Genomic DNA, 55,228 nt, shown 5'->3' with positions numbered 1-55,228 from the left:
ATATGCAACGCTTCGGTGCCATAAACCATCGCGCCAAACTCGGCTCCGGCGGCGTGCAATGCCTCCCAGAACGCGAGGCCGACACTGGCCGGAACCGCAACTTCGTAGGACAATTCGCCCGAGAAGCTAATCCTGTACACCCGTGCAGGAAATCCGCCCAAAGTGCCATCCGCCCATTGCATGAACGGCAGCGCTTCCTTGGAAACGTCCATCCCGCCCAGTTTCTCCAGCACTTTGCGCGCGTTAGGCCCAACCACGGCCACCTGAGCCAGTTGTTCGGTGACGTTGGCCGTATAGACCTGCCAATCCCACCATTCGCATTGCAGCCAGTCTTCCATCCAGGCGTGGATACGATCCGCGCCGCCGGACGTGGTATGGCAAAGCCAGGTATCCTCGTCGATCCGCGCCACAACGCCGTCATCCGACAGGAAGCCTTGCTCGGAACACATCAGGCCATAGCGGCATTTACCGACAGGAAGCGTCGACATGACGCCGGTGTACAGCATATCCAGAAACTTGCCCGCATCCGGCCCTTTGACGATGATCTTGCCAAGGGTCGAGGCATCCAGAAGTCCCAGATTGGTGCGGGTGTTGATCACCTCACGATGCACGGCTTGCTCGTGGTTCTCGCCCGCACGCGGGAAGGTATAGGGGCGGCGCCACAGACCGACCGGTTCAAAGTACGCGTGGTTTGCTTCGTGCCAAGCGTGCATCGGCGTCTTGCGCAGGGGTTGGAAGATATCGCCACGCGACTCGCCAGCCAAAGCACCCAGTGTCACCGGGGCATAAGGCGGGCGGAACGTGGTGGTGCCGACCTGCGGGATTTCTTCATGCAAAGCATCAGCAAGCACGGCCAGACCGTTGATATTGCTTAGCTTACCCTGATCCGTTGCCATGCCCAAAGTCGTGTAGCGCTTGGTATGCTCGACCGAAGTATAGCCTTCGCGCGCAGCCAGTTGCACGTCCGATACTTTCACATCGTTCTGATAATCCAGCCACATCTTGGCCTTCAGCGCGGGTCCTGCACCCTGCGGCATGATCCAGACCGCTTCCATATCCGCCTCGGGGGCCGCATCAGCCACAGCGGCCACGGCTTCGGCCTTGAAGCCCGCAGCCTCTGCTGCCGCAGCGCCGCCCTTGGCACCGCAAACCAGCGCGTCAGCCGCCGTCATCATGCCATTGGCATTGCCGACAGGCACCACCATCGCCAAGCCATCCGCGCCAGTCGGCGGGCGGGTCGCATCGGGGCGGAAATGGGCATGGGTTTTGTCCCACACCAGCTTGCCGCCGCAATGGCTCCACAGATGCACCACCGGCGACCAACCGCCCGACATCGCCACTGCGTCGCAGGAAATCTCTTCCAGAACAGCGCCTTGCCCGGCTTGCGCACAGAGAGAAACCCCGGTGACACGCTTGCCACCTTTGACCTTGGCAATCGCGCGGCCTGCCTCGACCCGGATGCCCATGGCGCGCGCCTTGGCGGGCAGATCGCCCGTCACTGATGCGCGTGCATCGACGATGCAAGGCACCGACAACCCCGCCTGCACCAGCGCAATCGCGGTGCGGTAGGCGTCGTCATTGTTGGTGACAACCACGGTGCGATCCCCAGCCGAGACGGCGTAGTTCACCACGAATTCGCGCAGCGATCCCGCCAGCATCACGCCGGGAATATCATTGCCCGCAAACGACAAAGGCCGCTCGATCGCTCCGGTCGCCGTCACAATTTGCTTGGCCCGAATCCGCCACAACCGCTTTTTCGGACGACCATCGCCCGGCGTGGTATCGGCGACCTTTTCTTCGGCCAGCACATAGCCGTGGTCATAGACGCCCGCGCCCATCGTGCGCAGCTTCATCGTCACATTCTCAAGTCCAGCAAGGGTTTGCACGGCATTGTTGATCCACACATCTGCTGGACCGCCCTCGATCACATCGCCATCCACCGGCGCGCGCCCACCCCAATGCGCGGCTTGCTCCAGCAACATGACCCGCGCGCCAGATGCGCCCGCAACCAATGCCGCCTGCAAACCTGCAATGCCGCCGCCAAGGATCAGCACATCGCAAAAGCTGTAGGTGTATTCATAGCGATCCGCATCGCGCGCGGTCGGCGCTTTGCCCAAACCAGCCGAGCGGCGAATGATCGGCTCGAACAGATGTTTCCACGCAGCGCGCGGCCACATGAAGGTTTTGTAGTAAAACCCACCCGGCAGAAAGCGCGCCAGAGTGTTGTTGATCACGCCCACGTCGAACTCTAGGCTCGGCCAGTGGTTCTGGCTGGCCGCTTCCAACCCGTCGAACAACTCGGTCGTGGTCACGCGCTGGTTCGGCTCGAACCGGCCATCGCGGCCAAGGCCCACAATCGCATTGGGCTCTTCTGGCCCTGCCGCCACCAAGCCACGCGGGCGGTGATATTTGAAGCTGCGGCCCAGCAACATCTGGTCATTGGCCAGCAGCGCCGAGGCCAAGCTGTCGCCTTGCAAGCCGCGCATGGCCTTGCCGTTGAACGAAAACTCTTGTGGAGCCGAGCGGTCGATCAGACGGCCGCCTTTTGAAAGCCGGGTGCTCATTTGTAGCCCTTCCAGTCCGGCCGTTTGGCCTTGATCTTGTCTTGCAGGTCTGCAGGCGGCGCTGAAGATTGCGCGGGATAGGTGCCGAACACTTCCAAAGTGTTGGTATCGCGCGCCGCCAAAAACCACTTGCCGCAGCCGTACACATGCCGCCAACGCTCAAAATGCACCCCTTTGGGGTTCTTGCGCGCGAACATGTAATCTTCAAACTCGGTATCTGAAGACCCGGGGCCAAAGCGCTTGAGATGCGCCTCATAGCCCGGCGTCAGTTCGGTTTCTTCGGCTTTGACGCCGCAATACGGACATTCCAGAATCAGCATAGCGTCATCCCTGTTGGCAATGTGCAAGCAAGGGCCGAAGCACCCTGCGGATACGAGAAAAGGGCGGACACCGCACGGTGTCCGCCCAAATTGGTCAGATCAAAACCAGCCCGCAGGCCAGCGGTGTTACGGGTTGGCAGGTGCTGCCGGAGGCGTGGCAGGTGCCGGGTCAGCGGGCGCAGGCACAACCGGATCGGCTGGCGCAGGTGCGACAGGATCGGCAGGGGCCGGGGTGACAGGGTCAGCCGGGGCTGGCGCAACCGGGTCAGCGGGTGCTGGCGCGACTGGCGTTTCAACGGTGACATTGTTGGTGTCGCCGGTGTTGTTGGCGCCCATGTTGCTGTCACCGAACACGAACCACAGCAGCAGAGCCACCGCGACGACCAAGCCGCCGACGATGAAGCCAAGGTTGCTGGCAGGTTTGGGTTCTGTGATGCGGATATCGCGCTCGGGCGGTGTACGATAGTCTTCAGCCATGACGAAGTCTCCTTGCAGAATGTATCTGACAAGGTAACGCGGCGAGGCGCGTTTTGGTTCCAGAGGCGGGCGAAACCCAACATCAATGCGCAACCCCAGCGGCCACGGATTCGTCGATGAACTGACCTTCCTTGAAGCGCCACATGTTGAACGCCTCGGCCAAAGCCCCCGGCTCGCCCTTGGCCATCAGCTCGGCCATCGCCCAGCCCGACCCCGGAATGGCCTTGAAGCCACCCGTGCCCCAGCCGCAGTTGATGAAGCAATTCCCCAAAGGCGTTTTCGAGATGATCGGCGAGCGATCCCCGGTCATATCGACAATCCCGCCCCATTGCCGCAGCATCTTCAGGCGGCTGATCATCGGGAAGGTTTCAATCAGCGCGCGCAGGGTTTCTTCGATATGGTGGAAAGAGCCGCGCTGGGTGAAGTTGTTAAAGCCGTCGGTGCCACCACCGATCACCATTTCACCCTTGTCGGATTGCGACATGTAACCATGCACGGTGTTGGCCATCACCACCACATCCATGCAGGGCTTGATCGGCTCGGACACCATGGCTTGCAAAGCCACTGCCTCAACCGGCAGACGGAAGCCTGCCATTTCAGCGACTTGGCCCGAATGGCCCGCGACGACAACGCCCAACTTCTTGCAGCCGATAAAGCCCTTGGTGGATTCCACCCCGGTCACAACCCCTGCTTCAGAAGTCACACCTTTGACCTCGCATTGCTGGATGATATCCATGCCCATATCCGAGCACGCCCGCGCATAGCCCCAAGCCACGGCGTCATGCCGCGCGGTGCCGCCACGCGCCTGATAGAGCGCCCCAAGGATCGGATAGCGCGGCCCGTCGATATTGATGATCGGCACCAATTCCTTGACGCGCTTCGGCGAAATCCACTCGGTCGCGACACCCTGCATGTTGTTGGCATGCACCGTGCGCAGATAGCCGCGCACCTCGTGATGGGTCTGGCCCAGCATCAAAAGCCCACGCGGGCTGAACATGACGTTATAGTTCAGATCCTGCGACATCGTCTCATACAAGGACCGCGCCTTTTCATAGATCGCAGCCGACGGATCTTGCAGGTAGTTAGACCGAATAATTGTGGTGTTCCGACCAGTGTTGCCACCGCCCAGCCACCCTTTTTCGATGATCGCCACATTGGTGATGCCGAAATTCTTGCCCAAGTAGTAGGCGGTCGCAAGACCATGGCCACCTGCCCCCACGATGATCACATCATAGGCTTTCTTTGGTGCCGGAGCAGCCCAAGCCCTCTCCCAGCCAAGGTGATAATTCAGCGCCTGTTTGGCGATGGCGAAAACCGAATAGCGCTTCATGGGCTGGCTCCCTTAACTTTACGCTGCTTATCGCGTGATCCCTGCTTTTATCCCGCCCCACCAGCGGCACAATCGGGAAAATTACGACACGCGCGGCGGATTTGAACCAAGCGTGATGGCTGCGGCGCAATCACCTCTTTTGCCGCAATGCCAAAGCGCCTACACCCGGCTCAGCAAGGACGCCAACAGCAAGGGGCCAGGATGCAGGATTGGGTGTTTTGGGCAGCGGTGCTGGGGCTTTCAGGCGGCGTGGTCGCGACCTTGCTGCAAGCCCTGCGCAACGGGGCCGTGCAGGCCGATCCCGGGGCTGCACTGAAAGTTTACCGCGATCAGCTGGCAGAAGTCGACCGCGACCTTGCCCGCGCCGTGATCACTGCGCCCGAGGCCGAGCGCCTGCGCACCGAAGTCTCGCGCCGCCTGCTGGATGCGGACCGCGCCCAACAAAATATCGTGGCTGGTGGCAGTGGCAAAGTTTGGCCCGCAGCCGCTTTGGTCGTGCTGGCGGCTGCGGCGGCGCTTTATACCTATGACCGCCTCGGTGCCCCTGACTATGCCGATCAGCCGCTGAGCGATCGGTTGGCGATGGCCGATCAGCTCTACAACAACCGCCCAAGCCAAACCGAAGCCGAGGCCGCAGCCCCTGCCCCCGCAGCCGAACCGCAGCCAGATGCCGAATTCGCCGCGCTGATGGAAAAGCTGCGCGCCGCCGTGGCTGCACGCCCGGATGATCAGCAGGGCTTGGCACTTTTGGCCAGAAACGAAGCGCAACTGGGCAACTACATCGCCGCGCGCAAGGCGCAGGAACATCTGCTGGACCTGATGGGTGATACGGCCAGTGCTGCCGATCACGCGGGCCTTGCACAGACCATGATTTTTGCCGCCGGCGGTGCGGTCACGCCGCAGGCCGAACGCCACCTTATCCGCGCGCTGGAGCTTGACGCCACCAACCCGCTTGCGCGCTATTTCTCGGGCCTGATGTTCGCCGAAATCGACCGCCCCGACCGCGCCTTTGCCTTGTGGGAGCCGCTTTTGCGCGAAGGCCCCAGCGATGCGCCGTGGATCGCCCCGATCCGTGGCATGTTGCAGCAAACCGCCGATGCGGCCGGGATCAAGTATCAGTTGCCCGACCTGAAAGGCCCCAGCGCCGAGGATGTCGCCAGTGCCGATGGCATGTCGAGCGCGGATCGCCAAGACATGATCAAAGGCATGGTTGATCAGCTGCAAACCCGGCTGACCAGCCAAGGCGGCCCGGTCGAAGAATGGGTCAAACTGATCAAATCCAGCGCGGTTTTGGGCGATAACGCCCGCGCCAAAGCCGCTTATAAACAGGCCCTTGCCGCTTTCAAAACCGATGACGCCGCCTTGGGGCAGATCGAAGCCGCCGCCTCGGATGCCGGAGTAACCCCATGATATGCCTTGAGATCAGCGAGTTTCTGGCAGCACTGCCCGCAAACCGTGCCATCTGCGGCCTTGATCTGGGCGATAAAACCATCGGCATTGCGGTGTCCGATCTGCGCCGCAGTGTCTCGACTCCGATTCACACCGTGCGCCGCACCAAGTTTACCGCCGATGCCGCCGAATTGCTGGCCGTGCTGGCCGAGCGCAACATCGCAGGTATCGTGCTTGGTCTGCCCTTGAACATGGATGGCTCTGAAGGCCCGCGCGTGCAATCCACCCGCGCCTTTGCGCGCAACCTGATCCGGCTGAGCGATCTGCCGATCACCTTCTGGGATGAACGGCTGTCCACCGTTGCCGCCGAACGTGCGCTGCTGGAAGGTGACACCTCGCGCAAACGCCGCCGCGAGGTCATTGACCAAGTCGCCGCAGGTTATATCTTGCAAGGTGCGCTGGATCGCTTGGGCTATATGGCCAGAACCCCGCCAGCGTCAGATAAGCCCGCGATCATACAGGACGACAGCTGAATGGACGAAGTCTGGAAACGCGCCGAGATCGAAAGCCCCTGCGTCAAACTCTGCGTCGTCCACCCCGAGGCCCGGATTTGCGTCGGCTGTTTCCGCAGCATTGACGAGATCGCAGGCTGGTCGCGCCTGACCCAAGCCGAACGCGCCAAGATCATGGCAGAACTGCCCTCCCGCGCCACCACCCTCACCAAACGCCGCGGCGGTCGCATGGCACGCCTTGCCAACCCCGAAACCTAACCCAGCAAAACTGACGCCTTGGGTCATATTCTGGGTGAAACCGTCCCGCGCATAGCGTTCCGCAGCGGCAACCAAGCACCCCACACCCCAATCGCGCAGCCACCAAACCGCGCGCAAATAGCAGCGCAAAAGTTAACAAATCGTAAAGTCGCCGCCTAACCCCTTGATTTCACGCACAGCGCGCGCGGTCCCAACTCGGGACCATCCAAACTAGAACCCCGCCACCTTGCGCAGCATATTCAGCGCCACCAAAGTGATGAACACCGCAAACGCCCGTTTCAGCGGCTTGGGGTCCATCGCATGCGCCAGCTTTACCCCCCAAGGCGTCGTCAGCATGGTCGATCCGATCACCACCAGAAACGCGGGAAGATTGACCGCACCCAAAGTATAGGGCGGGGCATTTTCAATCGGCACGAACAGAAATCCCAGCACCGACGGCACCGCGATCAGCACCCCCAACCCCGCCGCCGTGGCCACAGCCCGGTGGATCGGCACGCCATAAAGGCTCATCAACGGCACCCCGAAAGTGCCGCCGCCAATCCCCATCATCGCCGAGCAAAACGCCAGCACTGTCGCCATCACCCCGCGCGCAGGCTGTCCCGGCAAGCTCTCTCCCAGACGCCAGCCAGGCTTGCCAAACGCCATATAAAGCCCCGCCAACCCCGCCAGCACGCCGAACACCACCTGCAGCACCACCGATTTCACCGATGCCGCCACCAGCGTCCCCGCCAGCGCCCCGATCACGATATACGGTGCCCAATCGCGCAGCATCTGCCAATCCACGGCCCCCTTCTTGTGATGCGATGCGACCGAGCGCGGCGATGTCACCACAATCGTCGCAAGCGAAGTCGCCACGCAGATCTGCATCAACTGCGGCCCATCATAGCCCAGATGGGTGAAGGCATAGAAAAACGCGGGCACCAACACGATGCCACCACCGACCCCCAGCAAGCCCGCCACCACTCCGGCCACGCCACCAATCACAAAAAGCAGCGCCACCATCGGCAAAAGCGCAGAAAGTTCAGGCATATCGGCTCCCATCATCGCAGGCAGAGTGTTTTGCTGACATAACCCGGATTCGCCGCGCCATACCAGACGTTCAAGCCTTTCCCTTGGCAAGTTTCCCAGCTAAGCATCGTCCCTTGCATAAATTTGAGGGCACCATGCCGAAATCCGTATCCTTGATGCGTTATTCTCTGATCCTTGGTCTTGTCGCAGCTGTGGGCCCGTTTGCGATTGATATGTATCTGCCCGCGATGCCGAAAATCCAAAGCGATCTCGCCACCTCGATGCAGGCGGTGCAATGGACGATTGTGGCGTATTTTCTGGCCTTTGGCGTCGCACAACTGATCTATGGCCCTTGGGCCGATCAAGCGGGCCGCAAACCGCCGATGTATGCGGGGCTTGCGCTGTTCATGCTGGGCACAGTGATCTGCGCCGTGGCCCCGACGGTCGAGATGTTGATTTTCGGTCGCTTCATTCAAGGCATCGGCGGCGCCGCCAATATGGTGGTTTTGCGCGCCATGATCCGCGATCTGGCAACCGGTGCCGACGCCACCCGGATGATGTCCACCATCATGATCGTCATTGCGATCTCGCCCTTGCTGGCACCACTTTCCGGTTCGGCCCTGATGGCGTTCGGCTCGTGGCGGCTGGTGTTCTGGGCGCTGTTGCTGGCGGCCACGCTCAGCTTTTTCCTGATCCACTTCATGGTGGCCGAGACTTTGCCCCCAGAAAGCCGTCAGCGCTTTGATCTTGCCACCATGCGCAAAGGCCTTGGTGTGCTGTTCACCGACCGCGGTTTTCTGTCGATGACCTTCCTTGCAGGCTTTGCCTTCGCCAGCTTTTTCGTCTTCATCGCCTCGGCCTCGTTTGTCTACACCGGGCAATTTGGGCTGAGCCCGACGCAATTCTCATTGGCCTTCGCAGTCAACGCCTTTGGCTTCTTTGCGGCGTCACAATTTGCAGCCCCGATCAGCAATCGGCTGGGAGCCAAACGCATGATCGTGCTGGCGACCACTGGCTTTGCCATCGCCACTATCGCGCTGTTTGCGCTGGCTTTGCTGGGCTTTGCCTCACTTTACGTCACCATAGCCGGGCTGTTCCTCGCCAATATGTTTCTGGGCGTGGTTCTGCCCACCGCACAGGTGCTGGCGCTGGAAGAACAGGGCGAGCATGCCGGACTTGCGGCCTCGCTTGGCGGCACGATGCAGATGGTGGCAGCGGGCGTTCTGGTTGCTGCAACCGGGCCCTTGATGGATGGCACCGTGGTGCCGATGTTGGGCGCGATTGCCCTGTGTGGTGCGATTTCGCTGGTGCTGTCGTGGCTGATCCCGCGTCAGGCGGCGGTGGCCGCGGTCTGAAGCTCGGCCAGGGCCGCATCCAGCACTTCAAGACCCGCGCCGGGTTTGTTGGCACGTTCCGACAACACCCGGCGCCAGCCGCGCGCGCCGGGCCGCCCGGTGAACAGGCCCAGCATATGCCGGGTGATCTGATGTAGCTTTCCGCCCTGTGCGATATGATCCAGCATATAGGGCCGCATCGCCTCGACAGCGCCAAAGGCGTCAAGACCGCCCGCCTCGCCCCACAAAGCATCTGCCCCAACCAGAACCGAGGCCGGATCATGATAGGCCGCCCGCCCGACCATCACGCCATCCAGCCCCTGCTCAAGCAAGCGTTGCGCCTGATCCAAGCCGGTGATGCCCCCATTGATGCAAATGGTCAGCTGCGGAAACGCCGCCTTCATCCGCAGCACAAGGTCATAGTTCAGCGGCGGAATCTCGCGGTTTTCTTTCGGTGACAGCCCCTTGAGCCAAGCCTTGCGGGCATGGATGATGAAATGATTGACACCCGCCGCCGAGACTTTCTCCAGAAAATCCGGCAGCACAATTTCGGGGTCCTGATCATCAACGCCAATGCGGCATTTCACCGTCACCGGCACATCGCTTTCGGCCCCCATCGCCGCCACGCAATCGGCGACCAGTCCCGGTCGCTCCATCAACACGGCACCAAAACAACCCGATTGCACCCGGTCTGACGGGCAGCCGACGTTCAGATTGATCTCGGCATAGCCCCAATCGCGTGCAATCCTTGTGGCCATAGCCAATTCACGCGGGTCGGATCCGCCGATTTGCAGCGCAAGCGGATGCTCTGCCGCGCTATAGTCCAGCAGGCGATGCTTCGGCCCATGCAGGATCGCGGCGGCCGTCACCATCTCGGTATACAGCATGGCGCGGCGGCTCATCAGCCGGTGAAAAAACCGACAGTGCCGATCCGACCATTCCATCATCGGCGCCACCGACAAACGATGCGCAGGCAAGGCGGCGGGGGTATGCGAAATGTCAGCCAACGTCAGACCCTTGTTGCACGGGCCAATGCCGCGATAGGGCGGTAAAATAGCGCTTAAGCGGCGGGAAGCCAAGCCGCATTGCGGCACCAAACATCCCCCCGGCAAAACCGCAATCTCGCTAAGCGCGTGACAGAAGGCAGCGATCCACCGTCGTGGCACGCGGCCGACATTGCGCCCAACCGCTAAAATTTACCTAAAATTTGCTTTCGCATTGGCCGAAATATTCCACGGGGTCCGGGGGTGTGAACCCCCGGCGCTCCCCCGGAAAACCGCCCTCACTCGTCGGGCAACTGCCGCACAGCCCCGGTCGCAGCCGAAGTCGCAAACAACCCATAGGCCCGCAAAGCCTGACTGATCTTGCGCGGCCGCTTCTTGGCTGGCTTCCAGCCCTTGGCGTCCTGCGCTGCCCGCCGCTTGGCAATATCCGCTTCGGACACGGCCAGATGGATGGTCCGCGCCGGGATATTGATCTCGATGCGATCCCCCTCCTCGACCAGACCGATCAGCCCGCCCGACGCCGCCTCGGGCGACACATGCCCGATCGACAGACCCGAAGTCCCCCCCGAGAACCGCCCATCGGTCAACAAGGCACAGGCCTTCCCGAGGCCCTTGGATTTCAGATACGAAGTCGGATACAGCATTTCCTGCATCCCCGGCCCGCCTTTCGGCCCCTCATACCGGATCACCAGCACATCGCCCTCTTTGATCCAGTTCGACAAGATCGCCTCAACCGCGGCGTTCTGCGATTCAAATACGCGCGCAGGGCCTGCAAACACCAGAATAGAATCGTCCACCCCGGCGGTTTTCACGATACAGCCCTCGGGCGCGATGTTCCCCGACAGCACCGCCAAACCGCCATCCTTGGAGAAAGGGGTCTTGGCCGAGCGGATCACGCCCTTGGTGCGGTCAGTATCCAGCTCTGCCCATTTGCGGCTTTGGCTGAACGCCACTTGCGTCGGCACCCCACCGGGCGCGGCAAGGAACAATTCGCGCACTTCAGGGTGATTGCTGCGCGAGATATCCCAATGGTCAATCGCCGCCCCCAAGGTCGGCGCATGCACCGTCGGGCAATCGCGGTTCAACAGGCCCGCCGCATCCAACTGGCCCAAGATTGCCATGATGCCGCCCGCGCGGTGCACGTCCTCCATATGAACGTCCTGCTTGGCAGGGGCGACCTTGCACAGCACCGGCACCTTGCGCGACAAAGCGTCAATGTCGGTCATGGTGAAATCGACGCCACCCTCATGCGCCGCAGCCAAGATATGCAGCACAGTGTTGGTCGAGCCACCCATCGCAATATCCAGCGCCATCGCATTTTCAAACGCGCCCTTGCTGGCAATATCGCGCGGAAGCAGGCCTTTTTCGTTGCCCTCATAATGCCGCTTGGTGATGTCAACGATCAGCCGCCCCGCCTCAAGGAACAACCCCTGCCGCGCCGAATGAGTCGCCAGAGTCGAGCCATTGCCCGGCAGCGACAGCCCCAAAGCCTCGGTCAGGCAGTTCATCGAATTGGCGGTGAACATCCCCGAACACGACCCGCAGGTCGGGCAAGCCGCAGCCTCGATCTTCGCCAGATCTTCGTCCGACACCGACTCGTCCGCCGCCGAAACCATCGCATCGACCAGATCAAGCGCCAGCTCTTTCCCGTCGATCACCACCTTGCCAGCCTCCATCGGCCCGCCCGAGACGAACACCACCGGGATGTTCAGCCGCATCGCCGCCATCAGCATGCCGGGGGTGATCTTGTCGCAGTTGGAAATGCAGACCATCGCGTCGGCGCAATGCGCGTTCACCATGTATTCGACAGAATCCGCGATCAACTCGCGCGAGGGCAGCGAATACAGCATCCCGTCATGCCCCATCGCAATGCCGTCATCCACCGCGATGGTGTTGAATTCCTTGGCAACCCCGCCCACGCGTTCCACCTCGCGCGCCACCATCTGCCCCAGATCTTTCAGATGGACATGGCCGGGGACGAACTGGGTAAACGAGTTCACAATCGCAATGATCGGCTTGCCGAAATCGCCATCCTTCATCCCCGTCGCCCGCCAAAGCCCGCGCGCCCCCGCCATGTTGCGGCCGTGAGTGGTGGTTCTGGAACGATAAACAGGCATGGCTGATCCTCATAGCTATGGGTTCCACGAGCGCGCCCGGAACCGTGCGCCCCTTCATGCCCCCTGCGCCGCCCAGCTTCAAGGGTGCAATCGCAAGCGCGGGGCCCCGCTGCCACAATTTTGCGCTGGCCATAAACGAGACAGACCAGAGGTTCCGCCCGACCACGCCCCCCTCACCAAGCCGCCCCGGGCTTGATCCGGGGCCTCACCCCCTCAAGCACACTCCGGCCTCAACCCGCACAACACTGGGCCGCACCCGACCTCGGGAGGACGCGCCAACAAAAGTTCGCCGCGCTTTATGCCTCAAGCAATCCCCCCGAATTTCTGCTGGCACCCTGAGCAATCGCGCCCTCCCGGCGGCAGGTCCCCTTTCGGGCAATGGGGAGCGGCCCGGCGGGCTTCGACCTAGATTCCGGGCAAGAGAGCAAGCGTGAACATGTTGCTCCCAGCTTTGTTAGTATTGATAGGCGGCTTCTCTATTTGGTCTAGTGCACACAGATGTTAAGGACGATAGCATCGCAGCGTAGAAACATTTGGGGATATCAAGTTGGATCATAAGGCTATCGAACATATAGGGGAATATAAGATGAGAAAGGAGGATTATTCTCACCTACACACAGACTTGCAAGCTGGTCTGGTAATCACAGCTTACGCGATCACCGAAATTAACACTTTTATGCGCCTTTTCCTAAACGCGTCTCATCCCTACACAGGAGATGAATTTCTAGATTCAGCTAGCTTCAGTCAGAGAAACTTACTTCTTCGCACAATGGCCGCAAAGGTATTTGAGTACCGCACCATGCTTGAGGGTAAGGATTCGAAAAACTCTGACAAATCGTGGTCAGATGAGGCCGCGAAGATTAGCAGTGAAATTTCGGAATCCGAAACAATGATCGGCTATAGATTAGCTGAAGATTTACGAAATGAAGCGGCAAATCATTATTCTTTCAAAGCTGCTAGAAAAAATCTTCTATTCACGTCTTCAAATGCTAATTTTAGCCTTTATGTCCATCAGAAAACAGGGAATGGATTTTATCCAGCTGGCGAAGAAGTCATGTTCATCGGTAGGCTTTCACGCCATATTGACGGCATGAAAGACATCACTCTTCAACGTGCATTTGACGAATGGATGATTTGGGTTAGGGAGGTGATCACAATCATGTCGAATAATTACGTTCGCATGATCACAACCCACATCTTTCAAAAAAAGCCAAAAAAGTATGCCCGAAAAGTTGCTCACTTTGTTCCCTTTAGTATGGTTCAGGAGCCGCGCAAGCCCTCTGCTCCCCTTTTCATGAGGGATGATGGGTCATCGCCCAAAACATCGAATCTACAAGAATAGCAATTCCCTTTTAGTTGCCCCCCCACTTCCACCCCTCCCCCTGTCGCCCCCAGACCTTTCCTCTCCACGCCAATCCCGTATAACCACCGGCAGAGGAGACACCCATGACAACCCGCGCGCCCCTGTCCACCCGCAACCCGCAAGCCTATGGCTTTGCCGTCACCGTTCTCGGCGTGCTGTTCTTCTTCCCCGATGTGCTGGTGGTGCGCCTGATTGAAACCGACACCATGACCGTCGCCGTCTGGCGCGGTGTGGCGGCCTTTGTCACCACCGCCATCGCCCTCGGTCTGTTTGGCCGCAAAGACCTGCCGAACTGGCGCGATCTGTTCCGCTGGCCCTCGCTGGCGATGATCTTTCTGCAAGGCATAGGCTCGGTGTTCTTCCTCGCCTCGCTGGGCCAGACCTCTGCGGCGAACGCGCTGCTGATCCTGGCCACCGCCCCGTTCATTGCCGCGATGATGTCATGGGCGCTCCTGCGTGAGCGTATCGACACCCCAACATGGGGCGCGATTGTCGGTGTGTTCGCTGGCGTTGGCATCATTGCTGCGGGCAGTCTGGGCGGCGGGCATCTGTCGGGCGATCTGTTTGCGCTGGCCAATGCCGTGGCCATCGCCTCTTATTATGTGGTGATCCGCACCGCCCCAAATGGCAATCTGATGCCGTCGATTGCGCTTGGATATCTGCTGACATCTGCCATCGCCTATCCCTTCGCCCCAATGGAGCCGCTTGACCTGCAACAAATTGCCCTGATCGCCCTCTCCGGTGGCGTGATCCTTGCGGGCGGCTGCTTCCTTTTGCAAATCGGCCCGCGCTATCTGCCCGCCGCCGAAGTGTCGATGATCACCATGCTGGAAATCATCGCAGGCCCGCTGCTGGTGTGGGTGTTTCTGGGCGAAAATCCGGGCACGAAAACCCTGATCGGCGGCTGCGTGATCCTGATCGCCATCACCGCCCACACCCTGATCAAACTGGCGCAAAGCCAACGCGGCCAACCCGCCTGATGCGCCTGCTGTTCCTCCACGCCCATCCTGACGCGGGCAGCTTCACCGCCGCCTGCCGCGATACCGCCATAGCCGCCGCCCGCGCCGCAGGCCACGAAACCCGGCTGATCGACCTCTACGCCGAAGATTTCCAACCCACACTCAGCCTCGACGAATGGCGCAGCTACCCTGACCCCGACGCCATAGACGAAACCCTCACCGCCCACATCGAGGCCCTGCATTGGGCCGAAGGCCTGATCTTCACCCACCCGACATGGTGGAGCGGGCCGCCCGCAATCCTGAAAGGCTGGCTCGACCGCACCTTCCGCCCCGGCGTGGCGTTCCACCCCATGCCAAATGGCCTGAAACCCGGCCTGCCCAACATCCGGCTGCTGGGCGTCATCACCAGCCTTGGCGCGACGCGCCTGCAATACAACCTGCTGCTCGGCGCCCCCGGCAAACGCCAATTGCTGCGCGGTCTGCGCGCCTGCACCAACCGCCGTTGCAAAACCCTATGGCTCGCGCATTACGCGATAGACGCCAGCACCGATACCAGCCGCGCCGCCCAGCTTGAAAAAATAGCGGCGCGCATGGCACAGATTGCGGTTTAAGCACGGCGAAACACCAGCAGTGCTTGCCGCCCCGCTGTCAAACGTCTATCAAGGCTGACGTAATAACAGGGCAGCATGATGCGAATTCTGATCACCAATGACGACGGCATCAACGCCCCCGGACTTGTCACCCTGACCCGTATCGCGCAGGAAATCGCTGGCCCCAAGGGCGAGGTCTGGACGGTCGCGCCCGCGTTTGAGCAATCCGGCGTCGGCCATTGCATCAGCTACACCCACCCGATGATCAACGCCAAACTGGCCGAGCGCCGCTATGCCGTCGAAGGCTCGCCTGCCGATTGCGTGCTGGCAGGGGTCTATGATGTGCTGGATGGTGCCAAGCCCGATCTGGTGCTGTCGGGGGTGAACCGCGGCAACAACTCGGCCGAAAACGTGCTTTACTCTGGCACCATCGGTGCCGCGATGGAGGCCGCCCTGCACGGCATCCCCGCGATTGCGCTGTCGCAATACATGGGCCGCGATACCGAGGATCTGGACGACCCGTTTGAGGCCGCAGCCACCCACGGCACCAAGATCATCCGCGCCTTGCTCGACAAAGGCATCTGGACCACCGACGATTACCGCGTGTTCTACAACATCAACTTTCCACCCTGCGCCGCCAAAGCGGTCAAGGGTCACAAGGTCGCCCCGCAAGGCTTCCGCCGCGACACCAGCTTTGGCATCCAGCCCTATACCGCGCCCTCGGGCAAGCGATTCCTCTGGATCAAGGGCGGCCCGCAGCACACGCCCACCCTGCCCGGCAGCGATGCCGCGGTGAACCTTGATGGCTATATCTCGGTCACCCCTTTGCGCTGCGATCTGACCGCCCATGACACGCTCGCCGATCTTGCGGCGCGGCTCGCATGACAGAGAACGGCGCGCCTGATCCAGAGACGGCGGCCGAGCGCAAGATGCGGTTCCTGTTTGCCCTTCGTTCCAAAGGTGTCACCGACACCCGCGTGCTCGCGGTGATGGAGCGCGTCGATCGCGGTCAGTTCGTGCGCGGCCTGTTCGCCGAACGCGCCTATGAAGACATGCCGCTGCCGATTGCTTGCGGCCAAACCATCAGCCAGCCTTCGGTGGTCGGCCTGATGACCCAAGCCCTGAACATCAGCCCGCGCGACACCGTGCTAGAGGTCGGCACCGGATCGGGCTATCAGGCCGCCATCCTCGCACATCTGGCGCGCAGAGTTTACACCGTTGACCGCCACCGCCGCCTTGTGCGCGAAGCTCAGGAATTGTTCCGCGAACTGGGGTTGGTGAATATCGTCGCTATGACCAGCGACGGCAGCTTTGGGTTGCCCGATCAAGCGCCATTTGATCGCATTATCGTGACGGCAGCCGCCGAAGACCCGCCCGGCCCGCTCTTGGCGCAGCTCAAGATCGGCGGTATCATGGTGGTTCCGGTGGGCCAATCTGATACAGTGCAACATCTGATCAAAGTCACCCGGCTTGAGTCAGGCTACGATTACGAAGAACTTCGCCCAGTGCGCTTTGTGCCTCTGGTCGAGGGGATCAGCGCAGATTAACAGCAACGAAGAGGGCCCGGAGCAACCGGGCCCGGTAAAGAGGCCAGCATGACCCTTTCGCGCCAACCGATCTCTCGGCTTCCCGTTCTGGGGATGCCTGTTCTTGGCATGGCAGCCCTGCTGCTGCTGTCGGCTTGCAGCACCTCGCGGCCCTTTGATTGGGATTTGCGCGCCGGCAACGGATCGCTCGATACTTCGGATGCGGCCTTGCGGGCCACCGATCCGCGCCCGGCAGCCGATGCGCGCGGCGTGTTGTCTTATCCGACCTATCAGGCCGCCGTGGCGCAAAAGGGCGATACTGTCGCCTCGGTCGCAGGGCGCATTGGCCTGCCCGCCGATCAGCTGGCGAAATACAACGGCCTGACCCCAACCACCAGCCTGCGCGAAGGCGAGGTGCTCGCCCTGCCCGCCCGCGTCGCGGCAGCCCCCACGGCAACGTCAGGCGGCGTGATCGGCAGCATGGCGACGCCGGGCACCGTGGATGTAAGCTCGATTGCCACAACGGCGCTGGACCGTGTCGGCACCACCAGCCCGACTGCAACGCCCGCCAAACCTGCAAAACCCGCAGGCACCGAACCCGTGCGCCATCAGGTCAAACGCGGCGAAACCGCATTTTCCATCGCGCGGATCTACAATATCTCGGCGCGCTCGATTGCCGATTGGAACGGCCTCGGCCCCGATCTCGAAGTGCGCGAAGGCCAGTTCCTGATCATCCCGACCGCTAATTCCGCGCCGCCCGTAAAAGACCCGGTCGCCGTCACCACGCCGCCCGGTTCCGGCTCGCCCACACCCGAGCCGCCCTCGGCCAAGAAACCGCTGCCTGCCGAGAAACCCGCGAAGGCCAGCGAGAAACCTGCCCCGGCGGCTGATCTTGGCAAAGACCGCACCGCCGCTTCGGCGACCAAATTCACCATGCCCGTCAACGGCAAAGTGATCCGCGCCTATGCCAAGAAGAAAAACGACGGCATCGACATCTCGGCGCCCGCAGGCACCGCGGTGAAATCCGCAGCCGACGGCACCGTCGCCGCCGTGACCAAAGATACCACCGGCACGCCGATTGTGGTGATCCGCCATGCCGATGGCATCCTGACGGTTTATGCCGGGGTCGATGGGCTCAAGGTTGCCAAAGGCGATAAGGTCAGCAAGGGCCAAAGCATCGCCGTGGTGCGTCCCGGCGATCCGGCCTTTGTGCATTTCGAAGTCCGCAAAGGCGTCGATTCCGTCGATCCGATGGCTTATCTGCAATAGACCGATGGTTTTCGGACTTCAGGCTTTCAGACTGGCTTAAATATCCCCGCCGGAGGCATCAGATACAGGCCGCGAAGCCTCCGGCGGGATATTCAAGCACAAAGAATGACCTAGAACCGGGCCTCAGAAGACCCGGCCTCAGACCTCGCTGACCAGCACCTTGTCGATGCGCAAGCCGTCAAGGTCGATCACCTCGAACTGATAGCCTTCAGCGGTGAACACATCCCCCAGCACCGGCATCCGGCGCAGCTGATGCAACACCAATCCGGCGATGGTGTCATATTCACCGGCAAGGCTGCGCGACAGGCCAAGACGGTCGCAGAACTCATCTGCAGGCATCCAGCCCGACACCAACAAGCTGCCATCGGCACGCACCAAAAGCGCAGGCTCGTCAGCATCTGCCGAGCTTTCCGCGCCAGTGATCGCTTCCAGCACATCATCCGTGGTGATGATGCCCTCGAAATGGCCGTATTCGTCATAGACCAAAGCGATGTGATGCGCCGATTTGTGCAACACCACCAAAGCGTCGAGCGCATCGGCCTGATCCGACACCACTGGCACATCAACCACCAGCGCGCGCAGATCCAAAGCCTCGCGCCGCGACACCACGTTGAACACATCGGCAAGGGTGACAATCCCCACCACCTCGCCGGTTTCGCGGCTTTGCACCAGCATGCGCGGGCGGGCAATCTTGCGGATCAGCGATACGGCCTCGGCCGAGGTGCTTTCCAACTCCAGCATCTGCACTTCATGGCGCGGCGTCATCAGGGCCCGCGCGGTGCGATCGCCCAGACGCATCACGCCTGCCATCATCTCACGCTCGCCATCCTCCAGCACACCACCTTCATGGGCCTCGGACAAAAGGCTATGCACCTCTTCTTCCGTCACCCTGTTGCCGGAATCGCCGCGCTGGCCCAGCAGCCACAACACGGATTTGCCAGAGCGATCCAGCAACCACACGATCGGCGTGGTGATGGTGCTTAGCACCGCCATCGCCGGGGCCACGCGAATGGCCACCAATTCAGCATTGCGCAGCGCCAGCTGCTTTGGCACCAATTCGCCAATGATCAGAGACACATAGGTGATCGAGACCACCACGCCGCCGACGCCAAGGCTGGATGCCCAATCGGCATCAACCCCAAGCGAGATCAGCCAGTTGGTCAGCCGCAGACCCAAGGTTGCGCCCGACAGCGCGCCCGACAGCACGCCGACCGCCGTGATGCCGATTTGCACGGTGGACAAGAAGCGCCCCGGATTTTCGGCCAACCGCAAGGCCGCAGCAGCGCCTTTGCTTTTGCCTTCCAGCGATTTCAGACGCGCAGGACGCGCCGAGACAATCGCCATTTCAGACATCGCCAACACGCCGTTCAAAACGATCAGCGCAACGAGAACAAGAATTTCTATGATCATGATGCCGCTAAGATCGGGCCAAGCCGCAGAAAGTGCAAGAGCTTACAGTGCCACCGCGTGACGCGCCGCCAGATCGCAGAAAAATTGCCACGCCACCCGGCCAGATCTGCTGCCCCGCGTTGCCTGCCATTCAATCGCCTCGGCGCGCAGCACATCCGGCGCAACCACCACCCCATAGGCATCCGCATAGCCCTGGATCATCGCCAGATATTCGTCCTGACTGCAGGGATGAAATCCCAGCCACAGCCCAAAGCGATCTGACAGCGACACCTTTTCTTCAACCGCTTCGCCCGGCGTGATCGCGGTAGAGCGTTCATTCTCGATCATGTCGCGCGGCATCAGATGGCGGCGGTTCGAGGTGGCATAAAGCAGCACATTCTCGGGCCGCCCCTCGATGCCGCCATCCAGCACCGCTTTCAACGATTTGTAATGCTGGTCATCGTGGCTGAAGCTCAGGTCATCGCAGAACAGGATGAACTGAAAGGGCGCGCGGCGCAGATGCGCCAGCAAACGCTGCACAGACGGCAGATCCTCGCGCGACAATTCCACGATCTTCAGATCATGGCCCTCGGCACGCACCGCCGCATGGATCGCCTTGACCAAAGACGATTTCCCCATCCCGCGCGCGCCCCACAACAGCGCATTGTTCGCAGGCAGGCCCCGCGCAAAGAACCGCGTGTTGGCCAGCAAGGTATCGCGCGAACGGTCCACACCGATCAGCAGGCCAATATCCACCCGAGACACCCGCGCCACAGGCTCCAGCCGATCTGGGCCGGTGTGCCAAGCAAACGCCTCGGCGCTGAAATCGGGGCTTGCTGCCGGCGCTGGGGCCATCCGCTCCAGCGCCTCGGCAATGCGCAGCAACGGATCACTCATCTTCCGGCTCTACCCAAGTGCCATCGGCGCGCTCTTGCACTTCGCGCTTTTTCTCAAACCCGGCGATCAGCCAGATCGACAGCTCGTACAGCGGATAGATGGCGAAAAACATGATCAGCTGGCTCATCACATCGGGGGGCGTTGCCACCGCCGCCACCGACAAAATCGCCACCACCGCATATTTCCGCGTCGCCCGCAGCCCGCTCGAGGAAATCATCCCCGCCTTGCCCATCAGCGTCAGCAGCACCGGCAGCTGAAAGCACAAACCGAATGCCATGATGAACTGCATGGTCAGCGACAAAAAGCTTTCGACCGAGCCTTGATACAGCACACCCGCCGCCGCACTGGTGATCGACGGCGCGACAGGCTCTGCACCCGGATTCATCGCCTCCGAAAAATCGCCCTGATACGACAGGAAGAAGTGAAACGCCCCCGGCAGGATCATGTAATAGGCAAAGGCTGCGCCTGCGATAAACATCGCGGGTGACGCGATCAGAAACGGCAAAAACGCGCCCTTTTCATTGCGATACAGCCCCGGCGCCACAAAACGCCACAGCTGGAACGCAATCACCGGGAACGACATCGCAAACCCGGCCCAGACCGCGATCTTCACCGCGACAAAGAAGCCTTCCTGCAACTTGATCAGCACGAACTGGCACTTTTGCCCGTAATCCGCCATCGCATTGCACATCGGAATCGACAGCACATGAAAGATCGGCACCCAAAGCAGATAGCCGACCAGACAAGCCACCCCCAGCACCGCGACCGAGATCAGGATGCGGTTGCGCAACTCTTTCAGATGCTCGATCAGCGGGGCGGCGCTGCTATCCACCTCGTCGGTATGGCTCATGCTTCATCCGCCTTCTTGGTCTTGCGTGGTGTTGTGGTGCGCGGGGCGCGGGGTTTTGGCACGACGACGGCCTCGGCCACAGCAACCTCTGCCGCGGCCACCGGCTTGCGCACGCGCGGCTTTACCGCAGGCTTCACGTCTGCCTTCGACGCAGCCTTGGCCACCGTACCCGTATCGACGCCAGTATCGACGGCCTTCAGCTTTTCAACGGTTTCCGCCAAAATCGCCTGCTTGGCGGCCTTTTTATCCATCAAAGCCTGCGTCTCTGGCCCCAAAATCTTTGGCTCGACCACGGCAACCGGATCAGCTGCCGCAACTGGCTCCACCCCGGCAGGCATCGGCGGCGGCACCAAGGGTTTGTTGCCAACGCTGCTTGCCACTGTGGGCCTCGCCGCGTTCTTGATCGGGTCCCATTTCTCGAACCGGTCCGCAGCCTCTTTAACCTTGTTCAAGCCCATCGACTTGGCCGAGGTCGCAGCCTTCAGATCATCCGCCACATCCTTGACGCCCGTGTCCTTCGCTGCCTGCTCCATCGCGCGGGAAAACTCGCGCGACATCTGCCGCAACTTGGCCGTAAACCGCCCGACCTGCCGGAACATATCCGGCAAATCCTCTGGCCCAATCACGATCAGCGCGACGATGCCGATCAATATCAATTCGGCCCAGCCGATATCCCCAAACATCTAGCCTTGTCCCTTCACGGCGTGCGGCCCGCAGGCCCTCTGCTCAGATGCCACCCCTCAGATGGCAAGCTGCGGCACTTATATCTTGTCTTTTTCCGAAGGGGTGACGACTTCCGAAGGGGTCACATCTCGCGCAGCCTTGGCCGCTGCGTCTTTTTCCAGCTCGGTATTGCCTTCAGAGACGCCCTTTTTGAACGCGGTGATGCCGCGACCAAATTCGCCCATCAGGTTCGACACTTTACCCCGGCCAAACAGCACGAGGACAACAATAGCCACCACCAGCAGGTGCAACGGGCTCAGATGCATGATCATTTCTCCAGTAAAGCCGCAGATGCAGCAGGTCCGGCTGCAACTAACGCAGGGAACCGCACGAAATGAAACCGAAAAACCCGGCCAATCCCCCACTTTACCCGCATATAGCTGACAGCTATATGTCAGTTGCCTTAGCCACCCAAACCCGGAAAACCGATGCGCCGTACCGACCGCCTGTTCGACCTGATCCAGATTCTGCGCGATGGCCGCTTGCACCGCGCCTCGGATATATCCGAACGCCTCAATGTCTCGATCCGCACGATCTGGCGCGATATGAACACGCTGATGGCCTCTGGCTTGCCGGTCGAGGGCGAGCGGGGCGTTGGCTACATCCTGCGCGCGCCGATCACCTTGCCGCCGATGATCCTGAACGCGGTAGAGCTTGACGCCTTGCGGCTGGGTCTGCGTCTGGCCACCGAAAGCCCGGATGCCGCCTTGGCCAAAGCCGCCCGCGCGCTGGCCAAACGCATCGCCGCTGTCACCCCCGCGCCCGCAAAGGACGACGGCGATCTGTTCGCCTTTCCGGGTGCCACCTCGAACCACGCGCCAAAGCACCTGCCCGCCCTGCGCCGCGCCATCAAAGCGCGCGAACGGGTGGCGATCACCTATATCGACCCGCAGGGGCTGGAAAGTCACCGTGACATCCGGCCTTTGGGATTGGAAAAACACGCCAAAATCTCAACCCTCGCCGCTTATTGCGAGGCGCGCGGCGATTTCCGCAGCTTTCGCGTTGATCGCATCGTCGCCGTGACTCCAACCGGCGAGCGTTACCCGGACGAGCCCGGTCGCACCCTGCCCGACTACCGCGCGCGCTTGGACGCCGAGACGATTCGCACTCATGGTTAACGCAAACTAGCCCCGCCGCTCATATGGCCGCTATATGGCCCCTATATGGCCGCTTTCCATACGCCGGTTTCCGGCCAAAATCCAATGATTACCCCAGCGTTCCCAAGCCCTTAGGCAGCAGGAAACACATAGCAGCGATCCCGCCTGATCATCAGCCACAAAACCGTGTCAGGTTTCGGCAAAAACACCCCCGGCACCGAAGCGGTCAGGATGGATCCGTCGAATTCCATCCGAAACTCTACCAAACTGGCATGGCCCAAATACCGCGCCCGCTGCACGATTCCGCGCGCCGGACTGCCCTCTGAGACCGTCGGATTAGGGCCCCTTCCGGCCCGGTCGAAGTCGATTTTCAGGTGCTGCGGCCGGATGACAATATCCACTTCACCGCCATCCAGATGCCCCGGCGTCAGAAATGCGCCGAACGGAGTCTCTGTCAAAGCCCCGGTCGAGCGCCCCCGGATCACATTGATATCACTGAAAAAAGCCGCAGCTGCGCGATCCACCGGCGCGTTGTAGATGTTGTAGGGCGCGCCGCGCTGCACGATCTGGCCCCCACGCATCAGCGCGATTTCATCCGCCATCCGCATCGCCTCTTCCGGCTCGTGGGTCACCAACAGCACCGCCGCCCCCTCGGCCTTCAGCACCTCCAGCGTCGCATCGCGGATGCCATCACGCAAACGGTTGTCCAAGCCCGAAAACGGCTCGTCCATCAGCATCACCCGCGGCTTCGGTGCCAGCGCGCGGATCAGCGCGACCCTTTGCTGCTCACCGCCCGAAAGCTCGTGCGGATGCTTGCTGCCAAACCCCGAAAGCCCCACCTTTTCAAGCAGTTCCTCGACCCGCCGCAGCTTGGTTGCCTTGTCACCGACAAGCCCAAACGCCACATTCCCCGCCACCGTCAGATGCGGAAACAGCGCGAAGTCCTGAAACATCAGCCCCACTCCCCGCGCCTCTGGCGGCAGGTTTACGCCGGCGTCAAACACCGGCTGGCCATCAATCAAAATCCGCCCTTGATCCGGGGTTTCCACGCCTGCAATCATCCGCAAAGTCGTCGATTTGCCGCAGCCCGACGGCCCCAGCAGGCACATCACTTGCCCCGCCGCCACTTGCAACGACACATCCGAAACCACAGCCCGGCCCGAAAAACTCCGGCTAAGCCCCTGTATTTCAATACGTTCTGAACTAGAGGTCATGCTGATCTCATTGGCGTTTCGACTTCCCTAACAGCCGCCCCCCAACCTCGCAAGGTCACAGTCTTGCAAGGTCACAGGCGCGATAGGTCACATCGTGCTGTTCATCGCGCCGCCATCCAGCAAGATATTCTGCCCCACCATATAGCCCGCATATTGGCTGCACATGAACGCACATGTCGCGCCAAACTCGGTCGCGGTGCCATAGCGCCGCGCCGGAATCCCCGCCGCGCGTTCCGCCTGCGCCTGCTCCATGGTAATCCCGCGCGCTTTAACCACGCCCGCATCCAAGGACACCGCCCTGTCCGTCGCATGAATACCCGGCAGCAAGTTATTGATAATGACACCAAACTCCGCAACCTGCCGCGCTGTGCCGCCGACATAACCCGTCAGCCCCGCCCGCGCCGCGTTAGACAAGCCCAGTTGTGCGATCGGCGATTTCACCGATTGCGAGGTGATATTGACCACGCGGCCCCAGCCCTTGCCAATCATCCCCGGCAACAGCGCCTTCATCAGCGCAATCGGCGTCAGCATATTGGCATCCAGCGCCTTGATGAAATCCGCGCGCTCCCAATCCGACCAGATCCCCGGTGGCGGACCGCCTGCATTGGTCACCAGAATATCGACATCGCCCGCCACCGCCAACACCTGCGCACGTCCCGCTTCGCTGGTGATATCTGCAGCAACAGCAATGACTTGCACGCCAAAGCTGCGCAGCTCTGCCGCTGTCGACTCCAATGCCTCGGCACCGCGGGCATTGATCACCAGATCAACCCCGGCCTCGGCCAAAGCCATCGCACAGCCGCGCCCCAAGCCCTTTGACGCCGCACACACCAGCGCCCGCTTGCCCTTAATGCCCAAATCCATCGCCAGACTCCTTTGTTTGCGCCAACCTAACAGCCGATCCGCCGCACTGTAAGCCACCGTCGTGCTGTGCAATTCACCAGAAAGTCAAAATTTAACCCCATTGTTCGCGTCTACTGACTTGAGCCGCACCAGTTCGCGGTTCATATGCAATATTAACGATCGCTCGGTAAGTTTCGCCCCATGAACGCCCAAAACACCTCTTCTGCGCCCGGTCACGCCTGTCAGGTTCTGCCAGCCGATGCCATTTACGTCATCAATGGCGTGAATATTGGCGACGGCCTGACTGGCCCCGAAGACGTCTGCGCGGGTGACATCTATGCGTTGGACGCAAGCCAAGCCCCGCTGCGGCTTGTTGTTACCTTGGCCGATGGGCTGCAACGCGTCGGCCAAGGCTCGGCTGTGGGCGGCTTGGGCGACGCGCTGCTGTTTGAAGCGCGCTACACGATGATGAGCACTGACGGCGATCAGGTCGATCTGGTGCTGATCTCGCTGCCCGATGGCGCGCGTTTCGTGCTGCCGCTGTCTCCAATGTCAGGTCTGAACGATTACAGCCTGCTGAAGATTGACGATGCGCCGCAAGACACCGGCCTTGCCGATCTGCTTTGCGTGTCCTTTGCGCGTGGCACGATGATCACCCTTGCCTCGGGTCAGCAGCGGGCGATTGAAACCCTGAAGGTCGGCGATAAGGTGCTGACGCGCGATCACGGCGGCCAGTCGATCCGCTGGATTGGCTCGACCACCCTGCGCGCTGTCGGGGCCTTTGCGCCTGTCGTGATCACAGCGGGCACATTGGGCAATTCCAGCGATTTGATTGTCAGCCAGCATCACCGGATGTTTCTGTATCAACGCCAGCGCAATGCCAATCTGCCCACCTCTGAACTTCTGGTGCAGGCCAAGCATCTTGTTGATAATAAATCTGTTTTTATCCAAGAAGGTGGCGTTGTCGATTTCTTCAGCATCGTGTTCGATCATCATGAGATCATCTATGCCGAGGGGGTTCCCGCAGAAAGCCTGATGGTGAATGATGCCACCGTGAACCGTCTACCCGCCGAATTGTCAGAGGATGTCAAAGCCCGCTTCCCCGGCCTTAGTCAGAATCAGCATTTTGGCACCGAGGCGGGTCGGCAGTTTCTGGATGCCATTGGCCCGCAAACCCTGTTCAAAACGCCCCGCTCCGCCCCCGCGCGGCAACGCTAGACCTGCGCAGCACTTTCGGCTAAAGCGCCTGTATGCTTGACAATCGCGCCCCTCTCCCGCCCGAAATCGCCCGCCGCCGGACCTTTGCGATCATTTCGCACCCCGACGCAGGCAAAACCACGTTGACCGAAAAATTCCTGCTGTTTGGTGGCGCCATTCAGATGGCTGGCCAAGTGCGTGCCAAGGGCGAGGCACGCCGCACCCGCTCGGATTTCATGAAAATGGAGCAAGAGCGCGGGATTTCGGTCTCGGCCTCGGCCATGTCGTTCGATTTTCGGCACTATCGCTTTAACCTCGTCGATACCCCCGGCCACTCGGATTTTTCCGAAGATACCTACCGCACGCTGACCGCCGTTGATGCGGCGATCATGGTGATTGACGGCGCAAAAGGTGTGGAAAGCCAGACGCAAAAGCTGTTTGAAGTCTGCCGGATGCGCGATCTGCCGATCTTGACCTTCTGTAACAAGATGGACCGCGAATCGCGCGATACGTTTGATATTATTGATGAAATTCAAGAGAATCTGGCGATTGACGTAACCCCTGCGTCCTGGCCCATCGGCATGGGGCGCGATTTCGTCGGTGCTTATGACTTGCTGCACGACCGTCTGGAAATCATGGACCGCGCCGACCGCAACAAGGTCGCCGAAACCATCCAGATCTCGGGCCTTGATGATCCAAAGCTTGCTGATCACATCGCGCCAGAGCAGTTGAAGAAGCTGCGCGAAGAGCTTGAAATGGCACGGGAATTGCTGCCCGCCTTTAGCCGAGAGGCTTTCTTGAACGGCTCTTTGACCCCGATCTGGTTCGGCTCGGCGATCAACTCGTTTGGCGTCAAGGAACTGATGGACGGCATGGGCGAATATGGCCCAGAGCCGCAGCCACAAAAAGCGCAAGAACGCCAGATTGATCCGGCAGAACAGACGGTTACGGGCTTCGTGTTCAAGGTTCAGGCCAATATGGACCCCAAGCACCGCGACCGCGTGGCCTTCGTGCGCATGGCCTCGGGGCATTTTGAACGCGGCATGAAACTGCTGCATGTGCGGTCCAAGAAGCAAATGGCCATCGCCAACCCGGTGATGTTCCTCGCCGCCGACCGTGAGTTGGCCGAGGAGGCTTGGGCCGGCGATATCATCGGCATCCCGAACCATGGCCAATTGCGCATCGGTGACGCGCTGACCGAAGGCGAGGCTTTGCGCTTCACCGGCATCCCGTCTTTTGCGCCGGAACTGCTGCAAGTGGTGCGTGCAGGCGATCCGATGAAGGCCAAGCATCTGGAAAAAGCCCTGATGCAATTTGCCGAAGAAGGCGCCGCGAAAGTGTTCAAGCCGATGATCGGTTCTGGCTTTATCGTCGGCGTCGTCGGCCCCTTGCAGTTTGAGGTTTTGGCCAGCCGGATCGAGCAGGAATACTCCCTACCCGTCCGGTTTGAGCCTTCGCAGTTCACCTCGGCGCGTTGGGTTTCAGGTGCCAAGGCCGAGGTTGAAAAATTCGTCAATGTTAACAAGGGCCATATTGCCTTGGATAACGACGGCGATACAGTTTTCCTGACCCGCCTGAAATGGGATATCGACCGCATTGAGCGCGACTACCCCGAGGTGAAGTTGACCGCGACCAAGGAAATGATGGTGTGACGCCGGGGCTGCCCGGAATTTGGGCAGCCCGTCTTTGCGCAACGGAATATTTTTGAACCTGACAGCTTGCTGTTTTGTGCAGTGTGTTCGGCTCAGATTGTAGCGCCAAAAGCGGCACTATGCCGTGCGGACCGCGCAGAGTGTTGCAAATTCCCGGCAGAGCGCACCCTCTGCGCGGGCCCGCCACCTCTTGCAACGCCATGCCGGCCCGGTCTTATAGCGCAAACTCCCTGCTGTATGAGGCCCATATGTCGCTGAACACCGAAGTGCAAACCCTGCTCGCGCAGCTGGGCGTCACCCCCGAAGCGGGCCCGCTGCCGACCCGCACCCCGATCAGTGGCGAAAGCCTTGGCTCGATCGCCGAACATACCGCTGCCGAGGCCGAAGCCGCGATCCAGTCCGCGCACCGCGCGTTCCGCGACTGGCGCAATGTGCCCGCGCCGCTGCGTGGCGAATTGGTGCGATTGCTGGGTGAGGAGTTGCGCGCCAACAAGGCTGCCTTGGGTCGTCTGGTGTCGATCGAGGTCGGCAAGGTGGTGTCCGAGGGCTTGGGCGAAGTGCAGGAAATGATCGACATTTGTGATTTTGCGGTGGGGCTGTCGCGGCAGCTTTACGGCTATACGATTGCCTCCGAACGCCCCAGCCACCGCATGATGGAAACCTGGCATCCTATTGGCGTGATTGGTGTAATCTCGGCCTTCAACTTCCCGGTGGCGGTTTGGTCGTGGAACACCGCGCTTGCCTTGGTCTGCGGCAATGCCGTGGTGTGGAAGCCGTCAGAGAAAGCCTCGCTTTCCGCACTGGCCGCCCATGCCTTGCTGGAGCGCGCTTTGAAACGCTTTGCAGATGCGGGCCACCATGCGCCTGACGGGCTGTCCAGCCTGTTGATCGGTGGCCGGGCTTTGGGTGAAGCCTTGGTTGATAGCCCCAAGGTCGCACTGGTGTCGGCCACTGGATCGACCCGGATGGGCCGCGAGGTTGGCCCCAAAGTGGCTGCCCGCTTTGGCCGCAGCCTGTTGGAGCTTGGCGGCAACAATACGGCCATTGTCACGCCCTCGGCTGATCTGGATTTGACCCTGCGTGGCGTCGCTTTTGCGGCGATGGGCACGGCGGGGCAGCGGTGCACAACGTTGCGCCGCCTGTTCCTGCATGACAGCATCTATGACGCCTTCCTGCCCCGCCTTAAGTCCGCCTATTCGTCGGTCAAAGTCGGCAATCCGTTGGAAACCGGCGTGTTGATCGGGCCGCTGATTGATGATGGCGCGCTGGTGGGTATGGAAAAGGCGCTGGACGATGCGCGTGCGGCAGGTGGCACGGTGCATGGTGGCGCGGCGGTGACGGGTCTGGGTGGCGCCTACGCGCACCCGGCGCTGGTTGAGATGCCTGCACAGGTTGGTCCCGTCGTGCATGAAACCTTTGCGCCGATCCTTTATGTGATGCGCTACAAAGACTTCGATGATGTGCTTGAGAAACACAATGAAGTTCCGCAAGGGCTGTCGTCGTCGATCTTCACCAATGATCTGCGCGAGGCAGAGGCGTTTTTGTCGGCGCGCGGCAGCGATTGCGGCATCGCCAACGTCAATATCGGCCCCTCGGGCGCTGAAATCGGTGGGGCGTTTGGCGGCGAGAAGGAAACCGGCGGCGGGCGCGAGAGTGGTTCGGATGCGTGGAAAGCCTATATGCGCCGCGCCACCAACACCATCAACTACGGCACCACTTTGCCGCTGGCGCAGGGCGTTAGCTTCGATATCGGCTGAAACAACGGCTAAATCTGGCCAAAATTGGCGGTTTTCTCCACAATCCTTGACCTGCCGTGCGTAATCCGCTATGCGCGCGGCAGGGCCTTAGCGCCCCAGACGCCGGGGCGCCCGGAAAGCAGCGTCCCTTCATTTCATGCGGGCCGAACCCGCATCACTCAGGACGCAGATGACCAAATTCTCAGATCTCGCGCTGGATCCCCGCGTGCTCAAGGCCGTGGCAGAAGCCGGCTACGAAACCCCCACCCCGATCCAAGCCCAAGCCATCCCGCACGCGCTGCAAGGCAAAGACGTGTTGGGCATCGCCCAGACCGGCACCGGCAAGACCGCCAGCTTTACGCTGCCGATGATCACTTTGCTGGGCCAAGGCCGGGCGAAAGCGCGGATGCCGCGCAGCCTTGTGCTGGCCCCTACCCGCGAATTGGCGGCTCAGGTGGCGGAAAACTTTGATGTTTATGCCAAATACACCAAACTGACCAAGGCTTTGCTGATCGGCGGCGTGTCGTTTGGCGAGCAAGACAAGCTGATCGACCGTGGCGTCGATGTGCTGATCGCCACCCCCGGCCGCCTGCTGGATCACCACGAGCGCGGCAAGCTGTTGCTGACCGGCGTGCAGATCATGGTGGTGGATGAGGCCGACCGGATGCTGGATATGGGCTTTATCCCCGATATCGAGCGGATTTTCAGCCTGACGCCGTTCACCCGGCAGACCTTCTTCTATTCGGCGACGATGGCGCCGGAAATTGAGCGCATCACCAACACCTTCCTGTCGGGGGCTGTGAAGGTCGAAGTGGCGCGGCAGGCGACGGCATCGCTGACGATCGAGCAAAAGCTGATCCAGTTCACGCCCTCGCGCAAGGATCGTTCTTTTGCCGAAAAGCGCGCGGTTTTGCGGGCGCTGATCCGGGCCGAGGGCGAGTCCTGCACCAACGCCATCATCTTCTGCAATCGCAAGATGGATGTGGATGTGGTGTCAAAATCGCTGAAACAGCACGGCTTCAATGCCTCGCCTATTCACGGTGACCTTGATCAATCGGTGCGCACCAAGACGCTGGACGGGTTCCGCGACGGCTCGGTGCATTTGCTGGTGGCGTCGGATGTGGCGGCACGCGGTCTGGACATCCCGGCGGTCAGCCATGTGTTCAACTTTGACGCGCCAAGCCACCCTGAAGATTACGTCCACCGCATTGGCCGCACCGGTCGTGCCGGGCGTTTGGGCAAAGCCTATACGATCGCGGTGCCGTCGGATGAGAAATACATCAACGCGATTGAAGCGCTGGTGAAACAGCCGATCCCGCGTGGTGAAGTGCCGGAAGGTGCGTTGGAAGGTGCGTCGGATCAACCCGAGCGCGCGCGTGAAGAACGCTCGTCGTCGTCGTCGCGCAGCCGTGGTGGGCGTGGCCCGCGTGAGCGTGGCGCGCGTGAGGACAAACCCGTGGTGGCAGCCGTGGCCGTCGCCGCAGTGGAAACCGCTGTTGAAGCACCTGTCGTCGCTGAAGCCCCAACCCGGCCCGAGCGCGCAGAGCGTCCCCGTCGGGAAGATCGTTCGGATGATCGCCGCGCAGAGGGGCGGTCTTCGGAAGCGCGTTCCACAGAAGGTCGGGGCGAGCATCGCCATGAGCATCGCGCAGAACCCCGGAGTGAGGGTCGTGGCGAAAGCCGGAATGAGCCGCGCAATGACAACCGCCACGAACCGCGTCGGGATGACCGCCGGGGTGAAGGCCGCGGTGATGATCGGCGCGACTATCGCGGCGGACGCGACAATGGCGAGCGGGTGGTTGGCATGGGCGACCATATGCCCGACTTCCTGATGCGCAGCTTTGCCATCACCACCAGCACCGCAGACGAGCCGGAAGATGCGCCCGCCACGGGCACTGAAGGCTGATATTCGGCGCTGATGCAGCCACCAGAATGACAAAAGGCCCTGCGATCTGCGGGGCCTTTTGCATTTCAACGCCGGGCTTTACGCGGTAAAACGTGCCGGGATTCTGTCCCAGCTGGGACAGATTTCTATTAGATGTGGTTTGTGAAAATTGTACCACCAGCTATTGATCAGAGCGGTCAAGCGGGGCGGTGATCTGGCATCTGCGGTCTGGTGTTTGCCAAACCGCTGATGCTTTGGATTATTCGGCAGCCAAGCGGCTGACCACAACGATGACTTCGGGCTTCTTGCCGATCTCTTCCATCGAGACTTGCCGGACGATTTTGCGCAGGGCCTCGTCCATCTTGTCGTCATTCGCCAGAATTTTCCGACCGGCACCGTCGAGGAACTCGGTCAGTTCGGTTTCCAGCGTCTCGGCCAGATTGCGACCGCCTTTGCCGGTTTCGGGCAGGCCCATCAACTCGACCCAAGCCTCGCCAAGCGGGCGGTCCTGCTCGTCCAATATCACCGTGACCATCGCAAGGCCATTCAGCGCCATGCGGATGCGGTTGCGCACCACGCCATCCAGCGCGCCGATCAGCACCGAGCCGTCCAGATAGGTGCGGCCCGCCTCGATATGTTCGGCGACCTTGGGCACGTCGCCGGTGATGTCCATCATCATGCCGTTGGTGACGACCGCCGAGGCGATGCCAGCCTCAAGCCCGATGCGGGCATGTTCGCGCAAGTGGCGGTGTTCGCCATGCATCGGGATCAGCATATCGGGCAGGAACAGGCGATGCACATGCTCCAGATCCGGGCGGTTGGCGTGGCCCGAGACGTGGTAAAGCCCGTTGTTGTCATCAACGATGTTGACGCCCTTTTCGGACAAAGCGTTCACGATGGCATAAACGCCGCGTTCATTGCCGGGGATGATCTTGGACGAGAACAGGAAGGTATCGCCCTCTTTCATCTCGATCCCCAGATATTTGCCACGGCTGAGTTGCGCCGACGCCGCGCGGCGTTCCCCCTGCGAACCCGTCACAATCAGCATCAGGTTCTTGCGCGGCACTTCCAGCGCTTGCTCGGGGGTGATCACCGGCGGGAAGTCTTTCAGCACGCCAGATTCTTCCGCCGCCGACACCATCCGCTTCATGGCGCGACCGAGCAGGCAAACCGAGCGATCCGCCATCCGGCCCGCTTCGGCCAAGGTTTTCAGGCGAGCGACGTTCGAGGCAAAGGTGGTGGCCACGACCATGCCGCCGGAATTCTTGATCAATTCGGCAATCGGGTCTTTCAGCGTGCTTTCCGAGCGGCCTTCATGCAGCGAGAACACGTTGGTGGAATCGCACATCAGCGCCTTGATCGGACGCTCGGCGGCAATCGCCTCCATCACCGCGTCGTCCCAGCCTTCGCCGACGATGGGCGTCGCGTCGCGTTTGAAATCGCCCGAGTGGAAAATACGGCCCGCAGGCGTGTCGATCACCAGGCCACCAGATTCCGGGATCGAATGGGCGACGGGGACGAATTGCACCTTGAAGGGGCCAGCCTCAACCGTGTGGGGGCGCGACTCGACGGTGGTGATCGCGTCTTTCGGCAGGCCGTATTCTTCAAATTTCAACCGGCCAATGGTGGCGGTGAATTTGCGCGCATAAACGGGCTTGCGCAAGGTTGGCCACAGATGCGCCAAAGCGCCGATGTGGTCTTCGTGGGCGTGGGTGATGAAAATGGCCTCAAGCCGGTCCAGCTTGTCAGCCAGCCAAGAGATATCCGGCATGATCAGATCAACGCCGGGGGATGTGTCCATATCCGGGAAAGCCACGCCAAGATCGACGAGGATCAAACGCTCGCGCCCTTTCGGGCCATAGCCGTAGACATAGGCGTTCATGCCGATCTCGCCGGCCCCGCCCAATGGTAGATAAATCAGCCGCTCACCGCTCATGCCGTTTCCTTGTTGTATTGGTTGATGAGGACAAGGCCATGCATGGTCAAATCGTCCTCAACTTTGTGAAATAGTTCCGTTCCTTGGGCGAACAAAGAAGCCAGTCCGCCAGTGGCAATGACATTCATAGGCGTCTCGCGTTCGCGGCGCACGGCGCGCACGATGCCTTCGATCAGCCCGATATAGCCCCAATACACGCCCGATTGCATACAAGCCACCGTATTCGTTCCGATGGCTTTTGCAGGCTTTGCCACGTCGATATGCGGCAGCGCGGCGGCGGCCATGTGCAACGCCTCGAGCGAGAGGTTGACGCCGGGGGCGATGACGCCGCCGACATAAGCGCCGTCATGGTCCACCACGTCAAAGGTGGTGGCGGTGCCGAAATCGACCACGATCAGATTGCCGCCGTGGCGGTCAAACCCGGCCACGGTATTGACCAAGCGGTCGGGGCCAACGGTGGTGCCTTGATCGACGCGGGGGGCCACGGGCAGGTTGCAGCCGGGCTTGCCCACCACCAACGGGCGGCAGTTGAAATAGCGATCACACAGCACACGCAGGTTGAAGACAACGCGCGGCACGGTGCTGCTGATGATCGCCTCGGTGATCTGGGCTTCTGTTTTGGTCAGCATAAGCAGGCTGGAGAGCCAGACTAAATACTCATCTGCCGTACGCTTGTGGTCAGTGGCGATGCGCCAAGTGGCTATGAATTTCGCGCCGTTCCAGATGGAGAACACCGTGTTGGTGTTGCCGCAGTCGATGGCCAGAAGCATGCCGCACCCCACTTAGAAAAACACCTCTGCCGCAGGGATTGCGACAGGGCCAGAGGACATTCGCAGGATCAGATTGCCTGCGGGATCAATGGTTTCGAACACGCCTTCGCGGGTTTGGGTTCCGGTGCGGGCGCGGATGGTATCGCCAAGCCGCGCGGCATGGGCCAGCCATTCTTGCCGCAGGGCGGCGAAGCCTTGGGCGATGAAAAGCGCTTCCCATGCGGCATAGGCGGGGGCGAGCGCGTCGAGGAAAGCCTCGGGTGTCACGCGCAGGCCCGTTTCGGCCAGCAGGCTGACCGGGACTGTGGCGCCCGCCTCCACGGCTGCCGGATCGGGTGCGCCGATCAGGTTGACGCCGATGCCGATGGCCAGATCAAAGCCGGTCTTTGACGCCGTGCTTTCAAGCAAAATCCCCGCCACCTTGCCGCCATTCAGCAGCACATCATTGGGCCATTTCAACGCAAAAGCGCCGGGAAGCCCGGTCAGACTGACGAAGGCATCGCGCAAGGCAAGGCTTGCAGCAAAGCTGCGCAGGGCGATCTGCTCAGGCGGCTCGGTCGGGTGCAGCAGCAAACTGGCGTAGAAATTTCCGCGTGGCGATGCCCAAGGCCGTGCCCGCCTGCCCCGGCCAGCGGTTTGCTCTAGCCCCAGAAACCACGCAGGCCCCGGTGTATCCAGGGCCATGCGCAACGCATATGCATTGGTGCTGTCAACCGTTGGCAGAACGTGACGCCCGTGGCCATCAGGCCATGCGGCTTTAGCCGACAAGAGCTGCAGCCGCCGCCGCAGCAACGCCTTCGATGCCGAACAGGTTGACGACGCCAAGCAGCATCACCGCGGCCACCGCCACCAACATCAGCCATTGCACCGGCGCCATCCGGCTGGACGCGCCTTCGGTATCCCGCCCGAAATACATGAAGAACACGATGCGCAGATAGTAGAACGCACCGATCACCGAGGCCACAGCCCCCGCCAGTGCCAGCCATGTCATGCCCGCATCAACAGCGGCTTTCAGCACGTAGAATTTGCCGAAAAAGCCCAGCATCGGCGGCACACCGGCCAAGCTGAACATCAGGATCAGCACGGCAAGCGCCTTCAAAGGCTCGCGCTTCGAGAACATGTTCAGACTGTCGATATCGCTGATCGGCTTGCCGTCTTTTTCCAGCGACATAATGAAAGCGAAGGTGCCAAGGTTCATGGTGACGTAGATCGCCATATAGATCAGCATCGCCTGCACGCCCTCTGCCGTGCCCGTCGCCAGACCGACCAAGGCGTAGCCCATATGCGCGATTGAGGAATAGGCCATCAGGCGCTTGATGTCGCGTTGGCCGATTGCGGCAGTTGCGCCGAGGAACATCGAGACCACCGCCAAAGCCGCCAGCACCTGCCCCCATTGCGCCGGGATCGCACCGAACGCATCGAACAACACACGCGCAATCATCGCCATCGCCGCAGCCTTGGGCGCGGTCGCGAAGAAAGCGGTCACGGGGGTCGGTGCGCCTTCGTAAACGTCCGGCGTCCACATATGGAACGGTGCCGCCGAGACCTTGAACGCCATGCCCGCGATCAGGAACACAAGGCCAATCACCAGCCCCAGATGCGCTGCATCCAAGGTGGTCAGGATGCCCGAGAACAAAGTGGTGCCCGCATAGCCATAGACCAAAGACGCGCCATAAAGCAGCAAGCCCGAGGACAGCGAGCCCAGCACGAAATATTTCAGACCGGCCTCGGTCGATTTCACGGAATCGCGCCGCATCGCGGCCACAACGTAAAGCGCCAAGGATTGCAGCTCTAGCCCGAGATACATCAGCATCAGATCGCCAGCCGACACCATGAACATCATGCCAACGACCGCAAGCGCGATCAGAATGGGGTATTCAAACCGCCCCATATCGTTGCGCGCCATGTAATCCTGCGCCATCACCAGCACCCCGGCGGACGACAGCAGGATCACCACTTTGGCAAAACGCGAGAAGGCGTCGTCGATGAACATGCCGCCGAAGGCCAGATTGGCACCTTCGCCCGCGAAACCGATATAGGCGGCAAGTGCCACGAACACCCCCGCCGTCGCCCAAGTCACAACACCCGTCAGCGCATCTTTGCCCGCATAAACGCAGGCAAGCAGGGCCGCCATCGCATAAAGCGCCAGCAAAACCTCGGGCAGAACTGTATGAAAGTCAGTCGCAGTCATCTGGTCTGTTCCTTAGTTCGCAGCAAAGGCCGTCACGGCCACTTGGTAGTTGTCAACAAGCGCCTTCACCGATGGCCCGATGATATCCAGCACCAAGGCCGGATAGACGCCAAGCAGCAGGGTCATCACGATCAGCGGCGCGAAGATGGCACGCTCGCGCCGGCTCATGTCCTGAATGGTTGCCAAGGCTTCCTTCACCAATGCGCCGAAGGCGACGCGGCGGTAAAGGTAAAGCCCGTAGGCCGCCGAGAAAATCACGCCCGATGTGGCGACGGCCGCGACCCAGGTGTTGACCTGGAAGATCCCGGCCAGCACGAGGAATTCACCGACAAAGCCGCTGGTCCCCGGCAGGCCGACATTGGCCATGGTGAAGAACATGAACACCAAGGCGTAGGCGGGCATCCGGTTCACAAGGCCACCGTAGGCGTCAATCTCGCGTGTGTGCATGCGGTCGTAAATCACGCCCACACACAGGAACATCGCGCCCGAGATAAAGCCGTGGCTGATCATCTGGAAAATCGCACCGTCCACGCCTTGTTGGTTGGCGGCAAAAATCCCCAAGGTGACGTAACCCATATGGGCAACGGACGAATAGGCGATCAGCTTTTTCATATCCGACTGCGCCAGCGCCACCAGCGAGGTGTAGACGATGGCAATTGCCGACATCCAGAACACAAGGTTTGAAAGCACCTCTGCCCCAACCGGGAACATCGGCAGGCTAAAGCGCAAAAAGCCATAGCCGCCCATTTTCAGCAAGATCGCCGCCAGCACCACAGAGCCCGCCGTCGGGGCCTGAACGTGCGCATCGGGCAGCCAGGTATGCACCGGCCACATCGGCATTTTCACCGCGAAAGACGCGAAGAACGCCAAGAACAGCAGCGTCTGCAAGCCACCGGTGATGGTCATGCCCAGCACCACCATCGGGGCGCTGTCAAACTGGAACGCCATCAGCGTGGGAATATCGGTGGTGCCCGCCGCCATATACATCGCGATCATCGCCACCAGCATCAGCACCGAGCCGAGGAAGGTATAGAGGAAGAACTTGAACGCCGCATAAATCCGGTTCTGCCCGCCCCAGATGCCGATGATCAGGAACATCGGGATCAGACCTGCCTCGAAGAACAGATAGAACAGCACCAGATCAAGCGCGAGGAACACGCCAAGCATCAGCGTTTCCAGCAGCAGGAAGGCGATCATGTATTCCTTGACGCGGTCGCTGACACCCCAGCACGACAGGATGGTGATCGGCATCAGGAACGTGGTCAGCATCACGAACAGGATCGAGATACCATCGACGCCCAGCTTGTATTTCAGCCCGACGATCCAATTGGCCTCTTCGACAAACTGAAAGCCGGTGTTGGTCGCATCAAAGCCCTTCAGCACGAACAGCGAGACGAGAAACGTCGCCGTGGTGGCGATCAGTGCCAGCCATTTGGCGTTGGTGGCGGTGGCCTCTCCTGATCCGCGCAGGAACAGCGCCATGATGGCGGCTGCGACTGCGGGCAGGAAGATGATGATGGAAAGAAGGTAATTCATGGTCTTAGTGCCCCACCGTAAGCGTCATCCAGGTCAGCAGGGCAGCAATCCCCAGCACCATCGCGAAGGCATATGTAAAGACGTAGCCCGATTGCCAGCGCCCTGCGAGCTTGGTGAAGAACGGGATAATCCCCATCGCGACACCGTTCAGCGCGCCGTCAATCACCGCACCATCGCCCTTTTTCCACAGGAAATTGCCAAGCCACAGCGCAGGTTTGACGAAGATCACGTTGTAAAGCTCGTCGAAATACCACTTGTTCAGCAGGAACAGATACAGCGGACGTTGCTGTGCGGCCAGTTTGGCGGGCAGTTCCGGGCTGCGGATGTAGAATTTCCACGCCAAGAGGAAGCCAAGAACCATCGCGATGAAGGGCGAGACTTTGACCCATTTAGGCGCCTCATGCGCTGCATGAAGCACATGATTGTCAGCGCCCAGATAGATAGCGCCACTCGGGGCGACGCCCGGTGCCGCATGTGCAGCCTCAGCCGTCGCCGCACCTGCGGTTTCCGCAGCAGGCGCGGTTTCTGTCGCCGCGACAGGAGCGGCGTCAGTTGCAGGTGCAACTTCAGCGGTGGCTGCCGGAGCGGCGTCGGTGGCAGGTGCAACCTCGGCAGTTGCTGCCGGAGCGGCGTCGGTCGCAGGTGCAACCTCGGCTGTTGCTGCCGGAGCGGCGTCGGTGGCAGGGGCAACTTCGGCAGTGGCTGCCGGAGCGGCGTCGGTCGCAGGGGCAACCTCGGCTGTTGCGGCCGGAGCCGTTTCTGTCATCGCGGTCTCGGCTGCCGGAGCAGCTTCCACAGCGGGTGCAGTCTCGGCCACGGCTTCGGTCGCGTGACCTTCCTCGGCAGTCTGTTCATGCGCGGGTTCCATGTTGAACCATGCGCGCATCTTGGCCTCATCGCCGAAGAAGCTGTTGTACCAGATCATCCCCGAAAACATCGCGCCCAATGCCAGCACGCCCAAAGGCACCAACATCACGGTGGGGCTTTCATGCGCATGATCATAGGCATGGGTGTCGCCGCGCGGCTTGCCGTAGAAGGTCATGAACATCAGGCGCCATGAATAGAACGAGGTCATGAACGCCGCGATCACCAGCAGGGTGAAGGCATAGTTCGACCCGACCCAAGCGCTTTCGATCACCGCATCTTTCGACAGATAGCCCGCGAAGCCGTAATGCGTCAGCGGGATGCCCACGCCGGTGATCGCCAAAGTGCCGATCATCATGGCCCAGAAGGTCAGCGGGATTTTCTTCCGCAAGCCGCCGTAATTCCGCATGTCTTGCTCGTGGTGCATCGCATGGATCACCGAGCCTGCGCCAAGGAACAGCATCGCTTTGAAGAACGCATGCGTGAACAGGTGGAACATCGCCACCGGATACATGCCAACCCCTGCCGCAACGAACATATAGCCCAGCTGCGAACAGGTCGAATAAGCGATCACGCGTTTGATGTCGTTTTGCACAAGGCCCACGGTCGCGGCAAAGAACGCGGTCGTCGCCCCCAGCACCACGATCATCTGCTTGGCATCGGGCGCATATTCATACAGCGGCGACATCCGGCAGACCAGGAACACACCCGCCGTCACCATGGTTGCTGCGTGGATCAAGGCCGAAACCGGGGTCGGGCCTTCCATCGCGTCGGGCAACCAAGTGTGCAGGAACAACTGCGCCGATTTGCCCATAGCGCCGATGAACAGCAACACGCCGATCAGATTGGCGGCGTTCCACTCGGCCCAGAGGAAACGCAGATTGGTCTCCGCCAGTTTCGGGGCCGCCGCAAACACCTCGTCAAACTTGATGCTGTCGGTCAGGTAATACAGCGCGAAAATCCCCAGCGCGAAGCCGAAGTCACCGACCCGGTTGACCACAAACGCCTTCATCGCCGCCGCATTGGCCGACGGCTTGCGATAGTAGAAACCGATCAGCAGGTATGAGGCAACGCCCACACCTTCCCAGCCAAAGAACATCTGTACAAGATTGTCAGAGGTGATCAGCGCCAGCATCGCAAAGGTGAAGAACGACAGATACGCAAAGAAGCGCGGACGGTAGCTTTCGCCATGCGCCCAGTTTTCATCATGCGCCATATAGCCTTGGCTGTAGAGGTGGACCAAAGCCGAAACCGAGTTCACCACCACCAGCATGATCGCCGACATCCGGTCGAGGCGGATACCCCATTCGGTGCTCAGCGTGCCGGATTCGATGAACCGCAGCACGGTGATGTGCTGAGTATCGCCTTGAAAGGTCAGGAAGATATACCATGACAGGATGGCGGCTGCGAACAGCACAAGCGTCGCCAACCACGTCGCCGCCTTTTCGCCAATCAACCGCCAGCCGAAGCCGCAGAGGATCGAGCCCACCAGCGGGGCGAACAGGATGATCTTGGCGCTGAGTTGCATATCCATGATCTCAGCCCTTCATCACGTTAACATCTTCGACATCAATGGTGCCGCGGTTGCGGAAGAACACCACCAAGATCGCCAGACCAATCGCCGCCTCTGCCGCCGCCACCGTCAGGATGAATATGCTGAACAGCTGCCCCACCAGATCACCGTGATACGACGAGAAGGCGATGAATTGTATATTGACCGCCAGCAGCATCAACTCGATCGACATCAGGATGACGATGATATTCTTCCGGTTCAGGAAGATGCCAAAGATCCCGATGACGAACAAAGCCGCCGCCACCACAAGGTAATGTTCCAGTCCTACCATTTTCGTCCCTCCGGGTCGTTGCCCGATTGTCATTTCTGGTCCGCAGCGGTGCGTGCAAGCACGCACCATACGGGTTATTCGGTAGGGTGCGTGCTTGCACGCACCATAATCACAGCCCCTGCCCCGGTTTCACGTCCATCAGCTCCATCGCCTTCGCCGGGTCGCGCCACATCTGGTGCAGCACGTTCTGGCGTTTGATGTCCTTGCGGTGGCGCAGGGTCAGCAGGATCGCGCCGATCATCGCGACCAGCAGCACAAGCGCCGACAGCTGGAACAGCAACAGGTATTTGTCATAGATCAGCAGGCCCAAGGCGCGGGTGTTTTCCACTTGCGCCATATCGGGGGCCACCGCCGCGCGCAGGCCCATCGCGCCATCGGCTTGCACCCAAGCGCCGACGCCCAGCACCAGTTGCATGATGATGATCACGCCGACCAGCAGGCCCAAGGGCATGTAGCGCGACATCTCGCCCTTCAATTCCTCAAAATCCACGTCCAGCATCATCACCACGAACAGGAACAGCACCGCGACCGCGCCGACATAGACGATGATCAGCAGCATCGCGACGAATTCTGCGCCCAAGAGCACGAACAGCCCGGCCGAGGACAGAAACGCCAGAATAAGCCACAGCACCGAATGGACCGGGTTGCGGGACAAGGTCACCAGCAGCCCCGCCGCGATGGTGACGGTGGAAAACGCGTAAAAGGCCAGATCTGCAACGCTCATGGCGCTTTCTCCTCGGTTTCTGCGAATACCGCCTGCGCGGTCTCCAAAGCTTTCTGCATGGCGGGCACACCGCCGAACATCGACATCTGCCAGATCACTTCGGCGATCTCGCGTTTGGTGGCCCCGGCGGCCAGAGCGTTCTTCACCGTCGCCCGGATTTGCGGCTCGCCCAGCGGGCCCTGCACCGTCAGCGCCGCGATGGTGACGAGAAAGCGGGTGCGGGCATCCAGACCCTCGGGGTTGAAGGTCTTGCCAAAGAACGCCTCAAGCATTTCCTTTGGCATCGCCGGAAACATCTTTTCAAACGCCTTCACATCGACGCCTTCCAATGCAGGCGCGAACGCCTTGGCCATTTGCTGGCCCTGCTCCATCATCTGCTTGAAGATCTGGTTGAAGGTGTCGTTCATCATGTCACCGATACGGCGCGTCAAGTTCAAGGTTACGGGCAATCTCGGCTTCCCAACGCGCACCGTTCGCCAGAAGCTTGTCCTTGTTGTAGAACAATTCCTCGCGGGTTTCGGTCGAGAATTCAAAATTCGGGCCCTCGACAATCGCATCGACCGGGCAGGCTTCCTGACAGAAACCGCAATAGATGCATTTGGTCATGTCGATGTCATAGCGGGTGGTGCGGCGCGAGCCATCTTCGCGCGGCTCGGCGTCAATGGTGATCGCCTGCGCCGGGCAAATTGCTTCGCACAGCTTGCAAGCAATGCAGCGTTCCTCGCCATTGGCGTAGCGGCGCAACGCATGCTCGCCACGGAAACGCGGCGACAAAGGCCCCTTTTCATGCGGGTAGTTCAGCGTGTCTTTCGGCGCGAAGAAATATTTGAAGCCAAGGCCAAAGCCCTTGATGAAATCCATCAGCAGGAAATATTTCGCCGCGCGGCGGTAATCGGTTGTGCGTGCCGGACCCATGATCAGCCTCCCATCGTCCAGCGTGCCCAAAAGCCGCCGAACACTTCATATTTTGCCAAGAACGACACCACAACCACCCAGCCAAGCGACAAGGGCAAGAAGACTTTCCAGCCAATCCGCATCAGTTGGTCATAGCGGTAACGCGGCACGATGGCCTTCACCATGGCGAACATGAAGAAGAACACCCACATCTTGGCGACCATCCACCACCAGCCATCGGCGAGGCCCGGAATCGGCGACAGCCAGCCGCCGAAGAACAACAGCGAAATCAGCGCGCACATCAGGAAGATCGCGATGTATTCGCCGGCCATGAACAGCAGATACGGCGTCGAGGAATATTCCACCATGAAGCCCGCAACCAGTTCCGATTCAGCCTCGGGCAGATCGAAGGGTGGACGGTTGGTTTCGGCCAAGGCACTGATAAAGAACAGGAACACCATCGGGAAATGCGGCAGCCAATACCAGTTCAGCAAGCCATAGCTGCCCGATTGCGCCTGCACGATCGAGCTGAAGCTCATCGAGCCGGTCGAGATGATGATCCCAATGATGATCAGGCCCAGCGAGACTTCGTAAGAAATCATCTGCGCGGCAGAGCGGAGCGAGCCCAGGAACGGGTATTTCGAGTTCGAGGCCCAGCCGCCCATGATCACGCCGTAGACCTCAAGGCTAGAGGCCGCGAACACGAACAGGATGGCGACGTTGATATCGGCCAGCACCCAACCGCTGTCAAACGGGATCACCGCCCAGGCCAGGATCGCAAGGATGAACGACAGCATCGGCGCCAGAAAGAACACCGCGCGGTCAGCGCCCGCAGGCACCACGATTTCCTTGACGACATATTTCAGCGCATCGGCCACCGATTGCAAAAGGCCAAATGGCCCCACCACGTTCGGGCCGCGCCGCAGCTGCACCGCCGCCCAGATCTTGCGGTCGCCGTAGACCAGGAACAGCAAGCTGATCATCACAAAGGCAATGATCGCAAGGCTTTGCAGCGCCACAAGTAACGCTATGCCCAGCCCGGTTTGCAAAAAGTCAGCCATGATCCCTCACGTTCCCTCAGTCGTTTGGCCGTTGTCCGGCCTTTGTCGTCCGTCTTAAACCGTCGGTATGCCCTGCGCACCACAATCGCGCACGGTCACTTCAGCATCTATCGTCTTCACGCCGCGGGGCAGCGACGCCGAGATGGTGTAAACTGCATCCCCCCGCCAAACGCCACCCTTTAACGCCACATTCGTGCGCACATGACGCGCAAATCCAAAGCCCCGGATCAGCGCATATTGCGCCGCCGCACAAGCCGCATAGGCCGCCACATCGCTGTCGTCCCGCGCGCCGGTCATCGCCACGCGAAAATTGACCAGATCGCCGTCCAAAAGGATCGTCTCGATCCCCTTATAGCCCGGCTTGAAGCCCGCATCTGGCTTTGGCGCCTCGCCCGCGCAAGCGAACAGGCCGCCAAAGGCAGCCAATCCGATCACAAAGGGCGCGACGAGACGCATGGTTTACTCCGCCGCCATCGGGGTGTTTGCCCGCTCAGCTTCCATCGCCGCCAATTCGCCCATCACTTTGCTGGCGCGTGCAATCGGGTTGGTCAGATAGAACCCCTTGAACGCATTGCGGAAAGTGGCGCGGCCCATATCGCGCAGGGCCAGCGGCTGCCAATCATTGGCAGGCACATGATCCAGCATGCCCAGATGCGGATGCGCGGCCACGATCACCTTGCGCAAAGCTGCCAAGCTGTCCCAAGGCAGGGTCTTGCCGACCTCTGCCGAGAACGCCCGCAAGATCGCCCAGCCCTCTTTCGCCTCACCCGGTGCAAAGCCTGCGCGCTGCGCCAGTTGCGGGCGGCCTTCGGTGTTGACGAACAAGCCACTTTCTTCGGTATAAGCCGCCGCCGGGAAGATGATGTCGGCGCGGTTCGCACCCCGATCCCCATGGCTGCCCTGATAGATCACAAACGGACCCGCTGCGATCTCGACCTCATCCGCGCCAAGGTTGTAGATCACCTCTGCCCCATCGACGGCCGCAGTCAGCCCGCCCTCGGTCACAGCGCCCACGTCCATAGCACCAACGCGGCTTGCAGCGGTGTGCAGCACCAACAATTTGCCGCCCGCGCCCTGCGCATAGGCCATCGCATGCGCCAGAACCGCCTCACCATCGGCCTCGTTCAAGGCACCTTGGCCGACGATCACAATGGTATTCGGCTTCTCGGTGACCTTGCCGACCAGATCGGCCAAAGCGGCGCGGTCATTGCCCATATGCTTGTAATCATAAGTCAAATCGACCGCTTCACCGATCAGCCCGACATTCGCGCCCGCCGACCATGCCTTGCGGATGCGCGCGTTCAAAACCGGGCTTTCAACCCGAGGATTGGTGCCGATCAACAGGATGGTCTTGGCGCTATCAATATCTTCAATCGTCGCATTGCCGATATAGCCAGAGCGGTTGCCCATCGGCAAACGCGCGCCATCGGTGCGGGATTCGACGCGGCCACCAAGACTTTCGATCAGCGCTTTCAGAGAATACGCCGCCTCGACCGGGGCCAGATCGCCGACCAGACCGGCTACCTTTTTGCCCTTGATCGCCGCTGCGGCCAAAGTCAGCGCCTCACCCCAGTTCGATTTGCGCAGACGGCCGTTCTCACGCACATAAGGCACGTCGAGGCGCTGACGGCGCAGGCCATCCCAGACGAAACGGGTTTTGTCGGAAATCCACTCTTCGTTCACGCCATCATGGTTGCGCGGCAAAATCCGCATCACTTCGCGGCCCTTGGTGTCGATACGGATGTTGCTGCCCAACGCATCCATCACGTCGATGCTTTCGGTCTTGGTCAACTCCCAAGGCCGCGCGGTGAAGGCATAGGGTTTAGATGTCAGCGCGCCAACCGGGCACAGGTCGATGATATTGCCCTGCAGGTTGCTGTCCAACGTCGCGTTCAGATAGCTGGTGATCTCGGCATCTTCGCCGCGCCCGGTCTGGCCCATTTGCAAGATGCCCGCCACTTCTGAAGTGAAGCGCACGCAACGGGTGCAGGAAATGCACCGCGTCATCTTGGTTTCCACCAATGGCCCAAGGTTCAGATCCTCGGACGCGCGTTTGGGTTCGCGGTAGCGGCTGAAATCGACGCCGAACGCCATCGCCTGATCTTGCAGATCGCACTCGCCCCCCTGATCGCAAATCGGGCAATCGAGCGGGTGGTTGATCAGCAGAAATTCCATCACGCCCTCGCGGGCTTTCTTCACCATCGGCGAGGTGGTTTTCACCACAGGCGCCTCGCCATTCGGGCCGGGCCGCAGATCGCGGACCTGCATCGCGCAAGACGCCGCAGGTTTCGGCGGGCCACCGACAACTTCCACCAGACACATCCGGCAGTTGCCTGCAATCGTCAGACGCTCGTGATAGCAGAACCGCGGAATGGCGACCCCTGCGACTTCCGCCGCCTGAATGATCGTCATCGCGCCATCGACTTCAACTTCGATCCCGTCGATGCTGATTTTCTTGAGGTTCGACATCCGCTTACTCCGCCGCCATTGGGGCGCAGGACCGGATTTTCATCCCCTGCGCTTCTTTCAAATAAGACCAGCCAAACGCCCGGTCCGTATCGCCGTTTGCCTGCACATCTGCAAGCCGAGCCAGTGCTTCGTCCAGTGACGGCTGATGCCCAATCGGCACCCACCACATCACGAAATGCATCTTGCCCAAAACTTCAAACCATTCGGCGCGGCGCTCGTAGAACAGGCGATGCACGGTGCCGAACACGAAATTCTCCAGCGACGCCGCATCCTGCCAAACCGTCAGGTTCGAGACGAACTGCGCGTCGCCTTCGATCTTGGCTTCGGTGTTGCCAGTGCCCGGCTCGCCCGAACCTTCCATCATCCAGACAAACCCCGGCATGCGTTTGCCAAGGCCATTCACCCGGTCCAACGCGCCCATGAATTCAGCCACGCGCGGATCGTCCGTGGGGGCCAACAGGCGCCCCACGTTCAACTCGGCCAGATGATATCCGGGCTTGTTGGTCATTTGTACGACCTTAGCAAAGATCCCGCCAAAGTGCCCTTGGCGATCTCGTCACGGCCAACTTTGCAATAGCTTTCGACATCGCCTTCAACGGCACCCGCCTTGGCCAGATACTCCGCCGCCAAACCCTTGATCCGGGCCTTTTCGACTTTGTTCTTGCGGAAGGCTTCCACCTCGTCCTCGGTATAGCCTTTGTCGCGCAGATAGGATTTCAGATCGTTCCACTTCGCCAGCACGGTGAACATCTTGGCGCTGATCGACGGGCAGGTGTTGCGGATGGTGTCACCAACCCGCACCGCCACCAACGACTCCGTCACGCGGGCGTCTTTGTTCAGCGGCTCCAGCGCCAGCGCGGGGCTTGCAGTCAGTGCAGCCATCAGCGCGATAGCAGAGATAAATTTGGTCATTTTGGCCTCCTTGGCATCAACAGCCCAGAGTCTATGGCCGCAAGTGCCTGATATGCCATGACACGAGGCCGTGTTGTGCAAGTTATCGCCCATCAAAGCCCGGGTCATGCGCAACCCCGTTTGAACTGCCAACCGCCGCCAACATAATGGCCATAAGCCGCACGGTTCACCGACATGCCGCGCGAGGCGCAAAACGCCTCGGCTGCGCGTTTGGCTTCAAGCCCTTCGGCATTGCCAAAGGACGCACCATCGCGCGTCATCACCAGCACTGGGCCAGCTTCGGTGGGTTGCAGATCGGCGATGTAGGAGGCTCCGGCCAGTTCGACCGCCACCGGACCGCTTTCGGCCAATGGCATCGGGCGCGTACCCTGCACACAAGCACTGAGACCCGCCACGCTGATCATCGCAAAGGCCCGCATCATTTGCAGCCCCCTTTGAAAACCAACTGGCCCTTGTCAAGCTTGGAGCGGGTGTTGGCGACCGCATAATCCTCGGCCGCACAAGCGACTTTCAGCAGTTGCACGCCAACCTTGCGCTCGTATGACATCGAGCCGCCATCAATCCGCCAGACCCGCACATCATAGGGGCCGGCCTTGTCGTCGGCGGTCAGTTCGACCTTGTATTTGATGCCCTTGTGTTCAGCCGGAATGATCAGGCCTGCATAGCCTTCGGCCGCCGCAAGCTGCGGGGTCAAAGCCAGACCGATCATTGCTGCCAGAACCAAACGCATCGCTTACTCCGCCGCCATCGCGCCCATGCGCCCGGTTTTCTTCGCCTTGATGCGGTCCTCGATTTCCTCGCGGAAATGCCGCACCAGACCTTGGATCGGCCAAGCCGCCGCGTCGCCCAAAGCGCAGATGGTGTGGCCTTCGACTTGCTTGGTCACCGACAACAGCATGTCGATTTCCTCAACCTCGGCCTCACCGCGCACCAGACGGTCCATCACCCGCATCATCCAGCCAGTGCCTTCGCGGCAGGGCGTGCATTGGCCACAGCTCTCGTGTTTGTAGAATTTCGAAAGACGCCAGATCGCCTTGATCACATCGGTCGATTGATCCATCACGATCACCGCCGCTGTCCCGAGGCCTGAGCGTTGCTCGCGCAGCCAGTCGAAATCCATGATCGCATCTTCGCATTGCGCCGCATTCAGCATTGGCACCGAGGACCCGCCGGGGATCACGGCTTTGATATTCTTCCAGCCGCCACGCACGCCACCGCAATGCACATCCAGCAACTCGCGCAGGGTGATCGACATGGCTTCTTCAACCACGCAAGGGTTGTTGACATGGCCCGAGATGCCAAACAGCTTGGTGCCCGCATTGTTCGGGCGACCGAAACCAGCAAACCACTCTGGCCCGCGCCGCAGGATGGTCGGCACCACAGCGATGGATTCGACGTTGTTCACAGTGGTCGGGCAGCCATAAAGCCCAGCACCTGCCGGGAACGGCGGCTTCATCCGCGGCATGCCCTTTTTGCCCTCAAGGCTTTCGAGCAGCGCAGTTTCTTCGCCGCAGATATAGGCCCCCGCACCATGGTGCAGATAGCAGTCAAAATCCCAACCGGATTTCGCGGCGTTCTTGCCCAACAGGCCCGCCGCGTAACATTCGTCCAAAGCGGTCTGCAACGCCTCACGCTCGCGGATATATTCGCCGCGAATGTAGATGTAGCACGCGTTTGCCCCCATCGCGAAAGACGCAATCAACGCGCCTTCGATCAGGGTGTGCGGATCGTGCCGCATGATCTCGCGGTCTTTGCAGGTGCCGGGTTCGGATTCGTCGGCATTGATCACCAGATAAGACGGGCGGCCATCCGATTGCTTTGGCATGAACGACCATTTCAACCCGGTGGGAAACCCTGCCCCGCCGCGCCCGCGCAGGCCCGAAGCCTTCATCTTGTCGACAATGCCATCCCGCCCCAAGGCGATGATCGCGGCAGTGCCGTCCCAGTGGCCACGCTTTTTCGCGCCCGCAAGCGAGCGGTCGTGCATCCCGTAAAGGTTGGTAAAGATCCGGTCTTTATCGTCGAGCATGATTGCCCCTTCCTTACCTGCGGCGCGCGCGCCAAATTTGATACGTCACGACCAACGCCCAGATAAAGCCAGCCAAAGCCGCCAGATCGAGCAGGAACGTGTATTTCAGCGGCAGGCCAAGCTCTGCGCCGATTTGCTGGCCCGCCATGTAAAGGATCATCGTGCCTGCAATCACCAAGGCCACCAGCCTCGATTGCCGCGCCGATTTATCCTGAGACGCCGGACCCGCCATGTCAGTGATGCCCGTCGCTGTGGGCATGGCCGTGATTGCCGTGGCCATCGTGGTCGTGATCCGCAGTGACGGTCAGTTCAACGCCGCCATTGCCCAACAAAACCGCATAGACCCCGAACACCACCAGCGCGATGATCACCGCCGCAAAGCCGTCGACCTCGCCCAGCCAGCGCGCAAGGCCAACCGCAATCAAAGCTGCCAGAACAGCAACAAGCCAGCCGCCAGCCCAAGGCCCATCAACTGCATCGTGATCATGTGCGTGATCCATCATAACCCTCAATAATCATTGGTCTTGGCGCGGATCATAAAAGCCTCAAGCCCGATCTCGCCGATCAGCTTAGCCTGCGCCACCCACCTATCGCGGCTGACCCGGCCCCGGAAGCCTTTCAGATTGCTGTCCATCCAAGCGACTTCGGCAGGACCAAACGCCGCGATCTGATCAAAGTGGAAAATCCCCAGACCATGGCACAGCTTTTCGATCACCGGGCCGATGCCCTCGATCTTTTGCAAATTGTCGCCCAAACCATTGCGCGGCGCCATCAATGCGGCTGGCTGGCTTTGCGCGCCATCCGCCGGGGCTTTCGCCTCGGGCGTCGCAAGCGGTGTGGCCAGAGCCGAATTGCCATCAGCCGCAGGTTTGCCCACAGGCATCGCAGGCGCTTCCTGCACGGTCACGCCGGTTTTATCTGCCACCGCCGCCGCGCCGGGTTTCGGCTCGACCGCCACGCCCACTGCGGGCGCTACCGCCTCTGGCATTGCCGCCAGTTTCGGATCCGTATTGACACCCTTTGAAATCCAAGGCGTCAGCAGCGGCACTTCGGTGCCATCAATCCGCTTCACCGTATCGCCGATATCCACCGCAGCCTGCGCCGACGCATTGTAAGGCTTGCGCCCGGCTTCATGATCTTTCAGCGAGGTCAGGCCCGACAACGGTTCCGCCGCATAGCGGCCGTTCTGCGGCCCCGGCACCGGCACTTCACCGGTTGAGAACCGTCCGATCAACGCGCGCAGCTTGTCCGCTGTCAGATCCTCGTAATAATCCTTGCCGATCTGCGCCATCGGCGCATTGGTGCAAGCGCCCAGACATTCAACTTCTTCCCACGAGAATTTGCCATCCGCCGAAACCTGATGCGCGCCAGGCGCCACCAGCTCCTTGCAAACCGCAATCAACTCCTCGGCACCGCAAATCATGCAGGAGGTGGTGCCGCAAATCTGGATATGTGCCACCGAACCAACAGGTTGCAGCTGAAACATGAAGTAGAACGTCGCCACTTCCAGCGCGCGGATATAGGCCATGCCCAACTTGTCCGCGACATATTCAATCGCCGGACGCGTCAGCCAGCCATGCTGTTCCTGCGCACGCCACAACAGCGGGATCACCGCCGAAGCCTGCCGCCCAGCGGGATATTTCGCGATCTGCCCTTCCGCCCAGGCCAGATTGGCCGGGGTGAATTCAAACGAGCTTGGTTGTTCTTTGTGTAGACGGCGCAGCATCTAGCTGTTTCCTTCAGAAGCATGACCGATGTAGCAATATCTTTCGCCAGTCTCGACCAGATATTCGTTAAGAGGCGCAGTGTTTGTCGCCACCGGAAATGGCGTCGTAATGCGCTGGTATGACTTACCCGTAATCAAATCTTTAAGCGCAGACTTGGGGGTGCAGTGCATCGTAGAGTCGGCAGGATAATCAGGATAGAATGCAGCAACCAAGATTGCACTTACACGGTCGCGCATATCGTCAACGGTCGCGTCAACGGGGACCGAGACAAGATAGTTATGCAGTTCAAGGCAGTCTTGCCCCAAAAGCAGACATTGCTGCCCAGCGACAGCCGGTTCAGTCGCGCAAAAAAAGACAGCAAAGACTACTAAAGGTGATCTCACCGATCCACCTCCCCGAACACGATATCCATCGTGGCGATGATGGCTGACACGTCAGCCAACTGGTGGCCTTTGGCCAGATAATCCATAGCTTGCAGATGCAGATAGCCCGGCGCGCGGATCTTGGCGCGGTAGGGTTTGTTGCTGCCATCGGCTTTCAGATAGACGCCGAATTCGCCCTTCGGGGCCTCAACCGCCGCGTAAACTTCACCTGCGGGCACATGGAAGCCCTCGGTGTAGAGTTTGAAGTGGTGGATCAGCGCCTCCATCGAGGTTTTCATCTCACCGCGCGACGGCGGCGTGATTTTGCCCCGCGCCAGCACATCGCCCTTTTCCACCCGCAGCTTGGCAATCGCCTGCCGGATGATCGAGGTGCTTTCGCGCATTTCCTGCATCCGGCACAGGTAGCGATCATAGCAATCGCCGTTCTTGCCGACCGGAATTTTGAACTCGAATTCGTCATAACATTCATAGGGTTGCGCGCGGCGCAGATCCCAGGCCATGCCCGATCCACGCACCATCACGCCCGAAAAACCCCAATCCAGCGCATCTTCTGGTGTCACCACGGCGATATCCACCGTGCGTTGCTTGAATACGCGGTTCTCGGTGATCAGACCGTCCAGATCATCCAGCAACTTGGGGAAGTTGACCGCCCAAGCGTCGATATCCTCGATCAGCGCCGGAGGCAGGTCTTGATGCACGCCACCCGGGCGGAAATAAGCGGCGTGCAGACGCGCACCACAAGCCCGCTCGTAGAATACCATCAGCTCTTCGCGGGCGGTAAAGCCCCACAACGGCGGCGTCAGCGCGCCCACGTCCATCGCCCCGGTGGTGACATTCATCAGGTGGTTCAACACCCGGCCAATTTCGCAGAACAACACCCGGATCAACTGAGCGCGGCGCGGCACCACAGTGCCGGTCAGCCGCTCGATTGCCAGACACCAGGCATGCTCCTGATTCATCGGCGCCACGTAATCCAGCCGGTCAAAATACGGCAGGTTCTGCAGATAGGTGCGGCTTTCCATCAGCTTTTCGGTGCCACGGTGCAAAAGACCGATATGCGGATCGCAGCGTTCAACAATTTCGCCGTCCAACTCCAGCACCAGACGCAAAACGCCATGCGCGGCAGGGTGTTGCGGGCCGAAGTTGATGTTGAAATTGCGGATGCGCTGCTCGCCGGTCAAGGTGTCAACCGTGCCGTCGTCATAGCTGTTCGCGCGGATATCGCCGTCCATCATTTCGCAATTTCCTTCCAAAGGCACTGCATTATCAGACCTCCATCGCCGGGCCGTCCGCGACGCGGAACAGCTTGGTCATCAGTTGCCACGATCCGGCAACGCGCAAAAATCCCAGCTGATCGGTGTAAGTGCGCGGCGGCACCGACACGTTCAGCTTGACCTGCGCCATTTCATTGTCAGCATCCACCGACAGAATTTCAAACACCGGCTCACCCGCAGCCGCACTGCGTCCGCCGACACGCGCCACAAACGCGGCTTTGTCGATGGCCCGATCCAGACCATCAGCGCCCACCCATTGCATCATGAAGCGCGCGTTGCACAACGCTTGCAGCGCCGCACCATCGGCAAAATGCAACGCGTGGCAGTAGCGGGTCACCGCATCCTGCAAAGCCGCATCCGGGAAAGAGCCATCCTTCATCGCTCAGGCCTTTTTCTCATCACCCGGAAGGATGTATTTCGCACCCTCCCACGGGCTCATGAAATCAAACTGACGGTATTCCTGCACCAGCGAAACCGGCTCGTAGACAACCCGTTTCTGCGCTTCATCATAGCGGACTTCGGTATATCCCGTTGTCGGGAAATCCTTGCGCAGCGGATGGCCGCGAAAGCCGTAATCGGTCAAGATCCGACGCAAATCCGGGTGGCCCGAGAACAGGATGCCGAACATGTCGAAGGTTTCACGCTCGAACCAATTCGCGGCGGGATAAGCGAGATAGATCGAGGGCACCATCTCATCCTCGGCCACAGCGACTTTCAGGCGGATGCGGGTGTTGGTGTACATCGACAGAAAGTGATAAATCACATCGAACCGCGCCACCCGCTCGGGGTGATCGACGGCGGTGATGTCGACCAGCGAAGAGAATTTGCAAGCGGGATCGGCCTTGAGAAAGCCCACGAAAGACACCAGCGCAGGCAGTGCCACGGTCACATTCAGCTCGCCAAAGGCGATTTCAGTGGCCAGCACCGCATCCGGGCGGGCTTCGATCAGATAGGTGGCGAGTTGGGTCAGATCAGCCATAACGCCCCCTTAGCGCACAAGCGTGCCAGTGCGGCGGATTTTCCGCTGCAACTGCAAAATGCCATACAGCAGCGCTTCCGCTGTCGGCGGGCAGCCCGGCACATAAACATCGACCGGCACGATGCGGTCACAGCCACGCACCACCGAATAGCTGTAGTGGTAATAGCCGCCGCCGTTCGCACAAGAGCCCATCGAGATCACATAGCGCGGCTCTGGCATCTGGTCGTAAACCTTGCGCAGCGCCGGGGCCATCTTGTTGGTCAACGTGCCCGCGACGATCATCAGATCCGACTGCCGCGGGGAGGCCCGTGGCGCCGCACCGAAACGCTCAAGATCGTAGCGCGGCATCGAGGTGTGGATCATCTCAACCGCGCAGCAGGCCAAACCAAAAGTCATCCAGTGCAAGCTGCCATTGCGTGCCCAGTTGATGATATCTTCGGTCGTGGTCAGCAGAAAACCCTTGTCCTGCAACTCGCGGTTCAGCGCTTGCGTGGCAACCTCGCGGTCAGGCCCTGCGGTATTGGCACCCGTCATCACGCCCATTCCAGTGCTCCTTTTTTCCACTCATAGGCAAAGCCCACGGTCAGCACCGCCAGAAACACCATCATCGACCAGAACCCGACCATGCTGATCTGTCCAAAGGCCACGGCCCAAGGGAACAGGAAGGCCACCTCAAGGTCGAAGATGATGAACAGGATTGAGACGAGGTAAAACCGCACGTCGAACTTCATCCGCGCATCGTCGAAGGCATTGAAGCCACATTCATAAGCCGAGACCTTTTCCGGGTCAGGGTTGCGCACCGCGATCACGGCGGCGGCAAGGATCAGCACAAGGCCAAGCCCGGTCGCAATCGCAAGAAGAATCAGGATGGGCAGATATTCACGAAGAAGATGGTCCACGCGAAGCGCTCCTTCAGCTGGCACAAACGCGTCGCAAGCGCTTTGGCCCACGTCGCTCTTGCCCATTCGTTTACCCCGCCCCCTTGGCAGGGTCAACCAAAGGCCGCTGGAAATTATGAACTGCAAAGCCGCTAAGCCCTTGGTTTTTGCGGAATAATTCATGAGTGTTTTACTAAGAAATTGAGATTCCGCGTGCGATCTTGTGTTCACGGGCAGTGCTGCCCATCTAACAGGCAGAAATCATTGGAAGGCCCGCCAAATGCGCCTGATTGCCGCCCTTGCCCTAAGCCTGCTGCCCCTCACCGCAACCGCCGAGGAAATTGGCCGAGTCGGTGTTGATTGGGTCGGCAATGACATCATTATTGACGCGATCCCCGACCCCAAGGTGCAGGGCGTCACCTGCCATATCAGCTATTTTGAACGCTCGATGTGGGACCGGCTGTCGAAAGGCAACTGGTTTGAAGACCCGTCAAACGCCTCTATCGCCTGTCGGCAAACCGGCCCTATCACCATCGGCGACATCGACACTTCGGAATCCGGCGAAGAAGTGTTCAGCGCAAGCCGCTCGCTAGTGTTCAAATCATTGAACGTCACCCGGATTTTCGATCAGAAAAATCAGGTGCTGGTCTACTTGACCCATGCCACTGAATTGAGCGACGGCTCGGCGAAAATGTCGATCTCGACGGTGCCGCTGTTCAATCAGGCCGCCAAGGCACCGTGAAGCCACTCCCTGTAGAATTGCCTGAAACTGTCAGCGTCTGCGCTTAAAATCCCGCCAAGATCCCCGCCGGATGCACTTGCTGTCAGGGCAGAAGCCTCCGGCGGGAATATTTAGACCAGTATGAAATGCAAGGCGCGATCCGGCTGCCGCGTTTCAGGCTGCCTCATGGCAGAGACTCTCGGCGCTATTGAATGACGGGCAACACCATTGCCTCGGGCTCTGGCCCCTGCCCTACGATCAGCGCCTCGGCCTTGATGATCCGCGCAATCTGCGCGCAATCGGCGACCGAGAACGTCAGCGGCACCCGCATATCAATCAGCCCAGCCAGAATCCGGTCGGTCTGCGGCAGGCTTTGCGGCGCGGCATAGCCCCAATGCTGATAGCGCGAGGTGAAGGCCACCGGGTCGGCCGCCCCGAACCATTTCAACTCGACCCCGCGCGCCAAGACCCGCCCCAGCAAAGCGCCGATGCGGGCCTCGGACCATCCCGGCAGCAGGAACTGGAAGGACGAG

General features: G+C 60.5%; 57 protein-coding genes (2 of these 57 only partly in view). 16 read left to right on the top strand and 41 right to left on the bottom strand.

Going from position 1 to position 55,228, the window contains the following annotated elements; all coding sequences use genetic code 11:
• The 4 genes from QQJ98_RS11605 to QQJ98_RS11590 all read right to left on the bottom strand — a co-directional run.
• On the bottom strand, nucleotides 1–2,564 hold the 5' portion of the coding sequence (locus QQJ98_RS11605) for a sarcosine oxidase subunit alpha family protein (RefSeq protein ID WP_284325488.1). 445 nt of this gene lie to the left of the window's left edge; the window shows 2,564 of its 3,009 coding nt (coding positions 1–2,564); the start codon lies at nucleotides 2,562–2,564; the stop codon falls past the left edge of the window.
• Complete coding sequence (locus QQJ98_RS11600; protein ID WP_054008561.1) at nucleotides 2,561–2,884, bottom strand: sarcosine oxidase subunit delta; 324 nt, start codon at nucleotides 2,882–2,884, stop codon at nucleotides 2,561–2,563. Before QQJ98_RS11600 ends, QQJ98_RS11605 begins: the two co-directional genes overlap by 4 nt.
• 126 nt (nucleotides 2,885–3,010) lie before the next feature.
• The gene (locus tag QQJ98_RS11595; RefSeq protein ID WP_284325487.1) at nucleotides 3,011–3,361 is read right to left on the bottom strand and encodes a hypothetical protein; all 351 of its coding nucleotides are present in this window, start codon (nucleotides 3,359–3,361) and stop codon (nucleotides 3,011–3,013) included.
• An 82-nt stretch (nucleotides 3,362–3,443) separates the two neighbouring features.
• A complete protein-coding gene (locus QQJ98_RS11590) occupies nucleotides 3,444–4,691 on the bottom strand; it encodes a sarcosine oxidase subunit beta family protein (RefSeq protein ID WP_284325486.1) in 1,248 nt (415 codons plus the stop codon).
• 201 nt (nucleotides 4,692–4,892) lie between these two features.
• Here QQJ98_RS11590 and ccmI point away from each other — a divergent pair, with 201 nt between their 5' ends.
• The 3 genes from ccmI to QQJ98_RS11575 are packed head-to-tail and all read left to right on the top strand — an operon-like array spanning nucleotide 4,893 to nucleotide 6,850.
• Nucleotides 4,893–6,101, top strand: a complete 1,209-nt coding sequence (gene ccmI / locus QQJ98_RS11585) for a c-type cytochrome biogenesis protein CcmI (protein ID WP_284325485.1) — start codon at nucleotides 4,893–4,895, stop codon at nucleotides 6,099–6,101.
• The gene (ruvX, locus tag QQJ98_RS11580; protein ID WP_284325484.1) at nucleotides 6,098–6,613 is read left to right on the top strand and encodes a Holliday junction resolvase RuvX; all 516 of its coding nucleotides are present in this window, start codon (nucleotides 6,098–6,100) and stop codon (nucleotides 6,611–6,613) included. The genes ccmI and ruvX overlap by 4 nt, the downstream gene beginning before the upstream one ends.
• Complete coding sequence (locus tag QQJ98_RS11575; protein ID WP_284325483.1) at nucleotides 6,614–6,850, top strand: DUF1289 domain-containing protein; 237 nt, start codon at nucleotides 6,614–6,616, stop codon at nucleotides 6,848–6,850.
• A gap of 210 nt (nucleotides 6,851–7,060) precedes the next feature.
• Here QQJ98_RS11575 and QQJ98_RS11570 read toward each other — a convergent pair whose 3' ends face one another.
• The gene (locus tag QQJ98_RS11570; RefSeq protein WP_284325482.1) at nucleotides 7,061–7,879 is read right to left on the bottom strand and encodes a sulfite exporter TauE/SafE family protein; all 819 of its coding nucleotides are present in this window, start codon (nucleotides 7,877–7,879) and stop codon (nucleotides 7,061–7,063) included.
• Nucleotides 7,880–8,013: 134 nt separating this feature from the next.
• On the opposite strand from QQJ98_RS11570, the gene QQJ98_RS11565 reads away from it, so the two are divergent.
• Complete coding sequence (locus QQJ98_RS11565; protein WP_284325481.1) at nucleotides 8,014–9,213, top strand: multidrug effflux MFS transporter; 1,200 nt, start codon at nucleotides 8,014–8,016, stop codon at nucleotides 9,211–9,213.
• Here the strand turns inward: QQJ98_RS11565 and dusA are convergent.
• Both dusA and ilvD read right to left on the bottom strand, forming a co-directional pair.
• Nucleotides 9,189–10,199, bottom strand: coding sequence for a tRNA dihydrouridine(20/20a) synthase DusA (gene dusA, locus QQJ98_RS11560; RefSeq protein ID WP_284325480.1), 1,011 nt, complete (start codon nucleotides 10,197–10,199; stop codon nucleotides 9,189–9,191). The genes QQJ98_RS11565 and dusA overlap by 25 nt on opposite strands.
• Nucleotides 10,200–10,474: 275 nt before the next feature.
• Complete coding sequence (gene ilvD / locus QQJ98_RS11555) at nucleotides 10,475–12,313, bottom strand: dihydroxy-acid dehydratase (protein ID WP_284325479.1); 1,839 nt, start codon at nucleotides 12,311–12,313, stop codon at nucleotides 10,475–10,477.
• 586 nt (nucleotides 12,314–12,899) lie between these two features.
• Here ilvD and QQJ98_RS11550 point away from each other — a divergent pair.
• The 6 genes from QQJ98_RS11550 to QQJ98_RS11525 all read left to right on the top strand — a co-directional run bounded on the left by QQJ98_RS11550 (nucleotide 12,900) and on the right by QQJ98_RS11525 (nucleotide 18,020).
• Nucleotides 12,900–13,655 (top strand): hypothetical protein, encoded by a 756-nt coding sequence (locus tag QQJ98_RS11550; protein ID WP_284325478.1) that lies wholly within the window; start codon nucleotides 12,900–12,902, stop codon nucleotides 13,653–13,655.
• 104 nt (nucleotides 13,656–13,759) lie between these two features.
• On the top strand, nucleotides 13,760–14,656 hold the full coding sequence (locus tag QQJ98_RS11545; protein ID WP_284325477.1) for a DMT family transporter: 897 nt from the start codon (nucleotides 13,760–13,762) through the stop codon (nucleotides 14,654–14,656).
• Nucleotides 14,656–15,246 carry an NAD(P)H-dependent oxidoreductase gene (locus QQJ98_RS11540; protein ID WP_284325476.1) on the top strand — a complete coding sequence of 197 codons (591 nt, stop codon included), beginning with the start codon at nucleotides 14,656–14,658 and terminating at the stop codon, nucleotides 15,244–15,246. Before QQJ98_RS11545 ends, QQJ98_RS11540 begins: the two co-directional genes overlap by 1 nt.
• 78 nt (nucleotides 15,247–15,324) lie before the next feature.
• Entirely contained in the window at nucleotides 15,325–16,110 is a 786-nt protein-coding gene (surE, locus tag QQJ98_RS11535) for a 5'/3'-nucleotidase SurE (RefSeq protein ID WP_284325593.1), read from the top strand.
• Complete coding sequence (locus QQJ98_RS11530; protein WP_284325475.1) at nucleotides 16,107–16,772, top strand: protein-L-isoaspartate(D-aspartate) O-methyltransferase; 666 nt, start codon at nucleotides 16,107–16,109, stop codon at nucleotides 16,770–16,772. The genes surE and QQJ98_RS11530 overlap by 4 nt, the downstream gene beginning before the upstream one ends.
• Nucleotides 16,773–16,820: 48 nt before the next feature.
• Nucleotides 16,821–18,020, top strand: a complete 1,200-nt coding sequence (locus tag QQJ98_RS11525) for a LysM peptidoglycan-binding domain-containing M23 family metallopeptidase (RefSeq protein ID WP_431307809.1) — start codon at nucleotides 16,821–16,823, stop codon at nucleotides 18,018–18,020.
• Nucleotides 18,021–18,158: 138 nt separating this feature from the next.
• On the opposite strand, the gene QQJ98_RS11520 is transcribed toward QQJ98_RS11525, so the two are convergent.
• The 5 genes from QQJ98_RS11520 to tatA all read right to left on the bottom strand — a co-directional run bounded on the left by QQJ98_RS11520 (nucleotide 18,159) and on the right by tatA (nucleotide 22,151).
• The gene (locus QQJ98_RS11520) at nucleotides 18,159–19,430 is read right to left on the bottom strand and encodes a hemolysin family protein (RefSeq protein WP_284325474.1); all 1,272 of its coding nucleotides are present in this window, start codon (nucleotides 19,428–19,430) and stop codon (nucleotides 18,159–18,161) included.
• Nucleotides 19,431–19,472: 42 nt separating this feature from the next.
• The gene (locus tag QQJ98_RS11515) at nucleotides 19,473–20,306 is read right to left on the bottom strand and encodes an ATP-binding protein (protein WP_284325473.1); all 834 of its coding nucleotides are present in this window, start codon (nucleotides 20,304–20,306) and stop codon (nucleotides 19,473–19,475) included.
• Nucleotides 20,299–21,156 (bottom strand): twin-arginine translocase subunit TatC, encoded by an 858-nt coding sequence (gene tatC, locus QQJ98_RS11510; RefSeq protein WP_284325472.1) that lies wholly within the window; start codon nucleotides 21,154–21,156, stop codon nucleotides 20,299–20,301. Before tatC ends, QQJ98_RS11515 begins: the two co-directional genes overlap by 8 nt.
• Nucleotides 21,153–21,839: a Sec-independent protein translocase protein TatB gene (tatB, locus tag QQJ98_RS11505; RefSeq protein ID WP_284325471.1), complete on the bottom strand. Its 687-nt coding sequence runs from the start codon at nucleotides 21,837–21,839 to the stop codon at nucleotides 21,153–21,155. Before tatB ends, tatC begins: the two co-directional genes overlap by 4 nt.
• Before the next feature lie 78 nt (nucleotides 21,840–21,917).
• Nucleotides 21,918–22,151, bottom strand: coding sequence for a twin-arginine translocase TatA/TatE family subunit (gene tatA / locus QQJ98_RS11500; protein WP_284325470.1), 234 nt, complete (start codon nucleotides 22,149–22,151; stop codon nucleotides 21,918–21,920).
• A gap of 156 nt (nucleotides 22,152–22,307) precedes the next feature.
• On the opposite strand from tatA, the gene QQJ98_RS11495 reads away from it, so the two are divergent.
• Complete coding sequence (locus QQJ98_RS11495) at nucleotides 22,308–22,997, top strand: helix-turn-helix transcriptional regulator (RefSeq protein WP_284325469.1); 690 nt, start codon at nucleotides 22,308–22,310, stop codon at nucleotides 22,995–22,997.
• Nucleotides 22,998–23,107: 110 nt separating this feature from the next.
• Here QQJ98_RS11495 and QQJ98_RS11490 read toward each other — a convergent pair whose 3' ends face one another.
• Both QQJ98_RS11490 and QQJ98_RS11485 read right to left on the bottom strand, forming a co-directional pair.
• Nucleotides 23,108–24,190 carry an ABC transporter ATP-binding protein gene (locus tag QQJ98_RS11490; protein WP_284325468.1) on the bottom strand — a complete coding sequence of 361 codons (1,083 nt, stop codon included), beginning with the start codon at nucleotides 24,188–24,190 and terminating at the stop codon, nucleotides 23,108–23,110.
• An 87-nt stretch (nucleotides 24,191–24,277) separates the two neighbouring features.
• A complete protein-coding gene (locus QQJ98_RS11485) occupies nucleotides 24,278–25,054 on the bottom strand; it encodes an SDR family oxidoreductase (protein ID WP_284325467.1) in 777 nt (258 codons plus the stop codon).
• Between the two features lie 180 nt (nucleotides 25,055–25,234).
• On the opposite strand from QQJ98_RS11485, the gene QQJ98_RS11480 reads away from it, so the two are divergent.
• The 4 genes from QQJ98_RS11480 (at nucleotide 25,235) to QQJ98_RS11465 (ending at nucleotide 31,524) form a co-directional block, all read left to right on the top strand.
• Nucleotides 25,235–26,251 (top strand): Hint domain-containing protein, encoded by a 1,017-nt coding sequence (locus tag QQJ98_RS11480; protein ID WP_284325466.1) that lies wholly within the window; start codon nucleotides 25,235–25,237, stop codon nucleotides 26,249–26,251.
• A gap of 32 nt (nucleotides 26,252–26,283) precedes the next feature.
• A complete protein-coding gene (locus QQJ98_RS11475; RefSeq protein WP_284325465.1) occupies nucleotides 26,284–27,882 on the top strand; it encodes a peptide chain release factor 3 in 1,599 nt (532 codons plus the stop codon).
• A 266-nt stretch (nucleotides 27,883–28,148) separates the two neighbouring features.
• On the top strand, nucleotides 28,149–29,639 hold the full coding sequence (gene amaB / locus QQJ98_RS11470; protein ID WP_431307814.1) for an L-piperidine-6-carboxylate dehydrogenase: 1,491 nt from the start codon (nucleotides 28,149–28,151) through the stop codon (nucleotides 29,637–29,639).
• Nucleotides 29,640–29,808: 169 nt separating this feature from the next.
• Nucleotides 29,809–31,524, top strand: coding sequence for a DEAD/DEAH box helicase (locus tag QQJ98_RS11465; protein ID WP_284325463.1), 1,716 nt, complete (start codon nucleotides 29,809–29,811; stop codon nucleotides 31,522–31,524).
• 238 nt (nucleotides 31,525–31,762) lie between these two features.
• Here the strand turns inward: QQJ98_RS11465 and QQJ98_RS11460 are convergent, their stop codons facing one another.
• The 26 genes from QQJ98_RS11460 to QQJ98_RS11335 all read right to left on the bottom strand — a co-directional run bounded on the left by QQJ98_RS11460 (nucleotide 31,763) and on the right by QQJ98_RS11335 (nucleotide 53,995).
• Complete coding sequence (locus QQJ98_RS11460) at nucleotides 31,763–33,439, bottom strand: ribonuclease J (protein WP_284325462.1); 1,677 nt, start codon at nucleotides 33,437–33,439, stop codon at nucleotides 31,763–31,765.
• Nucleotides 33,436–34,209 carry a type III pantothenate kinase gene (locus QQJ98_RS11455; protein ID WP_284325461.1) on the bottom strand — a complete coding sequence of 258 codons (774 nt, stop codon included), beginning with the start codon at nucleotides 34,207–34,209 and terminating at the stop codon, nucleotides 33,436–33,438. Before QQJ98_RS11455 ends, QQJ98_RS11460 begins: the two co-directional genes overlap by 4 nt.
• 12 nt (nucleotides 34,210–34,221) lie before the next feature.
• Entirely contained in the window at nucleotides 34,222–34,977 is a 756-nt protein-coding gene (locus QQJ98_RS11450) for a biotin--[acetyl-CoA-carboxylase] ligase (RefSeq protein WP_284325460.1), read from the bottom strand.
• Nucleotides 34,967–36,400, bottom strand: coding sequence for an NADH-quinone oxidoreductase subunit NuoN (gene nuoN / locus QQJ98_RS11445; protein WP_284325459.1), 1,434 nt, complete (start codon nucleotides 36,398–36,400; stop codon nucleotides 34,967–34,969). Before nuoN ends, QQJ98_RS11450 begins: the two co-directional genes overlap by 11 nt.
• Before the next feature lie 12 nt (nucleotides 36,401–36,412).
• Nucleotides 36,413–37,936: an NADH-quinone oxidoreductase subunit M gene (locus tag QQJ98_RS11440; protein ID WP_284325458.1), complete on the bottom strand. Its 1,524-nt coding sequence runs from the start codon at nucleotides 37,934–37,936 to the stop codon at nucleotides 36,413–36,415.
• Nucleotides 37,937–37,940: 4 nt separating this feature from the next.
• A complete protein-coding gene (gene nuoL, locus QQJ98_RS11435) occupies nucleotides 37,941–40,334 on the bottom strand; it encodes an NADH-quinone oxidoreductase subunit L (RefSeq protein WP_284325457.1) in 2,394 nt (797 codons plus the stop codon).
• Nucleotides 40,335–40,338: 4 nt separating this feature from the next.
• Nucleotides 40,339–40,644: an NADH-quinone oxidoreductase subunit NuoK gene (gene nuoK / locus QQJ98_RS11430; protein ID WP_284325456.1), complete on the bottom strand. Its 306-nt coding sequence runs from the start codon at nucleotides 40,642–40,644 to the stop codon at nucleotides 40,339–40,341.
• Nucleotides 40,645–40,753: 109 nt separating this feature from the next.
• Nucleotides 40,754–41,368, bottom strand: a complete 615-nt coding sequence (locus QQJ98_RS11425) for an NADH-quinone oxidoreductase subunit J (protein ID WP_284325455.1) — start codon at nucleotides 41,366–41,368, stop codon at nucleotides 40,754–40,756.
• A complete protein-coding gene (locus QQJ98_RS11420; protein WP_284325454.1) occupies nucleotides 41,365–41,775 on the bottom strand; it encodes a carboxymuconolactone decarboxylase family protein in 411 nt (136 codons plus the stop codon). Before QQJ98_RS11420 ends, QQJ98_RS11425 begins: the two co-directional genes overlap by 4 nt.
• Nucleotides 41,776–41,779: 4 nt before the next feature.
• A complete protein-coding gene (nuoI, locus tag QQJ98_RS11415) occupies nucleotides 41,780–42,283 on the bottom strand; it encodes an NADH-quinone oxidoreductase subunit NuoI (RefSeq protein WP_284325453.1) in 504 nt (167 codons plus the stop codon).
• Between the two features lie 2 nt (nucleotides 42,284–42,285).
• A complete protein-coding gene (nuoH, locus tag QQJ98_RS11410; protein ID WP_284325452.1) occupies nucleotides 42,286–43,323 on the bottom strand; it encodes an NADH-quinone oxidoreductase subunit NuoH in 1,038 nt (345 codons plus the stop codon).
• Nucleotides 43,324–43,377: 54 nt separating this feature from the next.
• A complete protein-coding gene (locus QQJ98_RS11405) occupies nucleotides 43,378–43,779 on the bottom strand; it encodes a hypothetical protein (protein WP_284325451.1) in 402 nt (133 codons plus the stop codon).
• Nucleotides 43,780–43,782: 3 nt separating this feature from the next.
• Entirely contained in the window at nucleotides 43,783–45,792 is a 2,010-nt protein-coding gene (gene nuoG, locus QQJ98_RS11400) for an NADH-quinone oxidoreductase subunit NuoG (protein WP_284325450.1), read from the bottom strand.
• A 4-nt stretch (nucleotides 45,793–45,796) separates the two neighbouring features.
• Nucleotides 45,797–46,300, bottom strand: coding sequence for a DUF3291 domain-containing protein (locus QQJ98_RS11395; RefSeq protein ID WP_284325449.1), 504 nt, complete (start codon nucleotides 46,298–46,300; stop codon nucleotides 45,797–45,799).
• The gene (locus tag QQJ98_RS11390; protein ID WP_284325448.1) at nucleotides 46,297–46,704 is read right to left on the bottom strand and encodes a DUF5333 domain-containing protein; all 408 of its coding nucleotides are present in this window, start codon (nucleotides 46,702–46,704) and stop codon (nucleotides 46,297–46,299) included. Before QQJ98_RS11390 ends, QQJ98_RS11395 begins: the two co-directional genes overlap by 4 nt.
• A gap of 104 nt (nucleotides 46,705–46,808) precedes the next feature.
• Nucleotides 46,809–47,126, bottom strand: coding sequence for a hypothetical protein (locus tag QQJ98_RS11385; RefSeq protein ID WP_284325447.1), 318 nt, complete (start codon nucleotides 47,124–47,126; stop codon nucleotides 46,809–46,811).
• Nucleotides 47,123–47,434 carry a hypothetical protein gene (locus QQJ98_RS11380; protein WP_284325446.1) on the bottom strand — a complete coding sequence of 104 codons (312 nt, stop codon included), beginning with the start codon at nucleotides 47,432–47,434 and terminating at the stop codon, nucleotides 47,123–47,125. Before QQJ98_RS11380 ends, QQJ98_RS11385 begins: the two co-directional genes overlap by 4 nt.
• 3 nt (nucleotides 47,435–47,437) lie before the next feature.
• The gene (gene nuoF / locus QQJ98_RS11375) at nucleotides 47,438–48,733 is read right to left on the bottom strand and encodes an NADH-quinone oxidoreductase subunit NuoF (RefSeq protein WP_284325445.1); all 1,296 of its coding nucleotides are present in this window, start codon (nucleotides 48,731–48,733) and stop codon (nucleotides 47,438–47,440) included.
• Nucleotides 48,734–48,746: 13 nt separating this feature from the next.
• The gene (locus QQJ98_RS11370; protein ID WP_284325444.1) at nucleotides 48,747–48,992 is read right to left on the bottom strand and encodes a DUF5337 domain-containing protein; all 246 of its coding nucleotides are present in this window, start codon (nucleotides 48,990–48,992) and stop codon (nucleotides 48,747–48,749) included.
• Nucleotides 48,967–49,233 carry a hypothetical protein gene (locus QQJ98_RS11365; protein WP_284325443.1) on the bottom strand — a complete coding sequence of 89 codons (267 nt, stop codon included), beginning with the start codon at nucleotides 49,231–49,233 and terminating at the stop codon, nucleotides 48,967–48,969. Before QQJ98_RS11365 ends, QQJ98_RS11370 begins: the two co-directional genes overlap by 26 nt.
• A gap of 8 nt (nucleotides 49,234–49,241) precedes the next feature.
• Nucleotides 49,242–50,459 (bottom strand): NADH-quinone oxidoreductase subunit E, encoded by a 1,218-nt coding sequence (locus QQJ98_RS11360; RefSeq protein WP_284325442.1) that lies wholly within the window; start codon nucleotides 50,457–50,459, stop codon nucleotides 49,242–49,244.
• 380 nt (nucleotides 50,460–50,839) lie between these two features.
• On the bottom strand, nucleotides 50,840–52,078 hold the full coding sequence (locus QQJ98_RS11355; RefSeq protein ID WP_284325441.1) for an NADH-quinone oxidoreductase subunit D: 1,239 nt from the start codon (nucleotides 52,076–52,078) through the stop codon (nucleotides 50,840–50,842).
• 31 nt (nucleotides 52,079–52,109) lie between these two features.
• On the bottom strand, nucleotides 52,110–52,496 hold the full coding sequence (locus QQJ98_RS11350; RefSeq protein ID WP_284325440.1) for a nuclear transport factor 2 family protein: 387 nt from the start codon (nucleotides 52,494–52,496) through the stop codon (nucleotides 52,110–52,112).
• A gap of 3 nt (nucleotides 52,497–52,499) precedes the next feature.
• Nucleotides 52,500–53,096 (bottom strand): NADH-quinone oxidoreductase subunit C, encoded by a 597-nt coding sequence (locus QQJ98_RS11345; RefSeq protein WP_284325439.1) that lies wholly within the window; start codon nucleotides 53,094–53,096, stop codon nucleotides 52,500–52,502.
• Nucleotides 53,097–53,105: 9 nt separating this feature from the next.
• Nucleotides 53,106–53,639 carry a NuoB/complex I 20 kDa subunit family protein gene (locus QQJ98_RS11340; RefSeq protein ID WP_284325438.1) on the bottom strand — a complete coding sequence of 178 codons (534 nt, stop codon included), beginning with the start codon at nucleotides 53,637–53,639 and terminating at the stop codon, nucleotides 53,106–53,108.
• The gene (locus tag QQJ98_RS11335; protein ID WP_284325437.1) at nucleotides 53,630–53,995 is read right to left on the bottom strand and encodes an NADH-quinone oxidoreductase subunit A; all 366 of its coding nucleotides are present in this window, start codon (nucleotides 53,993–53,995) and stop codon (nucleotides 53,630–53,632) included. The genes QQJ98_RS11340 and QQJ98_RS11335 overlap by 10 nt, the downstream gene beginning before the upstream one ends.
• Before the next feature lie 259 nt (nucleotides 53,996–54,254).
• Between QQJ98_RS11335 and QQJ98_RS11330 the strand changes: the two genes are divergently transcribed.
• Nucleotides 54,255–54,716, top strand: a complete 462-nt coding sequence (locus tag QQJ98_RS11330) for a CreA family protein (RefSeq protein ID WP_284325436.1) — start codon at nucleotides 54,255–54,257, stop codon at nucleotides 54,714–54,716.
• Between the two features lie 184 nt (nucleotides 54,717–54,900).
• On the opposite strand, the gene QQJ98_RS11325 is transcribed toward QQJ98_RS11330, so the two are convergent.
• A protein-coding gene (locus QQJ98_RS11325) for a DegT/DnrJ/EryC1/StrS family aminotransferase (protein ID WP_284325435.1) crosses the window boundary here: on the bottom strand, nucleotides 54,901–55,228 show its 3' portion. It continues 908 nt past the right edge of the window; only the last 328 of its 1,236 coding nucleotides appear in the window; its start codon lies beyond the right edge, outside the window; its stop codon occupies nucleotides 54,901–54,903.

Source organism: Cypionkella aquatica, from assembly GCF_030161095.1.
Classification (GTDB): domain Bacteria; phylum Pseudomonadota; class Alphaproteobacteria; order Rhodobacterales; family Rhodobacteraceae; genus Cypionkella; species Cypionkella aquatica.
The sequence above is the reverse complement of the archived record's forward strand: the minus strand, read 5'-3'. Positions and strand labels throughout refer to the sequence as shown.

What these genes read in the sequence shown, in the direction of transcription:
- QQJ98_RS11380 (WP_284325446.1), bottom strand. Translation starts at nt 47,434, where the DNA reads ATGCGTTTGGTTCTGGCAGCAATGATCGGTCTGGCTTTGACCCCGCAG.
- QQJ98_RS11425 (WP_284325455.1), bottom strand. Translation starts at nt 41,368, where the DNA reads ATGAGCGTTGCAGATCTGGCCTTTTACGCGTTTTCCACCGTCACCATC.
- QQJ98_RS11520 (WP_284325474.1), bottom strand. Translation starts at nt 19,430, where the DNA reads ATGATCATAGAAATTCTTGTTCTCGTTGCGCTGATCGTTTTGAACGGC.
- QQJ98_RS11385 (WP_284325447.1), bottom strand. Translation starts at nt 47,126, where the DNA reads ATGATGCGGGCCTTTGCGATGATCAGCGTGGCGGGTCTCAGTGCTTGT.
- QQJ98_RS11490 (WP_284325468.1), bottom strand. Translation starts at nt 24,190, where the DNA reads ATGACCTCTAGTTCAGAACGTATTGAAATACAGGGGCTTAGCCGGAGT.
- QQJ98_RS11360 (WP_284325442.1), bottom strand. Translation starts at nt 50,459, where the DNA reads ATGCTGCGCCGTCTACACAAAGAACAACCAAGCTCGTTTGAATTCACC.
- QQJ98_RS11550 (WP_284325478.1), top strand. Translation starts at nt 12,900, where the DNA reads ATGAGAAAGGAGGATTATTCTCACCTACACACAGACTTGCAAGCTGGT.
- QQJ98_RS11395 (WP_284325449.1), bottom strand. Translation starts at nt 46,300, where the DNA reads ATGACCAACAAGCCCGGATATCATCTGGCCGAGTTGAACGTGGGGCGC.
- nuoH (WP_284325452.1), bottom strand. Translation starts at nt 43,323, where the DNA reads ATGGCTGACTTTTTGCAAACCGGGCTGGGCATAGCGTTACTTGTGGCG.
- QQJ98_RS11455 (WP_284325461.1), bottom strand. Translation starts at nt 34,209, where the DNA reads ATGCTTCTGGCCATCGACTGCGGCAACACCAACACGGTGTTCTCCATC.
- QQJ98_RS11595 (WP_284325487.1), bottom strand. Translation starts at nt 3,361, where the DNA reads ATGGCTGAAGACTATCGTACACCGCCCGAGCGCGATATCCGCATCACA.
- tatC (WP_284325472.1), bottom strand. Translation starts at nt 21,156, where the DNA reads ATGAGCCATACCGACGAGGTGGATAGCAGCGCCGCCCCGCTGATCGAG.
- QQJ98_RS11570 (WP_284325482.1), bottom strand. Translation starts at nt 7,879, where the DNA reads ATGCCTGAACTTTCTGCGCTTTTGCCGATGGTGGCGCTGCTTTTTGTG.
- QQJ98_RS11460 (WP_284325462.1), bottom strand. Translation starts at nt 33,439, where the DNA reads ATGAGCGGTGAGCGGCTGATTTATCTACCATTGGGCGGGGCCGGCGAG.
- tatA (WP_284325470.1), bottom strand. Translation starts at nt 22,151, where the DNA reads ATGATCATGCATCTGAGCCCGTTGCACCTGCTGGTGGTGGCTATTGTT.
- QQJ98_RS11350 (WP_284325440.1), bottom strand. Translation starts at nt 52,496, where the DNA reads ATGAAGGATGGCTCTTTCCCGGATGCGGCTTTGCAGGATGCGGTGACC.
- nuoL (WP_284325457.1), bottom strand. Translation starts at nt 40,334, where the DNA reads ATGGATATGCAACTCAGCGCCAAGATCATCCTGTTCGCCCCGCTGGTG.
- ruvX (WP_284325484.1), top strand. Translation starts at nt 6,098, where the DNA reads ATGATATGCCTTGAGATCAGCGAGTTTCTGGCAGCACTGCCCGCAAAC.
- QQJ98_RS11600 (WP_054008561.1), bottom strand. Translation starts at nt 2,884, where the DNA reads ATGCTGATTCTGGAATGTCCGTATTGCGGCGTCAAAGCCGAAGAAACC.
- QQJ98_RS11515 (WP_284325473.1), bottom strand. Translation starts at nt 20,306, where the DNA reads ATGAGTGATCCGTTGCTGCGCATTGCCGAGGCGCTGGAGCGGATGGCC.
- nuoK (WP_284325456.1), bottom strand. Translation starts at nt 40,644, where the DNA reads ATGGTAGGACTGGAACATTACCTTGTGGTGGCGGCGGCTTTGTTCGTC.
- tatB (WP_284325471.1), bottom strand. Translation starts at nt 21,839, where the DNA reads ATGTTTGGGGATATCGGCTGGGCCGAATTGATATTGATCGGCATCGTC.
- QQJ98_RS11525 (WP_431307809.1), top strand. Translation starts at nt 16,821, where the DNA reads ATGACCCTTTCGCGCCAACCGATCTCTCGGCTTCCCGTTCTGGGGATG.
- QQJ98_RS11475 (WP_284325465.1), top strand. Translation starts at nt 26,284, where the DNA reads ATGCTTGACAATCGCGCCCCTCTCCCGCCCGAAATCGCCCGCCGCCGG.
- QQJ98_RS11345 (WP_284325439.1), bottom strand. Translation starts at nt 53,096, where the DNA reads ATGGCTGATCTGACCCAACTCGCCACCTATCTGATCGAAGCCCGCCCG.
- nuoN (WP_284325459.1), bottom strand. Translation starts at nt 36,400, where the DNA reads ATGACTGCGACTGACTTTCATACAGTTCTGCCCGAGGTTTTGCTGGCG.
- QQJ98_RS11340 (WP_284325438.1), bottom strand. Translation starts at nt 53,639, where the DNA reads ATGGGCGTGATGACGGGTGCCAATACCGCAGGGCCTGACCGCGAGGTT.
- QQJ98_RS11590 (WP_284325486.1), bottom strand. Translation starts at nt 4,691, where the DNA reads ATGAAGCGCTATTCGGTTTTCGCCATCGCCAAACAGGCGCTGAATTAT.
- QQJ98_RS11405 (WP_284325451.1), bottom strand. Translation starts at nt 43,779, where the DNA reads ATGCGTCTCGTCGCGCCCTTTGTGATCGGATTGGCTGCCTTTGGCGGC.
- QQJ98_RS11355 (WP_284325441.1), bottom strand. Translation starts at nt 52,078, where the DNA reads ATGATGGACGGCGATATCCGCGCGAACAGCTATGACGACGGCACGGTT.
- surE (WP_284325593.1), top strand. Translation starts at nt 15,325, where the DNA reads ATGCGAATTCTGATCACCAATGACGACGGCATCAACGCCCCCGGACTT.
- ccmI (WP_284325485.1), top strand. Translation starts at nt 4,893, where the DNA reads ATGCAGGATTGGGTGTTTTGGGCAGCGGTGCTGGGGCTTTCAGGCGGC.
- nuoI (WP_284325453.1), bottom strand. Translation starts at nt 42,283, where the DNA reads ATGGGTCCGGCACGCACAACCGATTACCGCCGCGCGGCGAAATATTTC.
- QQJ98_RS11530 (WP_284325475.1), top strand. Translation starts at nt 16,107, where the DNA reads ATGACAGAGAACGGCGCGCCTGATCCAGAGACGGCGGCCGAGCGCAAG.
- QQJ98_RS11565 (WP_284325481.1), top strand. Translation starts at nt 8,014, where the DNA reads ATGCCGAAATCCGTATCCTTGATGCGTTATTCTCTGATCCTTGGTCTT.
- QQJ98_RS11370 (WP_284325444.1), bottom strand. Translation starts at nt 48,992, where the DNA reads ATGCCCACAGCGACGGGCATCACTGACATGGCGGGTCCGGCGTCTCAG.
- ilvD (WP_284325479.1), bottom strand. Translation starts at nt 12,313, where the DNA reads ATGCCTGTTTATCGTTCCAGAACCACCACTCACGGCCGCAACATGGCG.
- QQJ98_RS11575 (WP_284325483.1), top strand. Translation starts at nt 6,614, where the DNA reads ATGGACGAAGTCTGGAAACGCGCCGAGATCGAAAGCCCCTGCGTCAAA.
- QQJ98_RS11330 (WP_284325436.1), top strand. Translation starts at nt 54,255, where the DNA reads ATGCGCCTGATTGCCGCCCTTGCCCTAAGCCTGCTGCCCCTCACCGCA.
- QQJ98_RS11420 (WP_284325454.1), bottom strand. Translation starts at nt 41,775, where the DNA reads ATGAACGACACCTTCAACCAGATCTTCAAGCAGATGATGGAGCAGGGC.
- QQJ98_RS11540 (WP_284325476.1), top strand. Translation starts at nt 14,656, where the DNA reads ATGCGCCTGCTGTTCCTCCACGCCCATCCTGACGCGGGCAGCTTCACC.
- QQJ98_RS11495 (WP_284325469.1), top strand. Translation starts at nt 22,308, where the DNA reads ATGCGCCGTACCGACCGCCTGTTCGACCTGATCCAGATTCTGCGCGAT.
- nuoG (WP_284325450.1), bottom strand. Translation starts at nt 45,792, where the DNA reads ATGTCGAACCTCAAGAAAATCAGCATCGACGGGATCGAAGTTGAAGTC.
- QQJ98_RS11365 (WP_284325443.1), bottom strand. Translation starts at nt 49,233, where the DNA reads ATGGATCACGCACATGATCACGATGCAGTTGATGGGCCTTGGGCTGGC.
- nuoF (WP_284325445.1), bottom strand. Translation starts at nt 48,733, where the DNA reads ATGCTCGACGATAAAGACCGGATCTTTACCAACCTTTACGGGATGCAC.
- QQJ98_RS11465 (WP_284325463.1), top strand. Translation starts at nt 29,809, where the DNA reads ATGACCAAATTCTCAGATCTCGCGCTGGATCCCCGCGTGCTCAAGGCC.
- QQJ98_RS11545 (WP_284325477.1), top strand. Translation starts at nt 13,760, where the DNA reads ATGACAACCCGCGCGCCCCTGTCCACCCGCAACCCGCAAGCCTATGGC.
- QQJ98_RS11485 (WP_284325467.1), bottom strand. Translation starts at nt 25,054, where the DNA reads ATGGATTTGGGCATTAAGGGCAAGCGGGCGCTGGTGTGTGCGGCGTCA.
- QQJ98_RS11440 (WP_284325458.1), bottom strand. Translation starts at nt 37,936, where the DNA reads ATGAATTACCTTCTTTCCATCATCATCTTCCTGCCCGCAGTCGCAGCC.
- QQJ98_RS11390 (WP_284325448.1), bottom strand. Translation starts at nt 46,704, where the DNA reads ATGACCAAATTTATCTCTGCTATCGCGCTGATGGCTGCACTGACTGCA.
- QQJ98_RS11480 (WP_284325466.1), top strand. Translation starts at nt 25,235, where the DNA reads ATGAACGCCCAAAACACCTCTTCTGCGCCCGGTCACGCCTGTCAGGTT.